The sequence below is a fragment of the Kitasatospora sp. NBC_00070 genome (genome assembly GCF_045041205.1).
Lineage (GTDB): Bacteria > Actinomycetota > Actinomycetes > Streptomycetales > Streptomycetaceae > Kitasatospora.
Window position 1 is genome coordinate 284,695 of the sequence record NZ_CP108247.1, and the last position, 57,671, is coordinate 342,365.

General features: G+C 70.9%; 43 protein-coding genes and 2 pseudogenes (2 of these 45 only partly in view). 22 read left to right on the top strand and 23 right to left on the bottom strand.

Translation table 11 applies throughout. The features are described from left to right. From OHV05_RS01390 to OHV05_RS01405, 4 genes are all read right to left on the bottom strand, one after another. A protein-coding gene (locus OHV05_RS01390) for a LacI family DNA-binding transcriptional regulator (RefSeq protein WP_405015897.1) crosses the window boundary here: on the bottom strand, window positions 1-532 show its 5' portion. The gene continues 530 nt to the left of window position 1, outside the view; the window shows 532 of its 1,062 coding nt (coding positions 1-532); the start codon lies at window positions 530-532; its stop codon lies off the left edge, out of view. Between the two features lie 247 nt (window positions 533-779). Beyond that, window positions 780-1,802 carry an ABC transporter permease gene (locus OHV05_RS01395; protein WP_405015898.1) on the bottom strand — a complete coding sequence of 341 codons (1,023 nt, stop codon included), beginning with the start codon at window positions 1,800-1,802 and terminating at the stop codon, window positions 780-782. Next, on the bottom strand, window positions 1,799-3,379 hold the full coding sequence (locus tag OHV05_RS01400) for a sugar ABC transporter ATP-binding protein (protein WP_405015899.1): 1,581 nt from the start codon (window positions 3,377-3,379) through the stop codon (window positions 1,799-1,801). The genes OHV05_RS01395 and OHV05_RS01400 overlap by 4 nt, the downstream gene beginning before the upstream one ends. A gap of 141 nt (window positions 3,380-3,520) precedes the next feature. Then, window positions 3,521-4,570: a substrate-binding domain-containing protein gene (locus OHV05_RS01405; RefSeq protein WP_405015900.1), complete on the bottom strand. Its 1,050-nt coding sequence runs from the start codon at window positions 4,568-4,570 to the stop codon at window positions 3,521-3,523. Window positions 4,571-5,077: 507 nt separating this feature from the next. Between OHV05_RS01405 and OHV05_RS01410 the strand changes: the two genes are divergently transcribed. From OHV05_RS01410 to OHV05_RS01440, 7 genes are all read left to right on the top strand, one after another. After that, complete coding sequence (locus OHV05_RS01410; RefSeq protein ID WP_405015901.1) at window positions 5,078-6,028, top strand: carbohydrate ABC transporter permease; 951 nt, start codon at window positions 5,078-5,080, stop codon at window positions 6,026-6,028. Continuing rightward, window positions 6,025-6,918 (top strand): carbohydrate ABC transporter permease, encoded by an 894-nt coding sequence (locus OHV05_RS01415; RefSeq protein ID WP_405015902.1) that lies wholly within the window; start codon window positions 6,025-6,027, stop codon window positions 6,916-6,918. Before OHV05_RS01410 ends, OHV05_RS01415 begins: the two co-directional genes overlap by 4 nt. A 59-nt stretch (window positions 6,919-6,977) precedes the next feature. Beyond that, on the top strand, window positions 6,978-8,315 hold the full coding sequence (locus tag OHV05_RS01420; protein ID WP_405015903.1) for an ABC transporter substrate-binding protein: 1,338 nt from the start codon (window positions 6,978-6,980) through the stop codon (window positions 8,313-8,315). Window positions 8,316-8,423: 108 nt separating this feature from the next. Continuing rightward, window positions 8,424-10,175 carry a glycoside hydrolase family 35 protein gene (locus tag OHV05_RS01425; RefSeq protein ID WP_405015904.1) on the top strand — a complete coding sequence of 584 codons (1,752 nt, stop codon included), beginning with the start codon at window positions 8,424-8,426 and terminating at the stop codon, window positions 10,173-10,175. Window positions 10,176-10,418: 243 nt separating this feature from the next. Then, window positions 10,419-11,600, top strand: coding sequence for a cytochrome P450 (locus OHV05_RS01430; RefSeq protein ID WP_405015905.1), 1,182 nt, complete (start codon window positions 10,419-10,421; stop codon window positions 11,598-11,600). Window positions 11,601-11,713: 113 nt separating this feature from the next. Further along, window positions 11,714-12,421: a DUF6193 family natural product biosynthesis protein gene (locus OHV05_RS01435; RefSeq protein ID WP_405015906.1), complete on the top strand. Its 708-nt coding sequence runs from the start codon at window positions 11,714-11,716 to the stop codon at window positions 12,419-12,421. A 265-nt stretch (window positions 12,422-12,686) separates the two neighbouring features. Further along, window positions 12,687-13,427, top strand: coding sequence for a hypothetical protein (locus OHV05_RS01440; RefSeq protein ID WP_405015907.1), 741 nt, complete (start codon window positions 12,687-12,689; stop codon window positions 13,425-13,427). A 362-nt stretch (window positions 13,428-13,789) separates the two neighbouring features. On the opposite strand, the gene OHV05_RS01445 is transcribed toward OHV05_RS01440, so the two are convergent. Then, entirely contained in the window at window positions 13,790-14,785 is a 996-nt protein-coding gene (locus OHV05_RS01445) for a LysR family transcriptional regulator (protein WP_405015908.1), read from the bottom strand. Between the two features lie 123 nt (window positions 14,786-14,908). Between OHV05_RS01445 and OHV05_RS01450 the strand changes: the two genes are divergently transcribed. The 4 genes and pseudogenes from OHV05_RS01450 to OHV05_RS01465 all read left to right on the top strand — a co-directional run bounded on the left by OHV05_RS01450 (window position 14,909) and on the right by OHV05_RS01465 (window position 17,846). Then, window positions 14,909-15,829: a zinc-binding dehydrogenase gene (locus tag OHV05_RS01450; protein WP_405015909.1), complete on the top strand. Its 921-nt coding sequence runs from the start codon at window positions 14,909-14,911 to the stop codon at window positions 15,827-15,829. Window positions 15,830-15,863: 34 nt separating this feature from the next. After that, entirely contained in the window at window positions 15,864-16,268 is a 405-nt protein-coding gene (locus OHV05_RS01455; protein WP_405015910.1) for a nuclear transport factor 2 family protein, read from the top strand. Between the two features lie 100 nt (window positions 16,269-16,368). Continuing rightward, window positions 16,369-16,530, top strand: a pseudogene (locus OHV05_RS01460) (haloacid dehalogenase); the annotation flags it as partial. Between the two features lie 755 nt (window positions 16,531-17,285). Beyond that, window positions 17,286-17,846 carry a hypothetical protein gene (locus OHV05_RS01465; RefSeq protein WP_405015911.1) on the top strand — a complete coding sequence of 187 codons (561 nt, stop codon included), beginning with the start codon at window positions 17,286-17,288 and terminating at the stop codon, window positions 17,844-17,846. Between the two features lie 284 nt (window positions 17,847-18,130). Here OHV05_RS01465 and OHV05_RS01470 read toward each other — a convergent pair whose 3' ends face one another. After that, a complete protein-coding gene (locus OHV05_RS01470; protein ID WP_405015912.1) occupies window positions 18,131-19,570 on the bottom strand; it encodes a non-reducing end alpha-L-arabinofuranosidase family hydrolase in 1,440 nt (479 codons plus the stop codon). 140 nt (window positions 19,571-19,710) lie between these two features. Beyond that, window positions 19,711-21,174: pseudogene (locus tag OHV05_RS01475) on the bottom strand (endo-1,4-beta-xylanase); the annotation flags it as partial. Between the two features lie 581 nt (window positions 21,175-21,755). Between OHV05_RS01475 and OHV05_RS01480 the strand changes: the two are divergent. From OHV05_RS01480 to OHV05_RS01490, 3 genes are all read left to right on the top strand, one after another. Continuing rightward, window positions 21,756-23,102 (top strand): PHB depolymerase family esterase, encoded by a 1,347-nt coding sequence (locus OHV05_RS01480; protein WP_405015913.1) that lies wholly within the window; start codon window positions 21,756-21,758, stop codon window positions 23,100-23,102. 69 nt (window positions 23,103-23,171) lie between these two features. After that, window positions 23,172-24,143: a glycoside hydrolase family 6 protein gene (locus OHV05_RS01485; protein ID WP_405015914.1), complete on the top strand. Its 972-nt coding sequence runs from the start codon at window positions 23,172-23,174 to the stop codon at window positions 24,141-24,143. Between the two features lie 74 nt (window positions 24,144-24,217). Next, on the top strand, window positions 24,218-25,501 hold the full coding sequence (locus tag OHV05_RS01490; protein ID WP_405015915.1) for a glycoside hydrolase family 6 protein: 1,284 nt from the start codon (window positions 24,218-24,220) through the stop codon (window positions 25,499-25,501). A 216-nt stretch (window positions 25,502-25,717) separates the two neighbouring features. On the opposite strand, the gene OHV05_RS01495 is transcribed toward OHV05_RS01490, so the two are convergent. After that, window positions 25,718-26,767, bottom strand: coding sequence for a LacI family DNA-binding transcriptional regulator (locus OHV05_RS01495; RefSeq protein ID WP_405015916.1), 1,050 nt, complete (start codon window positions 26,765-26,767; stop codon window positions 25,718-25,720). A 184-nt stretch (window positions 26,768-26,951) separates the two neighbouring features. Here OHV05_RS01495 and OHV05_RS01500 point away from each other — a divergent pair, with 184 nt between their 5' ends. Genes OHV05_RS01500 through OHV05_RS01515 form a run of 4 tightly spaced genes read left to right on the top strand, consistent with a single transcriptional unit; the run spans window position 26,952 to window position 32,325 of the window. Next, window positions 26,952-28,244, top strand: coding sequence for an ABC transporter substrate-binding protein (locus OHV05_RS01500; protein WP_405015917.1), 1,293 nt, complete (start codon window positions 26,952-26,954; stop codon window positions 28,242-28,244). Continuing rightward, a complete protein-coding gene (locus OHV05_RS01505; protein ID WP_405015918.1) occupies window positions 28,241-29,137 on the top strand; it encodes a carbohydrate ABC transporter permease in 897 nt (298 codons plus the stop codon). Before OHV05_RS01500 ends, OHV05_RS01505 begins: the two co-directional genes overlap by 4 nt. Before the next feature lie 3 nt (window positions 29,138-29,140). After that, the gene (locus OHV05_RS01510) at window positions 29,141-29,959 is read left to right on the top strand and encodes a carbohydrate ABC transporter permease (RefSeq protein ID WP_405015919.1); all 819 of its coding nucleotides are present in this window, start codon (window positions 29,141-29,143) and stop codon (window positions 29,957-29,959) included. After that, on the top strand, window positions 29,956-32,325 hold the full coding sequence (locus tag OHV05_RS01515) for a beta-glucosidase (RefSeq protein ID WP_405015920.1): 2,370 nt from the start codon (window positions 29,956-29,958) through the stop codon (window positions 32,323-32,325). The genes OHV05_RS01510 and OHV05_RS01515 overlap by 4 nt, the downstream gene beginning before the upstream one ends. 474 nt (window positions 32,326-32,799) lie before the next feature. Here the strand turns inward: OHV05_RS01515 and OHV05_RS01520 are convergent, their stop codons facing one another. The 3 genes from OHV05_RS01520 to xylA all read right to left on the bottom strand — a co-directional run bounded on the left by OHV05_RS01520 (window position 32,800) and on the right by xylA (window position 37,258). Further along, window positions 32,800-33,783: a glycoside hydrolase family 11 protein gene (locus OHV05_RS01520; protein ID WP_405015921.1), complete on the bottom strand. Its 984-nt coding sequence runs from the start codon at window positions 33,781-33,783 to the stop codon at window positions 32,800-32,802. 567 nt (window positions 33,784-34,350) lie between these two features. Then, complete coding sequence (locus OHV05_RS01525; RefSeq protein WP_405015922.1) at window positions 34,351-35,847, bottom strand: glycoside hydrolase family 43 protein; 1,497 nt, start codon at window positions 35,845-35,847, stop codon at window positions 34,351-34,353. Between the two features lie 238 nt (window positions 35,848-36,085). Beyond that, entirely contained in the window at window positions 36,086-37,258 is a 1,173-nt protein-coding gene (gene xylA, locus OHV05_RS01530) for a xylose isomerase (protein ID WP_405015923.1), read from the bottom strand. Window positions 37,259-37,353: 95 nt separating this feature from the next. On the opposite strand from xylA, the gene xylB reads away from it, so the two are divergent. The 4 genes from xylB to mmsB all read left to right on the top strand — a co-directional run bounded on the left by xylB (window position 37,354) and on the right by mmsB (window position 42,992). Further along, a complete protein-coding gene (xylB, locus tag OHV05_RS01535; protein WP_405015924.1) occupies window positions 37,354-38,781 on the top strand; it encodes a xylulokinase in 1,428 nt (475 codons plus the stop codon). Between the two features lie 271 nt (window positions 38,782-39,052). Next, window positions 39,053-40,153, top strand: a complete 1,101-nt coding sequence (gene chvE / locus OHV05_RS01540) for a multiple monosaccharide ABC transporter substrate-binding protein (RefSeq protein WP_405015925.1) — start codon at window positions 39,053-39,055, stop codon at window positions 40,151-40,153. 76 nt (window positions 40,154-40,229) lie between these two features. Further along, window positions 40,230-41,771 (top strand): multiple monosaccharide ABC transporter ATP-binding protein, encoded by a 1,542-nt coding sequence (gene mmsA, locus OHV05_RS01545; protein ID WP_405015926.1) that lies wholly within the window; start codon window positions 40,230-40,232, stop codon window positions 41,769-41,771. 3 nt (window positions 41,772-41,774) lie between these two features. Then, window positions 41,775-42,992: a multiple monosaccharide ABC transporter permease gene (gene mmsB, locus OHV05_RS01550; RefSeq protein WP_405015927.1), complete on the top strand. Its 1,218-nt coding sequence runs from the start codon at window positions 41,775-41,777 to the stop codon at window positions 42,990-42,992. A gap of 75 nt (window positions 42,993-43,067) precedes the next feature. Here the strand turns inward: mmsB and OHV05_RS01555 are convergent, their stop codons facing one another. From OHV05_RS01555 to OHV05_RS01610, 12 genes are all read right to left on the bottom strand, one after another. Then, window positions 43,068-44,396: a glycoside hydrolase family 43 protein gene (locus OHV05_RS01555; RefSeq protein ID WP_405015928.1), complete on the bottom strand. Its 1,329-nt coding sequence runs from the start codon at window positions 44,394-44,396 to the stop codon at window positions 43,068-43,070. A gap of 98 nt (window positions 44,397-44,494) precedes the next feature. Continuing rightward, entirely contained in the window at window positions 44,495-45,565 is a 1,071-nt protein-coding gene (locus tag OHV05_RS01560; RefSeq protein WP_405015929.1) for an aldose epimerase family protein, read from the bottom strand. Between the two features lie 76 nt (window positions 45,566-45,641). Further along, on the bottom strand, window positions 45,642-47,147 hold the full coding sequence (gene araA / locus OHV05_RS01565) for an L-arabinose isomerase (RefSeq protein WP_405015930.1): 1,506 nt from the start codon (window positions 47,145-47,147) through the stop codon (window positions 45,642-45,644). Between the two features lie 11 nt (window positions 47,148-47,158). Continuing rightward, on the bottom strand, window positions 47,159-47,827 hold the full coding sequence (locus tag OHV05_RS01570) for an L-ribulose-5-phosphate 4-epimerase (protein WP_405015931.1): 669 nt from the start codon (window positions 47,825-47,827) through the stop codon (window positions 47,159-47,161). Beyond that, complete coding sequence (locus OHV05_RS01575) at window positions 47,824-49,533, bottom strand: ribulokinase (protein ID WP_405021369.1); 1,710 nt, start codon at window positions 49,531-49,533, stop codon at window positions 47,824-47,826. The genes OHV05_RS01570 and OHV05_RS01575 overlap by 4 nt, the downstream gene beginning before the upstream one ends. 156 nt (window positions 49,534-49,689) lie before the next feature. After that, window positions 49,690-50,679 (bottom strand): galactofuranose ABC transporter, permease protein YjfF, encoded by a 990-nt coding sequence (yjfF, locus tag OHV05_RS01580; RefSeq protein WP_405015932.1) that lies wholly within the window; start codon window positions 50,677-50,679, stop codon window positions 49,690-49,692. Next, window positions 50,676-51,725 carry an ABC transporter permease gene (locus OHV05_RS01585; RefSeq protein ID WP_405015933.1) on the bottom strand — a complete coding sequence of 350 codons (1,050 nt, stop codon included), beginning with the start codon at window positions 51,723-51,725 and terminating at the stop codon, window positions 50,676-50,678. Before OHV05_RS01585 ends, yjfF begins: the two co-directional genes overlap by 4 nt. Then, window positions 51,722-53,224: a sugar ABC transporter ATP-binding protein gene (locus tag OHV05_RS01590; protein WP_405015934.1), complete on the bottom strand. Its 1,503-nt coding sequence runs from the start codon at window positions 53,222-53,224 to the stop codon at window positions 51,722-51,724. The genes OHV05_RS01585 and OHV05_RS01590 overlap by 4 nt, the downstream gene beginning before the upstream one ends. Window positions 53,225-53,335: 111 nt before the next feature. Then, window positions 53,336-54,322: a substrate-binding domain-containing protein gene (locus OHV05_RS01595; RefSeq protein ID WP_405015935.1), complete on the bottom strand. Its 987-nt coding sequence runs from the start codon at window positions 54,320-54,322 to the stop codon at window positions 53,336-53,338. A 237-nt stretch (window positions 54,323-54,559) separates the two neighbouring features. Further along, on the bottom strand, window positions 54,560-55,591 hold the full coding sequence (locus OHV05_RS01600; RefSeq protein ID WP_405015936.1) for a LacI family DNA-binding transcriptional regulator: 1,032 nt from the start codon (window positions 55,589-55,591) through the stop codon (window positions 54,560-54,562). Window positions 55,592-55,850: 259 nt separating this feature from the next. Next, on the bottom strand, window positions 55,851-56,906 hold the full coding sequence (locus tag OHV05_RS01605) for a 2-dehydropantoate 2-reductase (RefSeq protein WP_405015937.1): 1,056 nt from the start codon (window positions 56,904-56,906) through the stop codon (window positions 55,851-55,853). 35 nt (window positions 56,907-56,941) lie between these two features. Next, window positions 56,942-57,671 carry the 3' portion of a class II aldolase/adducin family protein gene (locus tag OHV05_RS01610; protein ID WP_405015938.1) on the bottom strand. Its footprint extends 74 nt past the window's final position, so the window shows 730 of its 804 coding nt (coding positions 75-804); its start codon lies beyond the right edge, outside the window — the gene reads right to left on this strand; it ends in the stop codon at window positions 56,942-56,944.

The following is a 57,671-nucleotide window of genomic DNA, read 5'->3' on the forward strand; positions in this document are numbered from 1 at the left end:
CGGCCGCCTGGTCGGTGTCCACCGAGTGGAACCGCCGCTCGGGATCGCCGTCGGCCACCACCACCGGGACGCCCGAGCTGACGTTGAAGCCGCGCCGGTCGAGGATCTGCGCCTCGACGACGATCAGACCGTCGACCGCCTGGTCGGTGAGCTGCCGGACGGCCTGCTGGACGGCGTCCTCGGTCTGCTCCTCCGCGCACACCACGTTCACCGAGTACCCGGACGCCTGGGCGGCGTGCGAGATGGCGGCCAGCGTCCGGGCGTTGCCCTGGGCCGCGATGTCGAAGGCGACCACACCGAGCACGTGGAAGCGCCCCAGGGTGAGGGCGCGGGCGGCGCTGTTGCGCTGGTAGCCGAGCATCCGCATCGCCGAAAGGACGCGTTCGCGGGTTTCGGGTTCGACGTTGGAGCGGTGGTTGGCCACGCGCGACACGGTCTGGGACGAGACACCGGCGAGAGCGGCGACGTCGGCCTGGGAGGGCGGGCGCTGCCTGCTGCGGGTGGTGGCGCCGGGCGTCGCGCTTGGGTCCATGCCGGTCCTTCCTCACGTGTCTGCGTGAACATGGTAGCGGGGCGGCACGCGATACCCGAAGGCGGGTCTGCACAGCACAGCAGGCTGCCGGTTGTCCTACCCGCGCGGGGCGTGGACAACCGGCAGCCTGTGGTGGTTCGGCCGACCCTCGGCGGCCGAACCACCGGCCCGTCCCGCCGCGAACCAGAGCCGCCACATCCGTGGGGCGGCCCTCGACGCGACTCGGCGGCGGGACGGAGTACGGGGGTCAGACGGGCAGTCCGACGGCGCGTTCGCCGCTGCGGCGTTGCTGGATGACGACGGCGACGACCAGGAGGGCGCCTTGGGCGACGTTCTGCCAGAAGGAGTTGATGCCCTGGACGGTGAGGCCGTTCTCGAGGGCGCCGAGCAGGGCGACGGCGAGCAGGGTGCCGCCGATGCCGCCCTTGCCGCCCTTGAGGGCGCAGCCGCCGAGGGCGGCGGCGGTGATGGCCTTGAGTTCGAGTCCTTCGCTGCCGGAGACGGGCTGGCCGGAGCCGGTGCGGGCGGTGAGCAGGATGCCGGCGACGGCAGCGACGACGCCGATCAGGGCGTAGACGGAGACCAGGTACTTGTTGATGTTGATGCCGGCCAACCGGGCGGCGGTGTCGTTGCCGCCGATCGCGTAGACGTTGCGGCCGATGTCGGTGTACTTCAGCAGCAGGTGCACGGCGACCGCGACCAGGATGAGGATCCACACCATGACTGGGAGTCCCGCGATCTTGCCCCGGCCCAGGAAGACGAACAGGTCGTCGTTGAGGACGTAGCCCTGGGCGCGGCCGTCGGAGAGGAGCTGGGCGACGCCCTTGTAGGCGGCGAGGCCGGCCAAGGTGGCGATGGTCGGGTTGACCCTCCCGTAGACGATCACCAGACCGTTGAGGACCCCCACCACCAGGCCCACGCCGACGGCGGCGGCCATGCCCACCAGGGCGTTGGAGCCCGCCGAGGTGAACGCCATCGCGGAGACCACGGAGGCGATGCCCGCCTGCGAGCCGACCGAGATGTCGAGCCCACCACAGATGATCACCACCGTCTGGACCACGGCCAGCAGACCGGTGATGGTGGCAGCCTCCGCGATGACCTGCAGGTTCGACAGGCTCAGGAAGTTGTCGTTCAGGAACCCGAACAGCGCCAGCACGACGGCCAACGCGCCGATCAGACTCAGGTTCTGCCCACCGACGGCGGCGAGGAAGGGGCGCTTGGCACCGGTGGGCCTGCCCGCTACGGCCGGGGACGGCGTGGTGGTGGTCATGAGGTGGCTCCAGGGGCTGAGATGGTCGCGGTGGGGTCGGCGACGAGGTCGTCCGCCATGGCGAGGGCGAGGATCGCTTCTTCGGATGCCTCGGTACGGTCGAGTTCGCCGGTGATCCGGCCGCCCTGCATCACGACGATCCGGTCGGCGAGGCCGAGGACCTCGGGGAGTTCGGAGGAGATCACCAGCAGGGCGACGCCTTCCTGCGCGAGGTCGGCGATGATCTGGTAGATCTCCGCCTTCGCGCCGACGTCGATGCCCCGGGTCGGCTCGTCCAGGATCAGCACCTTCGGCCTGCGGGCCAGCCAGCGCGCAAGCACGACCTTCTGCTGGTTGCCGCCCGACAGCTTGCGCACCTCCTGCTCGATCGAGGGTGCCCGCACCCGCAGCCGGTCGGTGTACTCCTGCGCCAACTCCCGCTCGGCGCCCTGCCGGACGAACCGGAAGCGTCGCAGGCGCTCCAGCACGACGGTCGAGATGTTGTCCCGGATCGAGCGGTGCAGGAACAGCGCCTGCGCCTTCCGCTCCTCGGGTGCGAGTCCGAGTCCGGCCCGGATCACGGCGCCCGGCTTGCCGGAGGGCAGGAGCGCGCCGTCGAGGGTGACGGTCCCGCTGTGGATGGGCAGGTCCCCGGCCAGCGCCAGGGCCAACTCCGAACGTCCGGCGCCGATCAGACCGGCCAGGCCCACCACCTCGCCGGCCCGGATCTGCAGGTCGATGTCGCGGACGTGATCGGTCGTCACACCCCGGACGTCCAGGATCAGCCGGTCGGTGGCGGCGTTCTCGCGGACGAACAGCGTGGAGAGGTCCCGGCCGACCATCAGCCGCACCAACTCACCCTCGCCGGTGCCGGCGGCGTCCTGCACACCGACCAGCGCTCCGTCACGCAACACCGCGATCCGGTCGGCGAGTTGGAAGATCTCCTGCATCCGGTGCGAGACGTAGACGATCGCGATGCCCTGGTCGCGCAGGCCGCGGATCAGGGCGAACAGCGCGGCCACCTCGTGCTCCGACAGCGAGGACGTCGGCTCGTCGAACGCGATCACCCGCGCCTTGCCCGTGACGGCCCGCATGATCTCCACCAACTGCCGCTGTGCCGGTGTGAGTTGACTGCCCAGCAGCGTGGGGTCGAGCACCCCGGCGAAGCCGAGCCGGTCGAGGTCCGCCGTCACCCGGCGGTGCAGCTCGGCCCGGTCGAGCAGCCGCCCGGCCCGCCGGGGCAGGGCGCCCGCGTAGACGTTCTCGGCGACCGAGACGTGCGGGATGATCTCCGGCTCCTGCGGAATGATCCGAATTCCCGCTGCCCTGGCCCGGGTTGGCGAGGACAGGTCCAGCCGTACGCCGTCGAGTTCGACGTGTCCCTCGGTCGGCTGGTGGTCCCCGGTGAGGATCTTCAGCAGGGTGGACTTGCCGGCGCCGTTCTCCCCCATCAGGGCGGTCACCTGACCGGCCGGGAACTCCAGACTCACACCACGCAGGGCCTGCACCGCACCGAAGCGCTTGGTGACTCCCACGACGGCGGCCGTGCCGGTCGGCGGCCGGGGCCCTGGGCTGGACGGACCGTACGCTGCAGTCATGACAGATCACCTCAAGGGGGGTGGTTCGGGAAGGACGCCGAAGGAGTGGGGTGCCGCCTCCGGCCCGGCTGCGGGGGCATCCGGGGCCGGAGGCGGCCGGAGCCGGCCCCGGTCGGGGCGGTCGGGGCCGGCCGGTTCGGGTCAGGCGCAGGTCACGCCCGCGCTCTTCCAGGTGGCGGCGTCGACCATGGTGGTCGGGGCGAACGCCTCGGCGGGGAAGTCCTTGCCGTTCTTCAGCCGGTCGTACATGGTCTGCACCGCCAGGGCGCCGACGTCCCGGCCGTTGATGAACAGCGCCGCCTTCATCCCCGAGGGCTTGCCGCCGCTCCAGTTCTTGCAGGCCAGATAGGCACCGAGACCGACGCCGATCACGTCGTCCGCGCCGATGCCGGCGTTCTGCAGGGCCGTGACGCCGCCCTGCACGTTCTCGTCGTTGCAGCCCCAGACCACCCAGTGCTTCACCCCGGCGTTGGCGGTCACCGTCGCGGCGATCTTGTCCTGGGCACCGGTGGGGGTGTTGTCGGTGGCCACGTCGATGGTCTGAACTCCCGCGCCCACGGCGGAGTTGAAGGCGTCCTTGGCCGCCTTCACCCGGTCGCCGCACACCGTCACGTCCTGCTTCCAGGCGGAGACGATCCGGGTGTCGGCCGCGCTCCAGCCGGCCTTCTTGTACTCCTCGGCCGCCCGCTTGCCGACCTCGCCGCCCATCTGCTGCCCGCTGAAGCCGATCCGCGGGATCAGGTTCTCCTTGGCGCACGCGGCCGGGTCGGGGCCCGCCGAACAGATCTGGTCGTCGGAGGTGAGCAGCGCCACCTTGGCGTCCTTCGCCAGCTGCACGACCTGCGGGCCGACCGCCGGGTCCGGGACGACGACGATCACGCCGTTGGTTTTCTGCGCGACGGCCGACTGGACCTCGCTGATCGTCTTGTTGGCGTCGTTGCCCAGGTTGACCACCTTGAGATCGACGCCCAGCTCGGCCGCCTTGGCCTTCGCACCGGCCGCCTCTCCGACGAAGTACTCCTGGTCGCCCTGCTTCTGAAGGTACGTCAGCGAAATCCTGCCGCTGACCGGTTCGACAGACGCGCCCGCGTCCGACCCGGCGGTCCGGCCGGTCGAGCAGGCGGTGCTCAGACCGAGCGTCAGCAGGAGACCGGCGGCGGCGACAGCCCGGCTGCCATGGTTACGGATCATCGAAAAGCTCCTAAGCACGTGCGCCGACACGGGGCGCACGACGAGGGGGAAGGAGAGGGGGCCACGGAGGCCGGGCAGCCGGGCCGGGCCAGGGGGCCGGGCGTCACGGCAGATGAAACCAGCAAGAACGATCAGAAATCAACACGTTCAAACGCGGTGCAAGCAATGTCGCCCGCCACCCGGGGCCGCGTCAAGCCGGTGAACCGACCGATACCCGGCCGTAACCTGGGCCGCCGAGGTCAACTCGCCGATGGCGAGCCGACTTTGAAGCCCCTCCTGAGCCCACCCGTACCCCCGCCACCAGGGGCTCCGAGCTGGGCCGATGCCCCGTTCGGGCATCCTTCGCCGGCCTCGGGGACGGCTCTCCCGAGGCGCCCCGTGTGACAGGGCCGTTTCATCACGAAGACGCATCACGCCGTCACCGCCCCTTGACTGGCCCACCGTCAGCGGTCGAGACTCAGCGCCAGCTTCATGTTGGCGTAAACATCAGCCGTGAAGGGCACTACCGTGAGCACGTCGCAACCCTCGGCCCCGGCCACTCCGGTCCGACCGACAGGTCGGTCCCGCCGCGCATCCCGTACCAACCGGCTCGGTCACGGGTCCTTCGGCTACGTCTTCTTCGCACCGTTCCTGGTCGTCTTCGTGATCGGCATCGCGGCACCCCTGGTCTACGCCGCCTACCTGAGCTTCTTTCAGGACCGGCTGGTCGGCGGGAACGTGTTCGTCGGATTCGACAACTACACCCGGGCGTTGGGGGACGAACTGTTCCGGGCTGGCCTCTGGCGGGTCACCCTGTTCCTGCTGGTCCAGGTCCCGGTGATGCTCGCCCTCGCCCTGCTGGCGGCCCTGGCGATCGACAGCGGCCGGCTGCGCTGGCCGGCCCTGTTCCGGATCGGGATCTTCGTCCCGTACGCCGTCCCGGCCGTCGTGGCGTCCCTGATGTGGGGTTACCTCTACGGCGACCGCTTCGGACTGATCCGCCAGCTCGGCGACGCACTGCACACCGACGTACCCAGGCTGCTCAGCGACTCGTGGCTGCTGACGTCCATCGGCAACATCGTGACCTGGGAGTACGTCGGCTACAACATGCTGATCCTGTACGCGGCGCTGCGCACCGTGCCGCACGAGCTGTACGAGGCCGCCGAGGTGGACGGGGCCGGCGAGTTCCGCAAGGCGTGGAGCATCAAACTCCCCGCCCTGCGACCGGCCCTGGCGCTGGCCACGGTCTTCTCGATCATCGGGACGTTCCAGCTCTTCAACGAGCCCAACGTGCTGCAGTCGCTGGCCCCGGACGTGATCTCCACCAGCTACACGCCCAACATGTACGCCTTCAACCTGGCCTTCAACGGCCAGCAGTTCAACTACTCGGCGGCCGTCGCCGTGGTCCTGGGCGGGGTGACCGCCGTGGTCGCCTACGCCGTCCAGGCCCGGTCGATGCGGAAGGAACAGAGCCTGTGAGCGCGAACACCCCCGTCGGCCGCCGACCGCGCGCCCGCCGATCGAGCACCGCGCTCACCCTGGCCATGGGCCTGATGCTGCTCTACGCGCTGCTGCCGCTGTTCTGGCTGGCGATGTCGAGCACCAAGGACGCGGGCTCGCTCACCAGCAGCTTCGGGCTCTGGTTCGGCAAGGGCTTCCACCTCTTCGACAACATCGGGGCCGTCCTCACCTTCGACGACGGCATCTACCTCCGGTGGTTCGCCAACACCCTGCTCTACGCGGTGGTCGGAGCGGGCGGAGCCGCCTTCGTCGCCACGGCGGCCGGGTACGCGCTGGCGAAGTACCGCTTCCGCGGCCGGAACCTACTGGCCGCCCTGGTGCTCGGCGCCATCGCCGTCCCCGGCACCGCGCTGGCGGTCCCCACCTACCTGCTGTTCAGCGAGATCGGCATCGTCGACACCCCCTGGGCGGTCCTGCTGCCCTCCCTGGTCAGCCCGTTCGGCGTCTACCTGATGCGGGTGTACGCCATCGGGGCCGTCCCGGACTCGATGCTGGAGGCCGCCCGCATCGACGGGTCGGGCGAGATCAGGACCTTCTTCACCATCTCGCTGCGCCTGCTCGCCCCCGGCTTCGTCACGGTGCTGCTGTTCTCCCTGGTGGCGACCTGGAACAACTACTTCCTGCCGCTGATCGTCCTCAGCGATCCCGAGTGGTTCCCGCTCACCGTCGGCCTCAACCAGTGGAACTCGCTGGCCACCGGCGCGGCCGGCAGCGGCGCCACCACCACCGGCTTCTACCCCCTGGTGGTCACCGGCAGCGTGCTGGCGATCATCCCCCTCGTCGTCGCCTTCCTGTTCCTCCAGCGCTTCTGGCAGTCCGGCCTGGCCGCCGGAAGCGTCAAGGAGTAACCCCCGTTCGGTTCCCCATCCGGCTCCCTCCCCCGCGATCCCAGCAAGGAAGTCACGCCATGACCCGTGCATCCGTCCCCTCGCGCCGCAGACTGCTGGCCCTCGTGCCGGCCGCCGCGCTGGTCCTCGGCCTCACCGCCTGCGGTTCGGGCGCCACCGGCTCCGGTACCACCGACCCGGCCACCGCCCTGAACACCCCCACCACGCTGACCTTCTGGACCTGGGCGCCGAACCTCGACAAGACGGTGGCGCTGTTCGAGCAGAAGTACCCGAAGATCAAGGTCGACATCGTCAACGCCGGCCAGTCGGCGACCGAGTACACCAAGCTCCAGACCGCCATCAAGGCGGGCAACGGCGGCCCCGACGTCGCCCAGATCGAGTACTTCGCCCTCCCCGAGTTCGCGATGTCCAAGCGGCTGGTCAACCTGAAGGAGTACGGCGCGGCCGACCTCCAGGCCAAGTTCGCGCCGTCGGCCTGGTCGCAGGTCACCGTCGGCGACGGCATCTACGCCGTCCCGCAGGACACCGGTCCGATGGCGATGTTCTACAACAAGAAGCTCCTCGACCAGCTCGGCATCGAACCGCCGAAGACCTGGGCCGAGTTCGAGGCCGCCGCCGTCAAGATCAAGGCGTCGGACCCGAAGCGCTTCATCACCTCCTTCGACCCGGGCGACGCGGGCGGGATGGACAGCCTGCTCTGGCAGGCCGGCAGCCGCCCCTTCCAGCAGAAGGACGCCACCTCGGTCTCGGTCGGCCTGCAGGACCCGGCCGCCAGGAAGGTCGCCGACCTGTGGACCTCCCTGATCGGCCGCAAGCTCGTCGACCCCGCACCGGGGTGGACCAACGAGTGGTGGCAGTCCATGGGCAGCGGCCAGTACGCCATGTGGATCACCGGTGCCTGGGCCCCCGGCAACATCGTCTCCACCATTCCCGACACCGCCGGGGACTGGCGGGCCGCGCCGGTGCCCCAGTGGACCGCCGGTGAGAACGTCTCCTCGGAGAACGGCGGCTCCGCCGTCGCGGTGCCCAGCACCAGCAAGAACAAGACCGCCGCCGCGGCCTTCGCGATCTGGCTCAACTCCGACCCGGAGGCCGCCCGTTCGCTCTCCGAGCACGGCCTCTTCCCCGCCACCACCAAGCTGCTGAGCGACCCCGCCTTCCTGGAGAAGCCGCTGGCCTCCCTCGGCGGCCAGCCCGCCAACCAGGTCTTCGCCGCCTCCTCGGCGAGCGTCGGCAAGGGCTGGCAGTACCTCCCCTACCAGGTCTACGCCAACTCGGTGTTCAAGGACACCGTCGGCCAGAGCCTGGCCACCGACGCCAACGCCGGTCTGAGCGCCTGGCAGAAGCGCATCGCCGACTACGGCACCCAGCAGGGCTTCAAGGTCGCCACACCGTGACCCCGTGGCCGGGGCCGACGCCGGGACACGCTCCCGCGCCGGCCCCGGCCCGTCACCCCCTGCCCCCGAGCGCAGGCGAACACCCACTCCCCCAGGAGCAGCCGCACCATGCCCGTCCTGCAGATCACCGACGAGGGATTCCGCCTCGACGACGAGCCGTTCCGGATCATCTCCGGCGGCCTGCACTACTTCCGCGTCCACCCGTCACACTGGGCCGACCGCCTGCGCAAGGCCCGCCTGATGGGGCTCAACACGGTCGAGACCTACGTGCCGTGGAACCTCCACCAGCCCCGCCCCGACGAGTTCCGGCTGGACGGCGGGCTGGACCTGCCGGCCTTCCTCGACCTGGCCGCCGCCGAAGGGCTGCACGTGCTGCTGCGCCCCGGCCCGTACATCTGCGCGGAGTGGGAGGGCGGCGGTCTGCCGTCCTGGCTGCTCGCCGACCCCGACATCCTGTTGCGCAGTCAGGACCCGCGCTATCTCGCCGCGGTGGACGCCTACTTCGAGCGTCTGCTGCCCCCGCTGAGCCGCCACCTGGCGACCAACGGCGGCCCGGTCATCGCCGTGCAGGTGGAGAACGAGTACGGAGCCCACGACGGCGACCCCGCCCACCTGGTCCACCTCGCGGAACTGCTGCGCCGGTGCGGCGTCGACGTCCCGCTGTTCACCTGCGACCAGCCCGCCGACCTCGCGCGGGGCTCGCTGCCCGGTGTCCTCGCCACCGCCAACTTCGGCAGCCGCTCCACCCAGGGTCTCGCCGCCCTGCGCGCCCACCGGCCGAACGGGCCGTTGATGTGCACCGAGTTCTGGATCGGCTGGTTCGACCGCTGGGGCGGCCGCCACGTGGTCCGCGACCCCGCCCAGGCCGCCGAGGAGTTGGACACCCTGCTGTCCACCGGTGCGTCGGTCAACCTCTACATGTTCCACGGCGGCACCAGCTTCGGCTTCACCAACGGCGCCAACGACAAACACACCTACCGGCCGACCGTCGGCTCCTACGACTACGACGCCCCGCTCGACGAGGCCGGCGACCCGACGGCGAAGTACCAGGCGTTCCGCCAGGTGATCGCCAAGTACGCGCCCGTCCCGGCGGAGCCGGTACCCGCCCGCGCCGCCAGGACCGGATCGGCTGCGGTCCCGCTCACCACCAGCGCACCGCTGCTCGCCAACCTGCCGACCCTCGGCGAGGCCGTGCACGCCGAACGACCGCTCACCATGGAGCAGTTGGGGCAGGACTTCGGCTTCGTCCTGTACCGGACCACCCTGCCGAACCCCGGTCCTGCCCTGCTCGAAGTGGGAGCGGTCCACGACCGCGCCCAGGTCTTCGTCGACGGCCAGCCGATCGGCGTTCTCGAACGCGAGAGCCACGAGCGGTCCCTCGCCTTCACCGTGCCCCGGGCGGGCGCCGTCCTGAGCGTCCTGGTGGAGAACCAGGGCCGCGTCAACTACGGGCCCGGCATGCACGACCGCAAGGGACTGCTCGGCCTGGTCCTGCTCGACGGCACCGAACTCACCGGCTGGAGCAGCCTGCCACTCCCGCTGACCTCCCTCGACGGTCTCGCCTTCGCCGAGACCGCCACCGCCCCGGTGGGCCCGACGTTCCACCGCGGCACCGTACGGATCGACGAGGTCGCCGACACCTTCGTCCACCTGCCCGGCTGGACCAAGGGCAACGTCTGGATCAACGGGTTCCACCTCGGCCGCCACTGGTCCCGGGGCCCGCAGCGCTCGCTCTACGTGCCCGGCCCCGTCCTGCACCCGGGGTCGAACGAGATCACCGTGCTGGAGCTGCACGCCGCCCACCGCGCACTCACCGTCGAGCTGCGCGAGACACCCGACCTCGGCCCGACCGAGGAGTAGCCCCTGCGTCGGGTCACCGGCTGCGGACCGTACCCGCAGCCGGTGACCCGGTGCACGGCACTGTGGTCGGCTTCCGCTTTCCGGACATTGTGCGAAAACGTTCGACGGACCCACCCGGATCATCGCCACCACCGAACTCCCCAGCACTACGGTGGGTCGCGGAACAGTACGTCAGCAACGAGATCGCCCACCGTGCCGCCGCCCACCGACACCCGGCGTTCGACGACGCGGCCGAGGAGCACCATGGCTTCCCCCTTCACCGACCCGGCCTTCTACGCGGACCGGTACCCCACCTACGCGGCCCTGCGGAAACGCTCGCCCGTGCTCGAACTGCCCCTGGACGGCGGCACCGGACCGGCCGCCGTGGTCACCGGCTTCGACCAGGCCAGAGCGGCGCTCGCCCACCCCGCGCTGTCGAAGGACACCGCCGCGTTCTTCGCCGACCGCCCGTCGGGACGCTCCCTGCACCCCGCGCTGGCCACCACGATGCTCAACAGCGACCCGCCCGACCACACCCGGCTGCGCCGCCTGGTCACCCGGGCGTTCACCCCGGCCACGGTCGACGCGCTGCGCCCCTATGTCGCCGCGCTCGCCGAACAGTTGGCCGAGAGCTGGTCCCCCGGACAGTGGGTCGACCTGGTCGAGAGCTTCGCGGCACCCCTGCCGGTCACCGTGATCTGTCAGCTCCTCGGGGTGCCGACGAGTGACCGCCACCGCATCCGCCAGTGGTCGACGGACCTGCTCGCGACCGGGGACCACCAGCGGATCGACGCCGCCTCCCACGCGCTGGCCGACTACCTGGCCGAGCTGGTCGCGGCCAAGCGCCGTGACCCGGACGAAGCCCTGCTGTCCGCGCTGGTCGCCGTCCGCGACGGCGACGGCGACCGGCTCAGCGAACAGGAGTTGGTCTCGCTGGCGGTACTGCTCCTGGTGGCCGGGCACGAGACGACCACCGCGGCGATCGGCAACGCCGTCCTGGCCCTGTTGCAGCACCCCGACCAACTGGAGCTCCTGAGGTCCGGCCCGCACCGGATCGCGGCCGCCGTCGACGAGCTGCTGCGCTTCGACTCCCCGGTCAGCATCGCCACCTGGCGCTGGGCACCCGAGCCGGTCCGGATCGGCGGGACGGACGTACCGGCGGGCAGTCCGGTCTTCGTCAGCCCCGGCGCCGCCAACCGCGATCCGGCCAGGTTCCCGGACCCGGACCGGCTCGACCTGGACCGGGAGGCCCGTTCCCACCTCGCGTTCGGGCACGGCATCCACCGCTGCCTCGGCGCACCGCTCGCGCAGGCCGAGATCGAGATCGCCCTACGGGTGCTGCTGGAGCGCTTCCCCGACCTGCGACTGGCCCAGCCGGCCGACCAACTCCGCTGGCGGCACTCGCGGCTGGTCCGAGGGCTGGAATCACTCCCCGTCCTGCTGTAGGGCCCGAGTGCACCGCCGGGCGCGTCCGTGCACGGTCGTCAGCACGCCTCTCACGGCCGGACCGGCGAGCACCTTCGGCCACCGAGCAGAGGAGATCCGGGCGGACTGGGGTGATGAACTTGGGGGCGGGGCATGGCGAAACCGACTGGGACGACGACGGGGCTCTCCAGGCCGCGCTGAGACGTACGGCCGACGAACTCGGGCTCGCCCTTCCCGAGCCGGACGAGGGGTGGGGCCGCCTCGCGAAGTACGTCGACGCGGGGATCGCCCGCCGCACGACGGTGTACCCGCCCAAGGAGCGGCGGGCCTTCCAGGTGAACCTGCAAGCCAAGAGCACCCGGCTGGCCTGCGGATGGACCGCGGACCTGGCCGAGGTGGTCAGGGCGACGGCAACCTGGATGAGCGGTGCGGGGCTGGAGCAGACCCGGGCACACTCCCCGTTCATCCGGTTCAGGCCCTGGGCCCTCGCCCACGAGCAGGAGCCCCTCGGCGCCGTCGAGTTGGAGTGGTGCGGCAAGCTCGACCGTGTCCACATGCCACCGTACGACCGGCACCCGCGCGCCCACGCACTGCTGGTGGCGGCCCACGCCCAGCCGGCGCTCCGTCAACTGATGCCGGTCAACAGCCACTTCAACCTCTGGTTCTCCACCACTGTCGAGGGGTGGATGAAGACTCGGGTCGGGTACCTCATCTGCCCCTACGACGAGGGCCGCTACGGGGTGCGGCGCGACGGCGTGCTCGTCGCACGCACCGAGACGCCCGAGGAAGCCGTCGCCCTCGTGGTGGCCGCCCTCCCGCCGGACCTCGGTCCGGCCAGGTGAGGCGACGCCGAGGATCGCGGGTGCTCCCGCCCGGAGGGTACCGGCGGTGGTCCGGGCAGTCCCGGGGCAAGCGTCGGTTGTGCACGCTGCAACGCCGACGGGTCCGCCGGCTCAGCTGATGTGAGCCGAACTCCTCGCAGCCGATGATGATCTGACGTTCCGCCAGCGACGGACCGGACGGTCTGTCGCACCCCGGGCTGTGTTCGTTACTGTTCCCGAGGGATCGGCGGCGAGCAGCTGTCCGACGGGACTCGGGGAGCAATTCATGATCAGGACTGCCAACCCACGACTTGTGCAGCGCACGGCTCTGTCCTGCTTGGCCTTGGCCTTGGCCTGCGGAGCGGCGGCCTGCACAAAGAGCGACGGCGCCGATGCGAGCGGCCCGGGGGGCTCCGCCGGGATGCCGACCGCGGCCCAGCAGACTGGCCAGTTCGACGGCGCCGGCATTCTCAGCCCTGACGGAATCGACAAGGCGCTTCCGGTTGCCGACGAACTTCCTGCCGGCTGGAAGGTGGGCGGTTCGGATTTCAACGCGTGGCCAGCAGGCGACAATGCGCTGGCGGCTTCAGTGTGGACGCTTTGCCAGGACTGGAAGACCGCTCCGTCACTCATCGATACCGAATACGGGAAGACCGCCGCCATCGGAACTGCGACCGATGAGGGAGCGTCCTTCAAGCTGATGGTCGTTGGAGCCGAAGGAAACGGAGATCCCACTCTTTCCGAGCGCATCCAGAACGCAAAGAAAAACAGCGAGACCCGTCACTCGCTGTACTCGTGCGTCAAGACGAAGGAGTTGCAGGGCGTCGGCGACGAGGCCCTGAGCTTCGAGAGCAGGAACTTCGACGTCGTGATCATGCGCGTCGGCGCTGTGGAGGCCACGGTCACCACGCCACTTCATGGCAACAGCCCGAAGGCTGCGGACTGGGCCCGGGTACTGGACCAGAGAATCCGCTCGGTCATGGCAGGCAAGGCTCCCACCGCACGAATTGCGTCTTCTTCGAACTGAGAGCTCGTAACGCGATCTTGTATGTGATGGCTGGTCAGCCGTGACCGATGTGATGATTCGGCCGTTCGTGATGGCGTGGCTGTTGAACCGTGGATCGTGAACGATGACTTGTGCCAGCCGACCGGGCAGGCCCCGTCGACGCCCGCAGGCTCTGCTCGGAGACACGGCCTACGACAGCAGGCACGTGCGCCGGGAGCTGATCAGGCGTCGGATCCTGCCCGCGACCACCCGGGCCCGCCGACACCGCATCGCAGGCCCTGGACTGCCGGGGCATCAGCCGCATCGGGGCGCGAGGAACTGCGCGAGGCGGTAGGTGTGGCGCCGTCACTTCCGGTTTCGTGCAGTTCCCCGCGCCTCTGTGGTTACCCCGCTGCCCACCTACTGGCGACCTGGTCCGCCGCGGGGAGCCAGTCACGTTCCGGGCGGTACTCCAGCCAGCGGCGGCGGCCGCCCACCTCGGCGAAGCGGCGCAGGAGTTCGGTGACCCCCGGTTCCTGCCGGTTCCGGCACCACACCAGTGACCAGGCGTAGAGCGGGGTGGGCTCGACCAGGGGTACGGCAGCCAGCCGGGAGCCTGCGGGGAGCGGCAGTTCGGCGGGGAGCAGGGTGAAGGCGTCCGGCGTGGTCCGGACCCGCCCCAGGAAGTGCTCGGGGCCCAAGTTGGCCTCGCCGGGCAGCATCGGGACGCCGAAGTGCTCGGCGAACCGCTGGAGGAAGTCGAGCCGTTCGGCCGTGGCGGGGAGGAGCAGCCGCAGGCCCGCCAGTTCGGCCGGTCGCAGAGCGTCGGCCCGGGCGAGCGGGTGGTCGGCGGCGAGTACCGCGTCCACCGGCTCCAGGCGGACCAGCCGGTGGGCGAGCGGCTCGTCCTGACCATGCGAGGAGCGACCGTCCGGGGAGTGGTGGAAACGCCCGAACCCGGCGTCGCTCTCCCCACGAAGCAGCGCGCCGGCCACCCCGGGCAGATCCCGGCCCGGGCCGACCTCCACCTGCAGCGGCGGCGCCAGGTCGAGGACCTCCCGGACGGTGCGCAGCGGGGCGAACAGGTGCCCCCAGACGTCGAGTCGTACGGGCCGTGGCGACTGCCGCAGGGCCGCCACCGCGGCGTCCCCGGCGGTCAGCAGCGCGCGGGCCGGAGCCAGGAACCGGACGCCGGCCTCGGTGAGTTCCACGGTTCTGCCGCCGCGCTCGAACAGCCGGGTGCCGAGTGCCTCCTCCAGCCGGGAGATCCGTTTGGAGAGCGCTTGCTGAGTGAGCGTCAGCTGCTCGGCCGCCCTCCGGAAGTGCAGCGTCCCGGCGGTCGCCACGAAGGCGCGCACCTGGGCGAGATCGAGATCCAGATCGGCAGTCACGACAGTCATCCTGGCCGACAACCATCGGTTGTCAAAGCCCTCGTCCGGTTGTTGGACCGGCCTCCGGCCTGCCCGGTTAGCTGAACACCAGCCGGGCGGCACCGGCCGAAGCACAGCGAGAGACGAGGAACGATGAAGGCATTCGTGGCCACCGGCCGGCCCGACGAGCCGGTACTCCGGACCGAGGTGCCGGAGCCGCAACCGGGGCCCGGTGAGGTGCTGGTGAAGGTGGACGCGTACTCGGTGAACCGGGGCGAGACCTTCCAGCTGGAGCAGCCGGAGGCTGGTTGGCGGCCCGGGAAGGATGTGGCGGGGCTGGTGGTCCAGGCCGCGGCGAACGGCTCCGGTCCTGCTGTCGGCGAGCGGGTGGTGGCACACCCGGCGTCGGCCGGCTGGGCGGAGTACGTGGCGGTGTCGAGCGGTTCGCTGGCGCGGCTGCCGGGCGAGCTCTCCGCCGTCCGGGCGGCGGCGCTGCCGCTGGCCGGGTTGACGGCGCTCCGGCTGCTCCGGGCTGCAGGCTGTGTCGCCGGCCGGCGCGTGCTGCTCACCGGGGCCTCCGGCGGTGTCGGGCACTACTTCGTCGAACTCGCCGCCGCGGCGGGCGCGTCGGTGACGGCCGTCAGCGGCTCGGCGGAGCGCGGTGCCCGGCTGGCCCAGCTCGGCGCGGCCGCCGTGATCCGGGAGGTCGCCGCGGCGGAGGGCCCCTTCGACCTGGTGCTGGAGTCGACCGGTGGGGCGGACCTGCCCGCAGCCCTCTCCCGGCTCGCGCCGCGTGGCGAACTGATCTGGTTCGGCCAGGCCAGCCGCGAGCCCGCGCTGCTGAACTTCTTCGACTTCTTCGCGGGCCCGGTCTCGGCGACCGTCCGGCACTTCAGCTACGCCGACCACGACGCCCCGGACGCGGCCGACCTGGAGACCCTGGTCCGGCTGGTGACCGAGCAGCGGCTGCACCCCGAGATCGGCGTGGTCGAGGACTGGAGCCGTACCGCCGACATCCTGGCCGCTCTGCGCGACCGCAAGGTCCGCGGCAACGCCGTTCTGACCCTCTCCTGAACCCACACCGAATTCCGATCCGAAGGAGCATCAGATGACCGACCCCCGTACCGCCGTGGTCCGCTACGTCACCGCCGTCGCCGAGGGTGACCTGGACGCCGTGGTGGCCGCCTTCGCCCCCGACGCCACCTGGGAGTACCCGGGCGACCTCCCGATCAGCCGCACCTGGCAGGGCCGGGACGCCATCGTCGACGACTTCCTCGGCGGGGTGGGCCGCCTCTTCGCTCCGGACGGCGCACCGGTGGTCGCCCTGACCAGCGTGATCGCGGAGGGAGATCAGGTGGTCGCCGAGTGGACGGCCAAGGGCACGGCCGCCAACGGCCGCACGTACGACAACGTCTGCCTGGGCATCTTCACAGTGCGGGACGGCCTGATCATCTCGGTTCGCGAGTACACCGACACGCAGTACGTCGGGCGGTCGCTCTTCGCGACGGAGTAACGACCCCAGGGGCAGCCGGGGGCGTCGAGGGGACGCCCGTTGATCGTCGCATCCGAGTGCTCCCACGTGCGCCGGTATAACCCGATGCTCTGATTACGGCTCTCGGCTGGACGCGGCGGGATGGGCGGGGGCGAGCGAGGAGCACGTCCGTGGCCGGCTCGACGGGCTTCCCCTGGTCTCCGGTGTCGCGGAGACCGTAGCCTGGTGTCGGCGCAATGGGCTGGTACCCGTGCTCGCGACCCTGGCATGGTCCCCGGTGGGCGGGCGGAACCACGAACACCCCGCACGGGCCGCTCGTCCTGGGAGTGAGCCTTGGAGAGCCGGTGCAGGGCGATGTCGAGGTCGCGGGCGGTCCATCCGGACGGCAGTGGACCGACGGCGAGCATCCGGTCGAGCAGTGCCAGGTAACGGCCGCAGCGACCGGGAGCACTGGTGAGGTGCACACCGAGCTGGTGCAGGCTGCGGTGGGTGTGACGGTCGTAGACGGCCATCCGGTCGGGCGCGGCCGCAGTCAGCACCGCGGACGCCAGCGCATCACCCTTCACGAATCCGGGCAGGTCGAGCAGGGCCCGACGGCCGTTGCCGGCGGCGGTGCCCCGGTCGGCCGACGTGTCGCGGACCACGGCCACCGCTGCGCCGGTGACCTGACGCACCTTCACGTCCGGCATCGCCATGAGAGCCCCGGCCCACCGCGTGTCGGCACGCATCCGTTTCCAGAGCGGCAAGGCGCCGATGTCGGCTTTGCCGATACTGGCGCTGGTCAGCGTGCGCTCGGAGATCTCGTCCAGGATCTCGTCATAGTGCCGGCCGACGGCAGTCGAGTAGGCGTGGCGAGCAGCGATCAGCCGGGTCCAGCCCTCGGGACTCGGCGCAGCCGGGACGGTGTCGGTCATGGCGGCCATCTTGGTCTCGGGGGTTTGGGACCGGGGACGTTTCCCGGATTCTGCCGGTGGCCCGGGCAGTCGCCCGGCCCGGGATCGGCTGGATACCCCGACCGCCAGGTCTACCCTGCTGGCTGTGAGAGACACGCAAGCCTTCAAGGACGCGGTGGCGGCGACCCTGGCCGAGCTGGCACGGCTGGGCATCACGGTCCGGCCCGGGACAGTGGCCGACACCATCGAACGGAACATCAGCACCGTGGCCGGCCGACTGGGGATCCCGGAGCACTCCGCCTGGCGCTACTTCGACGCGGCCGCACTTGCCGGAGCCATCGCGCGGCGGCGCCAGGCGGCCCTGCACCATGCCGACCCCCGGGACGTGGGCCGGGCACCCCTGCCCCCGTTGAACAACCCCGAACTTGCCCTGCTCCTGGCCGGTTTCCCCGACCAGCTCGCCGAGAACGGCGGGGACCTCTACGCCGCTCTCCTCAACGTGCTGGTCAACGCCTGGTTGGCCGGTCACATCCACGGCGAGGACGGCTGCACCGGTTGCGACGGCAGTCGCGGCCCCTCCGGCCATGACTGGCAAGCCCGCATGGACGCCATCACCACCCTGGCACCGGACATCACCCGGTGGTTCGATCGCGACGTGTGGACCGCCGCGCTCCAGGACACCGGATTCGGCGTCACCCGCGACTGAGCACCGACGGGGCGGACCTCCGGTCAGATCAGTTCGATGCTCAACAGCGACCCGCCCGGCCATGGTCGACGCGCTGCGCCCCTACATCGCTGCACTCGCCGAGCAGTTGGCCGAGAGCTGGTCCCCCGGACAGCGGGTCGACCTGGTCGAGAGCTTCGCGGCACCCCTGCCGGTCACCGTGATCGGTTCCCGGGGAACCCCGGCCGCCTCCAGCCGGGGTTCCTCGGACGGTGAGCATGAGCCGGGCCGTGCGGGACACCCGTCCCGCAGGCCGGTCGGGCTGGTCAGCGCTGCAGGGTCAGGACGCCGGGCCGCCACGGCAGTTGGTCGTAGGGGCCGCTCGCGGAGGGGGACTTGCCCTGGTAGAGGAGCTGCAGGTTGCAGGGGTCGATGGTCATGGTCTGGTCGGGGTTGGAGCGGACCAGGTCACCGTGACTGATGTCGTTGGTCCAGCCCGCTCCACTGTTGGCCTTGCCCGCGAACGGGTTGCCCTCACCGGCGGCCTGCGGAGTCCACGCCCCGCTCAGGCTGGACGCGGTGAAGGACCGGAAGTAGCGCCCGTTCGCACCCATGGCCTCGACGATCATGAGGTACTGGTTCTGGCCCTTGACCTTGTAGACCTGCGGCGCCTCGAACAGATTGGCCGTCGTGTCGCTCAGGATCGTGGTGTAGGAGGACCCGAAGCTTCCCGGGAAGTTCCCGATCGGCATGCTCGCCCGGTAGATCTTGCCGTTGTCACCGGCGAAGAACAGGTACATGTTCTGGTCGTCGGCGATCAGGGTCTGGTCGATCGGGCCGGTGCCGGAGTTGGGGATGCTGCCGGTGAACAGCGGCTGTGGCGCGGACCAGCCGTTGGGGTTGGTCGGGTCGCTGGAGGTGCGGTAGATGAACGGCCACGCACCCCACTGGTACGCCAGCACCCAGATGTTCTTGGGCGCGAAGTAGAACAGCGTGGGCGCCACCGCGGCCTGGCTCATCCCGCTCTGGCCCGTCGAGGCCATGTCGGACCAGTTGGTGAAGGGGGTGAACGCCATCGAGCCGTACGACGACCCCGACACGTTCGACGCGTAGACCAGGTGCTTGCCGTTGTAGACCACGTCGGTGAAGTCCTTCACCGACGCCCAGCCGTTCGCGGGCTGCGCGAGCGCGCCGGTCGAGGCCCACCGGTACGTCGACGGAAGGGCACAGCTGCCGCCGGTCGGCGTGGGCGTCGGAGTCGAACCCCCGGACAGGCCGGTCCACTTCTGGTTGCCGCCACCGTTGCAGGTCCAGATCTGCACCGCCGTGCCGTTGGCCGTACCGGCGCCCGAGACGTCCAGGCAGAGGCCGGACTCGACGCCGACCACGGTGCCGTCGGCGTTCACCCGCCACTGCTGGTTCGCCCCACCGCTGCAGGACCAGATCTGCACCCGGGTCCCGGCGGTGGTGGCGTGGTCGGGGACGTCCAGGCACTTGTTGCCGTAGACCGTCAGCGCGTTGCCGGACGTCGCCGTCCAGAGCTGGTTGGTCCCACCCGAGCAGTCGTAGATCTGCAGGAGCGCGCCGTCGCTCTGGCTGACGTTCGTCACGTCGAGACAGCGGCCGGAACCCGTGCCGCGCAGGGCGCCGCTGGTGGCCGCCTGGGCCGGGCCGGCCACCAGCATCGCGGCCGGCGCCACCAGGGCCGCGACCACGGCGGTCAGTATCAGGGACAGCCGCCTACGGCCGGATTTCTCTCTGCGCATCAGGACCTCCTGTGGGAACGGACGGGGCTGTCACGCGGCGATTTCACCGCTCACCTGCGCGTGCCGCCCCGAGCGCGCGCAGGCGAGGTGGGCCGGTCGGCCGGTGCCGGGTCCCCGGCACCGGCGTGCGGCTCAGCTCACCTGAAGTTCCAGTGCTGGTTGGCACCGCCGTTGGAGTCCCAGATCTGGACGGGGGCGCCGTTGGCGGTCTGGCCGCCAGGGATCTCCAGCGCCCGGCCGCCGGCGACGTTGGTCAGCGTGTAGGAGCCGTCGCCGTTCAGGTCGGCCCGCCAGTGCTGGTTGGCACCGCCGCTGGCGTCCCAGACCTGCGTCCTGGTCCCGTTCGCCGACTGGTTCCCCGGCTGGTCGAGCACCCGGCCGCTGGCGACGTTGGTCAGGGTGTAGGAGCCGTCGCCGTTCCGGTCGGCCCGCCACTGCTGGTTGGGGCGGCCGCTGGCGTCCCAGACCTGGAGTTGGGTGCCGTTGCCGTTCTGGCCCGCGGGCTGGTCGAGCACCCGTCCGGCAGCCACGGCGGAGAGCGTGTAGACGGCGCCGGAGACGATGCCCCCGCCCGGCGTGCCGGTGCCGCCGCCGAGGGCGGCCAGGGTCGCGCCGTAGGCGGGCTTCTTGTTACCGCTGTTGTCGAAGAGCAGCGGGTTCTCGCCACCGCGCCACGAGTCGCTGTCCCGGATGCCCCACACCGTGATGCCGGTGCAGCGGGCGACGGCGAGGCAGGCCCTGACGGTGTCGGCATAGGCGGTGGTGGACGCCTGGGCGATGTCGAGCTCGGTGAGCTGGACGTCCACGCCGAGCGCGGCGAAGCTCGAGATCGTGGTCCGGAAGTTCGCCGGCGGGCCGCCGGCGCCGAAGTGGCTCTGCAGGCCGACGCAGTCGATGGGCACGCCACGGGACTTGAAGTCCTTGACCATGCGGTAGACGCCCTGGGTCTTGGCGTCGGTCCAGTTCTCGATGTTGTAGTCGTTGTAGCAGAGCTTGGCCGCGGGGTCGACGTTCCGGGCGGTGCGGAACGCCTCCTCGATGAAGCCGTCGCCGAGCAGGTTCTGGAAGACGGAGCTGCGGTGCTGGCCGCTGCCCCCGTCGGCGAACGCCTCGTTGACCACGTCCCAGGCGTAGATCTTGCCCTTGTAGTGGTTCATCTCGGTGGTGATGTGATTGTTCATCACACTGCGCAGGGTGTTCGCGTCGCCGATCGAGCCGACCCAGCCCGGGAGTTGGGAGTGCCAGACCAGGGTGTGGCCGCGCATCCGCTGGCCCTGCGCGGTGGCCTGGCCGACGATCCGGTCGGCCGCGCCGAAGGTGAACGATCCACGGGACGGCTCGACGGCGTCCCACTTCATCTCGTTCTCCGGGGTGACCATGGTGAATTCCCGGTTGAGGACGCCGGTGTAGGTCGAGTCGCCGAGCCGGCCGGCGGCCACCGCGGTGCCGAAGTACCGGCCGGTGTCGGCCGCCGCCGTACCGAGCGTCGTCCCGGCGGCCTGGGCCGCCGGGCCCACGGCGACGACCGGGAGTCCGAGGGCGGCCAGGCAGACGGCCGCCGTCAGAGAATTGCGGAGACGGGATTTCCTGTCGAACCGTGGCATGACGGATCGCTCTCCTTGGGGTGGGGGAACCTGAATGCCGATGGGGTCGACAATTCGACTGTTAGCGCTAACAATTGACGTCGCAACGCGGCCCTGACCGACATACCCAGGTGAAGCGTCGTCAATACGTGGTACGGCATTCGGCCGCAGCGCGCCGGAATGGGACGGGATGGTGGCGCGGCGGCGCATGGAGCCGGTCTACTGCCAACAGTGGCTGCCCGGAAACCGGTTGGTGCGCAGGGTGGTGGCCCGCCGCAGCCCGATTTTGTCGACGGCGCCAGTGTTGGCCCGCACTTGACGGGATGTCAACACTTTCGACCGAGGTTTCGTAACCCCCTCCCTGCCATCGACCGTATCTGCGCAGGCCAGAGGCGTGAAAGTCGGCACGGGCCCGCGCCGTTGATCAGCTTCTCGTCAGGTCTTCGAAAGTTTCGACGCCGTCGGGAGAGCGGTGCCGGCCGACCCTCGAGAGGTCAACTCGGCGGTGCGGCCACCAGGTTGGGCGTGCATCGGTATTGCTTTCACGGTGGCGACACCCCACCATAATCAACGCTCAAAACAAATTCGCCCGGAGAGGTCCCATGTCCCGTTTCCGCTCCCTCAAGTACCGTTTGATCACCCTCGTTTCCTTAGTCGGTCTCGCGTTCGGCCTGGGTCTCCCGGCCACCACGCCGGCGGCCGCGGCCTCGCTGACCCAGATCACCGGTTTCGGTACGAATCCGACCGGCCTGGCCATGCACCTGTACGTGCCGAACAACGTCAGGGCCAACCCCCCGGTCCTGCTGGCGCTGCACGGGTGTCAGGGAAGCGGGCCCTACCTGTACTCGAGCACCGACTTCGCCTCGCTGGCCGACCAGTACGGCTTCCTCGTCATCTATCCGTCGACGCCCGGCGCGAGCTGCTGGGACGTCTCCTCCGACCAGGCCCTGACCCGCAACGGCGGCAGTGACCCGGTCGGGCTGATGTCGATGATCACCTACGTCGAGCAGCGCTACGGCGGCAACCCCGACGCCGTGTACGTGACCGGGCAGTCGTCCGGCGCGATGATGACGGACGTGATGCTCGCCGACTACCCCGACGTGTTCAGGGCGGGCGCGGCGTTCATGGGCGTGCCCTACCGCTGCTTCTACACCGGCTCCGTGCGCGGCTGGAACTCCGACTGTGCCCAGGGCCGGGTGTCCAGGACCCCGCAGCAGTGGGGCAGCCTGGTCCGCGACTCGGCCCACCCCGGCTACACCGGCCCGCGTCCGCGCGTGCAGCTGTGGTACGGAACCGCCGACACCATCCTGAACCACAACAACCTCGGCGAGCAGATCAAGCAGTGGACCGACGTCCTCGGCGTGAGCCAGACCCCGTCCGCCACCGACTCCCCCGCGGTCAACTGGACCCGTACGCGGTACGGCAACAGCTCCGGCACCACCCAGGTCGAGGCGTACAGCCTGGCCGGACTGGGACACGAGCTGCCGGTGAAGGGCACCACGATGGCCGCCCGGGCCATCAGCTTCATGGGCCTGGACGCTGGGTCACCCGGCGGCGGTACGACCGGCGCGCTGCGCGCGGTGGACTCGGGCAAGTGCCTGACCGACACAGACCAGGCACTGGGCACCCAGCAGCAGGTACACGCCTGCAACGGCGGCGCGAACCAGACCTGGACCCGGACCGCGTCGAACCAGCTGACCGTGACCGTGGGCGGCAGCACGCTGTGCCTGGACGCCAACGCCAAGGGCACCGCGAACGGCACCAAGGTGGTCGTCTGGTCCTGCAACGGCCAGCCCAACCAGCAGTGGCAGGTGAACGCGAACGGCACCGTCACCGGGGTGCAGTCGGGGCTCTGCCTGGACGTGGCCGGTCTGGCCACCGCCGACGGCACGCCCGTCCAGTTGTGGAGCTGCAGCGGCGGCCGGAACCAGCAGTGGACGCTGGGCTGACCTGCCACCAACCCCGTGGATTCGCGAAAGCACTTCCACCTCCCCGCCCCACCCACCGGAGGAAGAACCATGCGCACGTCCGTCCGTACGGCCTCGGCACTGCTGGCCGGGGTCCTCACCGCCGGCCTCGCCGTGATCAGCACCGGTACCGCCCACGCGGCCGATCCGACCACCATGACCAGCGGCTTCTACGTCGACCCCGACAACTCCGCCCTGCGCTGGGCCAACGCCAACCCCGGCGACGGGCGAGTGACGGCGATCCGGTCCTCGATCGCCAACACCCCGGCCGCCCGCTGGTTCGGCAACTGGAGCGGCGACATCGGCTCGGCGGCCGGCGCCTACGTCGGCCGCGCCGACTCCTACGACAAGCTGCCGGTGCTGGTCGCGTACAACATCCCCAATCGGGACGTCTGCGCCGGCCAGTCCGGGGGCGGCGCGGGCAGCCGGGCCGCGTACGACAGTTGGATCGCGGCCTTCGCCGGCGGCATCGGCAACCGTCCGGCCCTGGTCGTGCTCGAACCCGACGCCCTCGGCCACGAGAGCTGCATGACGTCCGGTCAGGTCACCGAGCGCAACGCCATGCTCAGGAACGCCATCGCCCAGTTCAAGGCCAAGGCATCCAACACCTGGGTCTACCTGGACGCCGGGAACCCCGGCTGGGTCGGTGCCTCGACCATGGCACAGCAGCTCGCCGCCGCCGGGGTCGGCGAGGCCCACGGCTTCTCGCTGAACGTCTCCAACTACTTCCGCACCGACCAGGACGGCTCCTACGGCAACGCGGTCAACTCCGCCCTGAGCTCCTACGGCTACACCAAGCCCTTCGTGGTCGACACCAGCCGCAACGGCAACGGCTCCGACGGCCAGTGGTGCAACCCGGCCGGCCGCCGGATCGGCACTCCGCCCCAGCGCGGCGGCGGTGCCGAGATGCTGCTGTGGATCAAGATCCCCGGCGAGTCCGACGGCAACTGCGGTGTCGGCGCCGGCTCCTCGGCGGGACAGTTCCTGCCGGAGGTCGCCTACAAGATGATCTACGGCTACTGATCCGCACCGCCTCCCGGCTCCGGGCCGACCCCCATGCGGTCCCGGGCCGGGCCCGGTCCACCGAAAGGAACCCCGTGCGTATCCTCCTGCACCGATCCGTCCTGACCGCGAGCACCCTCGCACTGGTGCTCGGCGGCACAGCCCCGGCCTCCGCCGAGCCGAGCACCGCGCCGGCCTCGCACACCCTGCCGGCCAACTCCCGCTTCTACGTCGACCCGGCCGGCGACGCCGCCCACCAGGCGGTGACCGACCTGCTGCACCACGACTTCGAGGGCGCCAAGTCCATGGCAGAACTGGCCAGTTGGCCGGAGGCCGCCTGGTTCACCGATGGCACTCCGGCGCAGGTCGAGTCCCGGGTACGCAGCCTGGTGCGGCGGGCCGAGCTGACGCGTACCGTTCCGGTCCTGGTGGCGTACAACATCCCGCTGCGCGACTGCTCGCAGTACTCCTCCGGCGGTGCGCAGTCGGACACCGAGTACCGGGCCTGGATCGACGCCTTCGCCCGGGGGCTCGGCCGGAGCAAGGCCGTCGTCGTGCTGGAGCCGGACGGGCTGGCCAACCTTCCCTCCGACTGCGGCCCCGACAGCGACCCCACCGGCACCCTCACCAGCGGCCGCCTCGCCGACCTCGACCATGCGATCGACGCACTGGAGCGGCAGCCGAACAGCGTGGTCTACCTGGACGCCGGCAACAGCCACTGGCGCGGCGTCGGCGACATCTCGCAGCGCCTGATCCAGGCGGGGGTCGGTCGCACCCAGGGGTTCTCGCTGAACGTCTCCAACTACCTGGGCACTGACCTGGGCACCCACTACGGCACCTGGGTCTCCCAGTGCCTGTGGTTCGCCACCAAGGGCCCGGACTGGGCCAAGGGCCACCCCGACTGGTGCGCCGGCCAGTACTACTCCCCGACGGCACCGAACGACGGCCAGCCGGGCAACTCGGTGAACGTGGACGACCCCGCCACCTGGCACTGGACCGACGAGTGGTTCCAGCAGAACGTCGGCACCCCGCCCGTGCAGGAGCTCACCCACCTGGTCGTCGACACCAGCCGCAGCGGCCAGGGCGCCTGGACCCCGCCCGTCGGCAAGTACGCCGGCGACCCGCAGACCTGGTGCAACGCCCCCGGTCGCGGCATCGGCGACCGGCCGACCGCGGACACCGGCGTCCCACTCGTGGACGCCTATCTGTGGATCAAGACCGTCGGCCAGTCCGACGGGCAGTGCAACCGCAGCATCCCGGGCGGCACCATCGACCCCGAGTACGGCGTCGTCGACCCCCCGGCCGGCGCCTGGTGGCCGGAGCAGGCCAAGTCCCTGGTCCGGAACGCCAACCCGGCCCTGGGGTTCAACCTGCACTGACCCCGATCCCCAGCTCGCCACCGGCGACGGCTACCGGGTGGCGACCTCGGACCGCGCGGCTTCCGTCTGGGGCGGCTTCCGCTCGGCACGGTGGGGACCCGCACCCGCTCGCCTGCAGCCGCCGTCCTCGTTCACCACGTCCCAGCCGTACAGCTTGCCCTTGTGGTGACCTGCCGTGGTCTCGAAGGACCGAAACTTTCGGGATTTCCGTCGGTGTCAGCCGTGACCCGAGGACGCGTCTGATCCGCCGTCGACCGGCCGGGAGGAATTTCGCGGCGGGGCGGTGCTGCTGCGCTCGACCAGGCTGGTGGCCAGGTCCACCCGGAGCGCGCCGGGCCGGGTGCCCCGGGCCAGGTCGATCACCAGGCGGGCGGCGACCTCGGCCATCTCGGTCAGCGGCTGGCGGACCGTGGTCAGCGGCGGGCCGACCCAGCGGGCCAGCGGCAGGTCGTCGAAGCCGACCACGCTGAGGTCCTCGGGGATGCGCAGCCCCAACTCACGGGCGGCTTCGTAGAGCCCGAGGGCCTGCAGGTCGTTCCCGGCGAAGACGGCCGTCGGCCGGTCCGGCAGGGTCAGCAGTTCGAGCCCGATCCGGTGGCCGGCCTCGTGGTGGAAGTCTCCCTCGCGGACCAGCTCCGGGGCGTACGCGATACCCGCGATGTCGAGCGCGGCCCGGTACCCGTCGGCCCGTGCCCGGCTGCACATCATCCGGCCCGGGCCGCCGATCAGGCCGATCCTGCGGTGGCCGAGGTCGACCAGGTGCCGGGTGGCGGCGAGGCCGCCGTCCCAGTTGGTGGTGCCGACGGCGGGCACCCCCTGGCCGGGGTCGCCGGCCGGGTCCAGCACCACGAACGGGATGCCGCGGCCGGCCAGTTGCTCCTGCTGGGAGCGGTCCAGACCGGACAGGACCAGCAGGACACCGGTGGGGCGGCGGGCGAGTACCCCGTCCACCCACGACTGGCCCGGGGTGAGCCGCCCGGAGGACTCCGAGAGCACGATGCTCAGACCCTCCTCCCGCACCACGTTCTCGACGCCGCGGATCACCTCCATCGCCCAGGAGCTCTCCAACTCGTGGAAGACCAGGTCGAGCAGCGGGCTGGTCCGGGCGCCGCCGCGCCGCCGGTAGCCGTGCCGGTGCAGCAGTTCCTCCACCCGCTCCCGGGTGGCCGGGGCGACATCGGCCCGGCCGTTCAGGACTTTCGAAACAGTCGGGGCCGAGACACCGGCCTCCTGCGCGATCTCGGCGAGCGTCGCGGCTCTGGCCACCAGATCCTCCTGACTGCCCTGTCGGGCGAACTCCGCTGCTGTGGTTGTTCGTACGGCACGGATGCTAGCCGGTCGACCGGTCGGTGACCGGATCCGCCGGACCCCTTGACGGGCGGCAGGGGCGGCTCTAAGTTTCCCACAACATTCGGCACTTTTATCGCAACATTCGCATGATAGGCAGAGTATGGGATCGAGATTCACCGCGACCGCTGCGGCCACCGTCCTCGTCCTGGGCATGACCGCGGCCTGCGGCTCGGGCGGCTCCTCCTCCGACGCGGGCTCAGGGACGATCCGCGTGCTGGTGTACGGCGACGCCACCAACAAGGTCGAGAAGCAGATCGTCGAGACCTTCAACAGGACCTCCAAGGTCAAGGTGGTGCTGGACACCGTCCCCGGCGCCGACTACCAGCAGAAGCTGCAGACCGTCATCAACACCCCGCAGGCCCCGGACGTCTTCTTCAACTGGGGCGGCGGCTCCATCCAGCCCTTCGTCAAGGCCGGACTGCTGCTCCCGCTGGACGACTTCATCGCCCGGGACCCGGGGCTGAAGAACAACTTCCTGCCCTCGGTGTTCAACTCCGCGACGGTGGACGGCAAACCGTACGGCGTCCCGATGCGCGGGACCCAGCCGGTGCTGCTGTTCCACAACAAGAAGGTGCTGGCCGAGGCCGGTCTGACCCCGCCGAGGACCTGGGACGAACTGGTCGCCGCCTGCCGGACCCTGAAGGCCAAGGGCGTGACACCGATCGCCCTCGGCGGCGCCGACCGCTGGCCGACCCTGATGTGGTTCGAGTACCTGTACGACCGGGTCGCCGGGCCCGGACTGTTCCAGCAGGCGGTGAACGGCGACCCGTCCGCCTGGGCGAGCGAGGACAGCCGCAAGGCGCTGACCACCCTGCGGGAGCTGGTCGACGCCGGCGCGTTCGGCAGCAACTTCGACTCCGTCAAGTTCACCGACGGCGGCTCCCCCGCCCTGCTGGCCAAGGGCAAGGCCGCCTTCGAGCTGATGGGCTCCTGGTACTACTCCACCCAGCAGGACGGCAACCCGGAGTTCACCGAGTCGGGCCTCGGCTACACCGGCTTCCCGACCGTGAACGGCGGCAAGGGCGACCCGGCCGACGTGGTCGGCAACACCAACAACTTCTACTCGGTGCTGAAGAGGACCAAGCACCCCGAGGCCGCCGCCGCCTTCCTGAAGCTGATGTACTCCGACGAGTTCGTCAAGGCCCAGCTCGCCGTCGGCAACCTGCCGACCACCGGCAACACCGTCGACTTCCTGGACACCGCGGCCAGCCCGGCGTACTCCAAGTACCAGTTCGAGCTGGTCAAGGCCGCCCCGTCGTTCCAGCTCTCCTGGGACCAGGCCTACCCGCCGAGCGCCGGCACCCCGATGCAGGGCGCCGTCCAGCAGTTCTTCAACGGCAAACTCGACGCCGACGGTTTCATCAAGGCCATGCAGGCCTTGCCCAACGCATGACGTCCACCCCGAAGTCCGGCGCTGGGGTGACCCGCCCGGGCTTCCTCTGGGCGGCACCCGCCGCGCTGTTCTTCACGCTCTTCGCGATCGTGCCGCTGCTGCTGGTGGCCGTGCTCTCCTTCACCCACTGGGACGGCATCAGCGAGCCGCGCTTCAACGGCCTGGACAACTGGACCGCGCTGATCCACGACCCGGTGATGATCCAGTCGATCGGGATCACCCTGCTGCTCACCGTCCTCGGTGTGGCCACCCAGACGCCGGTCGCCGTGCTGCTCGGTGTCTGGGCCGCCGGACACCAGCGCAACCGGGCCGTGCTCTCGGCGATCTACTTCGTCCCGCTGCTGCTCTCCGCCACCGCCGTGTCCGTGGTGTGGCGGGCCGTCCTGGATCCCAACTTCGGCGTGCCGTCCCAGCTCACCTGGCTGTTCGGCGACGGCAATCTGCTCGGCAGCCAGAGCGGCGCGGTCGCGGTGCTCACCTTCGTCGGCGTGTGGCAGTTCACCCCGCTGCACGCCCTGATCTACCAGGGCGGCGCCCGGGCGATCCCGCAGGTGCTCTACCAGGCCGCGTCGATCGACGGGGCGGGCACCGTCCGGCAGTTCTTCCACATCACCCTGCCGCAGCTGCGCAACACCGTCATCACCTCCTCGGTGCTGATGGTGGTCGGCGGGCTCACCACCTTCGACACGGTGCTGATCCTCACCCAGGGCGGCCCCGGTACCGACACCACCGTCAGCGCCTTCCACATGTACCAGAAGGCCTTCAAGAGCTTCGACTTCGGAGCCGGCTCGGCCATCGCCCTTGTCCTGGTGGTCATCGCCACCCTGATCTCGCTCGCGGTGGTCAAGTTCACCGGATACGACCGGATGCGCGGCACGGCGGAAGGGCTCTGAACCATGCGTCAACGTCCCAACTACATCGCCGGGTTGGGCTCACTGGTCTGGCTGGCGGTGGTCGGCCTGCCGCTCTACGTGCTGCTGCTGGCCACCGTCCGGACCCGCGCCGACTACTCCACCAACGGCCCGCTCGGCCTGCCCGCCGAGTGGACCTTCCAGAACTACCTGACCGACCTGTCCAACGGCTTCGGGCAGGACTTCCTCAACACCCTGGCCGTCACGGCCAGCGTGGTGGCGATCGTCCTGCTGGTCGTCCCACCGCTCGCCTACGCGATCGTCAGGGCCCGTGGCCGGGCGACCGGTTGGGTGTTCCGACTGTTCCTGCTCGGCCTGGCGATCCCCGCCCAGGCGGTGATCGTGCCGATGTTCTACCTGATCAGCAAGGCCGGACTGTACGACCACCTGATCGGCGTCATCCTGCCCACCGCCGCCTTCTGCCTCCCGGTCTGCACCCTGGTGCTGACCGGCGCGATGCGCGACATCAGCCCCGAGCTGTACGAGGCGATGGCGATGGACGGCGCCTCCCCGGCCCGGGTGTTCCGGCAGTTGGTGCTGCCGCTCTCCAAGGGCGGGATCTCCTCCGTCGTGGTCTTCGCGGCGCTCCAGGCGTGGAACGGCTTCCTGTTCCCGCTGATCCTCACCCAGTCCGACTCCACCAAGGTCGTCACCCTCGGTCTGTACGAGTTCCAGACCGAGCACGGCGTCAACGTGCCCGGTCTGCTCAGCGCCGTGGTGCTGTCCACACTCCCCGTCTTCGTCGTCTACCTGTTCGCCCGCCGCGCCCTGGTCCAGGGCCTGACGGGCGTTGGAGGGAAATGAGTACCACCCACGACCCCGCCGCCGAGGTGGCCCCCGCCTGGCGGGACACCATGCTCCCCCCGGGAGCCCGGGCCGACGCCCTGATCGCGGCGATGACCCTGCGGGAGAAGACCGCCCAGCTGATCGGCGTCTGGGTCGCCGCCGGGGAGGGCGGCGGTGAAGTCGCCCCACACCAGCACGAGATGGCGGAACCTCTCGATCTCGACGCCCAACTTCGCGACGGTCTTGGACAGTTGACCAGATCGTTCGGCAGCGTGCCGGTGGATCCCGCGCTCGGCGCGCTCTCCCTGCTGCGCACCCAGCGGCGGATCGTCGCCGCCAGCCGCTTCGGCATCCCTGCTCTCGCCCACGAGGAGTGCCTGGCCGGCTTCGCCGCCTGGGGCGCCACCGCCTACCCGGTGCCGCTCTCCTGGGGCGCCACCTTCGATCCGGAGCTGGTCCGGGCGATGGCCGCCGCGATCGGCCGCGACCTGCGGGCCGTCGGCGTGCACCAGGGCCTGGCACCGGTGCTCGACGTGGTCCGCGACGCCCGCTGGGGCCGGGTCGAGGAGACCATCGGCGAGGACCCGTACCTGGTCGGCACCGTGGCCACCGCCTACGTCCAGGGCCTGGAGTCCGCCGGGATCGTCGCCACCCTCAAGCACTTCGCCGGATACTCGGCCTCCCGGGCCGGGCGCAACCTCGCACCCGTGAGCATGGGACCGCGTGAGCGGGCGGACGTCATCCTGCCGCCGTTCGAGATGGCCGTCCGCGAGGGCCGCCCCCGCTCGGTGATGCACGCCTACACCGACACCGACGGCCTGCCCTCCGCCGCCGACGAGGCCCTGCTCACCGGACTGCTCCGGGACACCTGGGGCTTCACCGGCACCCTGGTCGCCGACTACTTCGGCATCGCCTTCCTCAAGACCCTGCACGGCGTCGCCGAGGACTGGTCGGACGCCGCCGCCCAGGCCCTCGGCAGCGGCGTGGACGTCGAACTGCCCACCGTGAAGACCTTCGGACAGCCCCTGCTCGACGCCGTCACCGCCGGGGCGGTGCCGGAACAGCTGATCGACCGGGCGCTGCGGCGGGTGCTGGTCCAGAAGGCTCAACTGGGGCTGCTGGACCCGGACTGGGACCCGGTGCCCGACGTCCTCGCCGACACCGACCTGACCGACCCCGAGGCCCTGCGCGGCCTGGTCGACCTCGACCGGCCCGCCAACCGCGCCCTCGCCGCCGAACTCGCCGAGCAGGCCGTGGTGTTGCTGCGCAACGACGGCCTGCTGCCGCTGGGACGCCCCGCCCGGATCGCGCTGATCGGTCCCAACGCCGACGAACCCACCGCCGTGCTCGGCTGCTACGCCTTCCCCGTGCACGTCGGCAGCCGGCATCCGGAGGTGCCGCTGGGCATCGAACTCCCGACCCTGCGCGAGGCGTTGGCAGCCGAGTTCGCCGGCAGCGAGCTGCGGACCGTGCTCGGTGTGAGCGTGGACGGCGCGGATCCGGCCGGCATCGCCGAGGCGGTCCGAGCCGCCCGGGAGGCGGACGTGGTGGTGCTGGCCCTCGGTGACCGGGCCGGGCTGTTCGGCCGGGGCACCAGCGGCGAGGGCTGCGACGCCGATTCGCTCGAACTGCCGGGGCGTCAGCGTGAGTTGCTCGACGCTCTCCTGGACTGCGGCACCCCGATGGTGGTCACCCTGCTGGCCGGGCGGCCGTACGCGCTGGGGCGCGCCGCCACCGAGGCCGCGGCCGTGGTGCAGTGCTTCTTCCCTGGCGAGGCCGGCACCGGCGCCCTGGCCGGGGTGTTGAGCGGACGGGTCAACCCGTCCGGGCGGCTGCCGGTCTCCGTTCCCGCTCACCCGAACGTCCAGCCGTCCACCTACCTGGCCGCCCCGCTGGCCCAGGCGAGCGGCGTCTCCAGCATCGACCCGACGCCCGCCTACGGCTTCGGACACGGGCTCGGCTACAGCGAGTTCGACTGGTCCGGCCTGACGGTGGAGACGGCGGAGACCGGCACGGACGGCGCGTTCCGGCTCGCCTTCGACCTGCGCAACACCGGCGAGCGGGCGGGTGCCGAGGTGGTGCAGCTCTACCTGCACGACCCGGTGGCCAGTGTGGTCCAGCCGGTTCAGCGCCTGGTCGGCTACCGCCGGATCGAGCTCGCCGCCGGAGCCGGCTGCCGGGTGCAGCTCGACCTCCCCGCCGACCTCGCCTCCTTCACCGGCCGCGAGGGCCACCGGATCGTCGAGCCGGGCGCCCTGGAGCTGCGGATCTCCGCCTCCAGCACCGACGCCCGATTCACCGTCCCACTCCGTCTGGCCGGCCCGGTGCGCCCCCTTGACCACACCCGGCAGTTCCACCCGACCTTCATGGTGAGGGAGTTGTGAGGTGCGACGGCAGTTGACGGCGGCGACGCCGCCACCCCCGTCTCGGTACCGACCACGGGGCCGGCGGCGGCCGCGGCGGTGCCGATCTCGGTGGGTGGGGCACCGGGCCACCACCGTCAGGCAGACCAGCAGGCCGACCGTGCTCACTGTCGTCGTGGTACCCAACACGAGCCTGCGGGAGCGCCTGCGCTGCCGTGCGGCCCGCCGTGCCGTCTGTGTGTCCGTCATGTCCGTCCGTCCAGGGGGTGGAGCCGGTGCTGCACTCCCCTGCTGCCACGGCGGCCGGAACGGTTGCCGGAGAGATCGACGGGTTCTCGGATCAGGCCGTCCGACAGCTGACGGTCGGCCAGGTCCGTCTGCCGCTGTGCCGGATCGTCAGGGCCCGGTGGCTGTTGCCGCCGTCGGGCCCCCTGCCCGCCAGTACCTGGGCGGTCCGCGGAACGGCGGCCGGCCTGTTGGCGTACCCGTCGTGCATCAGGCGGCGGCGCACGAGACGGTGGGCCAGGTCCAGCTCCCGTTGGGCTGGATCGTCACCCCGAAGGTGTTGCCGTTGCCGTTCGGCTTGGCCACCATCACCTGCGAACTCGGGAAGCTGGTGGTGGTGTTCCAGGTCGACAGGACCTTGGCCGGGGACGGCACGTTCATCGTGACGGTCCAGTTGGCGGAGCCGCTGACCGCCACGTCGAGGTTGTAGCGGTCACCCCAGGACTGACCCGCCGACAGGGTCGCGGTGCAGCCTCCGCCACCGGGACCGCCCGAGGTGGAGTCCACCGTGATGTCGGAGCTGCCGCTGCTCTGGTAGCCCTCGGTCGCCAGGATCATGTAGTTCATGGTGCCGAGCTGCATGCCCGCCCGGGACCAGGCGTCGAAGTGGTTGCCGGTGGTGATGGTGCCACCGGTCCGCTTGCTCTGACGGACGCTCCAGTACTGGTTGAAGGTCTTGATCCCCTCGATGGAGGGAGCGTTGTACCGGGTGGTCTGGTAGATGTCGTAGGTGCCACCGTCACTGGTGACGGTGCCCTTGAAGGTGCCGGTGGGTCGGTAGGTCCCCCAGTTGTCGACGATGTAGTACTCGACCAGCGGGTTGGTGGACCAGCCGTAGAGCGTCAGATAGGCGTTCCCGGACGGGTTGAAGCTGCCCGAGTAGGTCACCGAGCGACGGCTGCCGGTGGCCCAGCCCTTGCCGGCCACGAAGTTGCCGGTGTTGCTCCACCGGGTGCTGTAGCGGCTGCCGGCACTCAGGTTCATCGAGACCGAGCCGGGACTGTCGGTCCAGAACGAGTAGTAGTACCCGTTGTCGGTACCGGTCCGATTGGAGGTGACCACGGTGTCGGCGTGGGCTGCGGAGACCGGGAGCATCAGCGCGACCAGCAACGCCAGCGCCAGGGTGCCGGCGTTCCTGACGAACCGTCGGAAACCGCCGGTCCCTTGGGCATGAGTTCGGACGATGGTGTCCATGTGCCTACTTCCTCATCGTGTACGCCGTGGCGTGCGGACAGCGGGGAGCTCCCCGGCCTCGGCTGGATCGCTCAACGCGCCGAAGCAGCACATCAGTTGAGAGCTCCGGGCCGTCGGGGTACCAATGACGACCAGTGTGCCCACTCGTCATCCACTGTCAATACATTCGACACACAAAGCGAAAGATTCGCACTCACCCGGAGAACATTGGGACCGACAACTAGGCAGGCCAGTACCATTCCTGACTGCCTCATGGATGCCTCATCCGCCGGAGCGATCGAATCATCTGGGATGCCGGGATGGAAACCAAATCGAAACTTTCGAAGCTCCACGGCCGGGCCGCCCGACCGCCCCGGCGCGATGCCGGAGAGCTGGGCCAGGCCGGCGGCCCGGTCGCTGCTCCCGGTCCTGGCATCGGTGTGCAAGGTTCTGGACGTCCAGGTACGCACCCTCGACCAGCCGGGCCCGCTGGAAGGTGAAACCCTTCGAGGCCAGGCAGTCTTCACGTGTCGTCCCTCTCGCGAGTCTGACTTGGTGCGTCCCTGCCAGGTGGCCTCGAGGGCGGGCCTACTGCGGCTGGTAGTCGAACCAGTCGAAGTGGACGGTGCCCTCGGCGGCGTACATGCCGATCACCCGGCCGGTGAAGCCGCCGGCCACCTCGGTGGAGAGGTAGCGGCCGCTCAGGGTGCCGAGCCCGGCGAAGGTACCGTCCGGCTCCTCGATGCCGAAACTGAGGTCGTCCGGGCCGGTGCGGGCGTCGCGTGGCGTCTGCGGGCCGGTCCGCAGGCCGAGCACCACGGGGCCGTTGGGCACCTGACGGCGCGCCACCTCCGTCCGCAGCGGGCCGACCCGGGCGAGCAGGCGCACCTCACCGTCGGCGGCCTCCAGCTCGTAGTGGTGCTCCTCGTCCAGCCGGACCACCAGGCCGCCCCGGCCCTCGGCTGGGTCGGCCAGGGTGCGGACGTGGCATTCCAGGTGCTGTTGGCGGCGGCCGACCAGCACCGCGTCCAGGGTGTCCAGCGAGCCCCGGCCGCGCAGGGTCAGCCAGCCGGTGCGCTCCTTGGTGGTGCACAGCCCGTCCGGGCGCTCGCGCAGCGAGATCCAGCGGGGCCCGAGCTCGACCTGGCCGAAGTCGTCCCGGGCCGGTATCTCGGGCCCGGGCTGCAACGGCCAGGCGGGGACGGGCAGTTCGGTGGTGACCTCGCCGACCACCGGCCAGCCGTCCGCCCACTCGACCGGTGCGAGGAAGATCTCCCGGCCGAGCACGTGCCAGCCGGGGGTGCCGCCCTGCGGGCGGACGCCGAGCAGCACCATCCACCAGGAGCCGTCCGGACCCTGCACCAGGTCGGCGTGGCCGGTGTTCTGGACCGCGCGGCCGGTGCCGCGGTGGGTCAGGACCGGGTTGGCCGGGCAGGGCTCGAACGGTCCGGCGGGCGAGGGGCCGCGGGCGATCGAGACGGCGTGGCCGCGCTCGGTGCCGCCCTCGGCGATCATCAGGTACCAGTACTCACCGATCCGGTACAGGTGCGGGGCCTCGGGGGCCACCCCGCCGGTGCCGGACCAGAGCCGGCGCACCTCGCCGGAGGTCTCGCCGGTGCGCGGGTCCAGCCGGACCTGGGAGACCCCGGCCACGGTGCACCAGCAGGTGCCGTCCTCGTCCCAGGCCAGGTCCGGGTCGATGCCCGGCACCCCGGGCGCCCTGGTCGGCTCGGACCACGGGCCGGCCGGGTCGGTGGCACTGAACAGCAGGTTGCCCCCGCCCTCGGCCACGTTGGTGACGATCAGCCAGAACCGGCCGTCGTGGTGGCGCAGCGTCGGCGCGTAGAGGCCGCCGGAGGAGAGCGTGGACGCGGGCAGCCGCAGCTGGCTCGGCCGGTCCAGGGCGTTGCCGATCTGCGTCCAGTTGACCAGGTCTCGGCTGTGGAGGACCGGGATGCCGGGAAAGTATTCGAAGCTGGAGCACACCACGTAGTAGTCGTCACCGACCCGGCAGATGCTCGGATCGGGGTGGAAGCCGGGGATCACGGGGTTGGCGACGGTGCCGCCGGTCTGCTGGCCTGACACCGGATCAGTTCCTCTCGGGGTGCGGTTGGGACGGGTGGCGCCCCGGCCAGGGAGGCGCGGGGCGCCACCCGTCATCACCGGTTCAGCCGAGCGCGCAGGCCACGTTGGCACAGCATCGGCTGACCGGAGCCACCTGCCGGACGTACGGGGAGCTGCGCGCCGCACACCCGAGTGACCGTCAGCGGCTGCACCGGGCGGCCACCCTGCGGCTGACCGACGAGCGCCTCGCCGCCAGGGGTCAGCGGGCGCCGAGCAGGTGCTCCAAGGCCAACTGGTCCAGCTGCTCGAAGGCCATCCCGCGGTCGGCCGCGGCGTCCACGTCGAATCCCTCGAAGGCGGACCGGTCGGCCAGCAGCCCGGCCAGGCCGTCGGCCGCGGTGGGCCGGGCCAGCTCGGGCAGCCGGGACGCGGCGAGCGCGGCCCGCACCTCCGGATCCGCCCGGAAGGCCCGCGAACGCTCGGCCAGCAGCAGGTAGTTGCGCATGCAGGCGGCCGCCGAGGCCCACACGCCGTCGAAGTCCTCGGTGCGCGGCGGCTTGAAGTCGAAGTGCTTCGGGCCGTCGTAGCCGGCGCTCTCCAGCAGGTCGACCAGCCAGAACGCCTGGCGCAGGTCACCGGCGCCGAAGCGGAGGTCCTGGTCGTACTTGATGCCGGACTGGCCGTTCAGGTCGATGTGGAACAGCTTGCCGTGCCAGAGCGCCTGGGCGATGCCGTGCGGGAAGTTCAGCCCGGCCATCTGCTCGTGGCCGACCTCCGGGTTGACGCCGACCCGGTCCGGGCGCTCCAACTCGTTGATGAACGCCAGGGCGTGACCGACCGTCGGCAGCAGGATGTCACCGCGCGGCTCGTTCGGCTTGGGCTCGATGGCGAACCGAAGGTCGTAGTCCTGCGCCTCGACGTACTCGCCGAGCAGGTCGAAGGCCTCCTTCAGCCGGTCGAGTGCGGTGCGCACGTCCTTGGCCGCGCCGGACTCGGCGCCCTCCCGGCCGCCCCAGGCAACGTAGGTCGTGGCGCCGAGCTCGGCCGCCAGGTCGATGTTGCGGATGGTCTTGCGCAGCGCGTAGCGGCGCACGTCGCGATCGTTGGCGGTGAACGCGCCGTCCTTGAAGACCGGGTGGGTGAACAGGTTGGTGGTGGCCATCGGCACCTTCAGGCCGGCGGCGTCCAGCGCCGCGCGGAAGCGCTTGACGGTCTGCTCCCGCTCGGCCTCGCCCGCGCCGAACGGGATCAGGTCGTCGTCGTGGAAGGTCACGCCGTGGGCGCCGAGGGCGGCCAGTCGCTGCACCGTCTCGACCGGGTCGAGCGCGGGCCGGGTGGCGTCGCCGAACGGGTCGCGCCCCTGCCAACCGACGGTCCACAGGCCGAAGGTGAAGCGGTGCGCGGGGGTGGGAACGAGCGGATCGGTGGTCATCGAGCGGCTCCGGATCAGTGCGAGGACTGTTTGTCAGGGCGAAAAACAAACTAGTATGCGGAGCCGTCCGAAGGAAACCCCGCGGGAGGAAACGCATGACCGCTCGGCAGGTCGTCATCGGCATCGACAGCTCCACCCAGTCCACCAAGGCGCTGGCCGTCGACGTGGACTCCGGCGCCGTGCTGGGCCACGGCCGCGCCCCGCACACCGTGAGCACCGGCCCCGGCCGGGAGAGCGATCCCGAGCAGTGGTGGCAGGCCCTGAAGGCGGCCGTCTCCGACACCGGCTGGGCGGACCGCGCGGCCGCCTGCTCGGTGGCCGGCCAGCAGCACGGCCTGGTCACCCTGGACGCGGCCGCCCGGCCGGTGCGCCCGGCCCTGCTCTGGAACGACGTCCGGGCCGCCCCTCAGGCGGCCGCCCTGCGCGCCGAGTTCGGCGCAGCGGAGCTGGCCGCCCGTACCGGCAGCGTGCCCACCGCCGCCTTCACCGCCGCCAAGTGGGCCTGGCTGCGGGCCAACGAGCCGGCGGCCGCCGCCCGCACGGCCGCGGTCCGGCTGCCACACGACTTCCTGACGGAGCGTCTGACCGGCGGGGCGGCCACCGACCGCGGCGACGCCTCGGGCACCGGCTGGTGGGGACCGGACGGCTACGACCAGGACGTCCTCGCCCGGATCGGTCTCGATCCGGCCCTGCTGCCGCCGGTCCTCCCCGCCGGAGCCCGGGCCGGCACCGCCCGCCCCGGCTCGCCGCTGCGCGCGGGCACACCGGTGGCCACCGGCACCGGGGACAACATGGCCGCCGCCCTCGGCCTCGGCCTGACACCCGGTCAGCCGGTGCTCAGCCTCGGCACCTCCGGCACCGTCTACGCCGTCGGCAGCTCCCGGCCCGCCGACCCGAGCGGGACGGTGGCCGGCTTCGCCGACGCGCTGGGCGGCTGGCTGCCACTGGCCTGCACGCTCAACTGCACGCTGGCGGTCGACCGGTTCGCCACCCTGCTCGGCCGCGACCGCGAGCAGGTCGAGGACGGCGGCACCGCCGTGGTCCTCCCCTACCTGGACGGCGAGCGAACCCCCGACCTCCCCGGCGCCTCCGGCCTGGTGCACGGGCTGCGCCACGACACCACAGCGGGCCAGCTGCTCCAGGCCGCCTACGACGGCGCCGTGCACGCCCTGCTGACCGCACTGGCGGACGTGCTGCGCGCCGGCGGCCGGCGCCCGGACGACGACCGGCCGCTGCTGCTGATCGGCGGCGGCGCCCGCGGCCGCGCCTGGCAGCAGACCGTACTCCGGCTGTCCGGCCACCCGGTCCAGGTGCCCGCGGCCGAGGAGCTGGTCGCTCTGGGCGCCGCCGCCCAGGCGGCCGCGCTGCTCACCGGCGAGTCCGCCGACGCCGTCGCCCGGCGCTGGCGGACCGCCGAGGGCCCGGTGCTGGAGCCCGTCCCCCGGGACGAGGCCACGCTCGGGCGGATCGCGGACACCCTGCATCGAGCCGGGGCCCTCCAGCAGGCCGCGCGCGGAGTCTGAGCAGATCGGAGCGGGGAGGCGGCACGTGACGGGGATCGGCGCGGCACTCTCGACGGCCCGTCGCTGCTCGCCGACCCGGCTTCACCCAACGCGGCCCGCGCCACCTCTCCAATCTCCTGGCGGGAGTTGTTAACGCTAACAATCGCCGCGTCAAGCGCGCGGCGGCGAGACGGAACGGTGATCTCCCGACCCTTGACGACCCTTCTGTGAGCGTTAACACTCAGGTACCGCCCCGCCCACACCGCGGCGCGGAACCATCCCTGGAGGAACTGTGCGAAAGCTCTCGATCGGTCTCGCGGCAGCGGGCCTCTCCCTGACCCTGGCCGCCTGCGGCCAGAGCGCCAACGGGGTCGGCGACGCCCCGGCCAAGAGCGGCGACGCCAAGGGCGGCTTGGTCGGCATCGCCATGCCCACCAAGTCCTCCGAGCGCTGGATCAACGACGGCAACAACATCGCCAAGGAGTTCCAGGCCAAGGGCTACAAGACCGACCTCCAGTACGGCGACAACGTGGTGGAGAACCAGGTCTCCCAGCTGGAGAACATGATCACCAAGGGTGCCAAGCTCCTGGTGGTCGCCGCCATCGACGGCTCCTCGCTGACCAACGTGCTGCAGAAGGCCGCAGACGCCAAGATCCCGGTCATCTCCTACGACCGCCTGATCCGCGGCACCAAGAACGTCGACTACTACGCCACCTTCGACAACTTCAAGGTCGGCGTGCTGCAGGGAAGTTACATCGTCGACAAGCTCGGCCTCAAGGACGGCAAGGGCCCGTTCAACATCGAGCTGTTCGCCGGCTCCCCGGACGACAACAACGCCACCTTCTTCTTCAACGGCGCGATGAGCGTACTCAAGCCCTACCTGGACGACAAGAAGCTCGTCGTGCAGAGCGGCCAGACCGCCTTCAACCAGGTCGCCACCCTGCGCTGGGACGGCGGGGTGGCCCAGTCCCGGATGGACAACCTGCTCAGCAAGGCGTACACCGCCGCCCAGGTGGACGCGGTGCTCTCGCCGTACGACGGCATCTCGATCGGCATCCTCTCCTCGCTCAAGGGTGTCGGGTACGGCAGCGCCGGCAAGACCCTCCCGGTGGTCACCGGGCAGGATGCCGAGCTGGCCTCGGTGAAGTCCATCATCGCGGGCGAGCAGACCCAGACCGTCTACAAGGACACCCGCGAACTCGCCAAGGTGGCCGTGCAGATGGGCGACGCGGTGCTGACCGGCGGCAAGCCGGAGGTCAACGACACCACCCAGTACGAGAACGGCGCCAAGACCGTGCCCGCGTACCTGCTGCAGCCGGTCAGCGTGGACAAGGAGAACTACCGCAAGGTGCTGATCGACGGCGGGCAGTACACCGCCGACCAGGTCAAGTAGCCGCCCCACCAAGACCGGTGGTCCCGGGCCTGCCCCAACGGGCCCGGGACCACCCCCGGCGAACGGAACCACCACCATGGCCGGACCCATCCTGGAGATGCGTTCGATCACCAAGACCTTCCCCGGCGTCCTGGCCCTCTCCGACGTCAACCTGAGCGTGGCGCCCGGCGAGGTGCACGCGATCTGCGGCGAGAACGGCGCCGGGAAGTCGACCCTGATGAAGGTGCTCAGCGGCGTCTACCCGCACGGCTCCTACCAGGGCGACATCCTCTTCGAGGGCGAGCCCTGCGAGTTCCGGGACATCCGGGCCAGCGAGCGGCGCGGCATCGTGATCATCCATCAGGAACTCGCCCTCGTGCCCTACCTGTCGATCGCCGAGAACATCTTCCTCGGCAACGAGCACGCCCGGCGCGGCCGGATCGACTGGCACCGGACCCTCACCCACGCCACCGAGCTGCTCCGCCGGGTCGGCCTGCCGGAGCACCCGCAGACCCGGATCGCCGACATCGGGGTGGGCAAGCAGCAACTGGTCGAGATCGCCAAGGCACTGGCCAAGGAGGTCAGACTGCTGATCCTGGACGAGCCGACCGCCGCGCTGAACGACGAGGACAGCCGCCAACTGCTCGACCTGATCCTGGAGCTCAAGGCCCAGGGCATCGCCTGCATCATCATCTCGCACAAGCTCAACGAGATCGCCAGGGTGGCCGACTCGGTGACCATCCTGCGGGACGGCCGGACCATCGAGTCCATCCCGGTCCAGGGCATCAGCGAGGACCGGATCATCCGCGGCATGGTCGGCCGCGACTTGGAGCACCGCTACCCCGAGCGCACCCCCGAGATCGGCGAGGTCGCGCTGGCGATCGAGGACTGGACGGTGCGCCACCCGATCGACCAGCAGCGCAAGGTGGTGGACGGGGCTTCGCTGAACGTCCGACGCGGCGAGATCGTGGGCATCGCCGGCCTGATGGGCGCCGGCCGCACCGAGCTCGCGATGAGCGTGTTCGGCCGCTCCTACGGCCGGTACACCGGTGGCCGGGTGCTGCTGGACGGGCGGGAGATCCGCACCCGTACGGTGCCGGAGGCGATCGGCCACGGCCTCGCCTACGTCACCGAGGACCGCAAGCAGCTCGGGCTCAACCTGATGGACGACATCAGTCGGAACATCTCGCTGAGCGCGCTCGCCAAAGTGGCCCGGCGCGGCTGGGTGAACCGGCACGAGGAGACCAGGGTGGCCGAGCGGTTCCGCGAGGCCATGAACATCAAGGCGCCCTCGGTCTTCGCACAGACCGGCAAGCTCAGCGGCGGCAACCAGCAGAAGGTCGTGCTGAGCAAGTGGATCTTCACCGAGCCCGAGGTGCTGATCCTCGACGAACCGACCCGGGGCATCGACATCGGTGCCAAGGCGGAGATCTACACGGTGATCGCCGACCTGGCCGCCCAGGGACGGGCAGTGCTGGTGATCTCGTCCGAACTACCCGAGCTGCTCGGTCTGTGCGACCGGATCTACACCATGGCCGAGGGCCGGATCACCGGTGAGGTGAGCAGGGCCGAGGCGACCCAGGAATCCCTGATGCGGCTGATGACCCAGACCGCGGACCGACGACACGAGCAGGTGTAAGGCATGGCCCAGATGACCACCGAGATCCCGCAGAAGACCGAACGGCCCGAACCGGTCGGGCTGTTGACCACCGTACTGCGGGGCAACGTCCGCCAGTACGGCATGCTCGGCGCGCTGGCCCTGATCGTGCTGCTGTTCCAGATCTGGACCGACGGCATCCTGCTCCAGCCGTTGAACATCACCAACCTGATCCAGCAGAACGGCTACATCCTCATCCTGGCCATCGGCATGATGATCGTCATCATCGCCGGCCACATCGACCTCTCGGTCGGCTCGCTGGCCGCCTTCGTCGGTGCGGCGTCGGCGGTGATGATGGTCAAGGGCCAGGTGCCGTGGCCGGTGGCGCTGGTCGCGGCGCTGCTGATCGGCGCACTGGCCGGTGCCTGGCAGGGCTTCTGGATCGCCTACATCGGTATCCCGTCGTTCATCGTGACGCTGGCCGGGATGCTGCTGTTCCGCGGCGGCACCCAGATCCTGCTGCAGGGCCAGTCGGTGGCACCGTTCCCGGCCGGGTTCCAGAAGATCAGCAGCGGGTTCCTGCCGCAGGTCGGCCCGCACACCAACTACCACAACCTGACCCTGCTGATCGGCGCGGCCGTGCTGGCCGTGGCGGTGCTCCAGGAGGTCCGCGGACGCCGGCAGGCCGCCTCGTACGGGCTGGTGCTGCTGCCGGCCGGGCTGTTCGCGGCCAAGCTTGCGGCGATCGCGGTGGCGGTGCTGGCCTTCACCCTGCTGCTGGCCAGCTACCACGGGGTGCCGATCGTCCTGCTGATCCTCGGTGCGCTGCTGGTCGGATTCGGCTACCTGATGCGCAACTCGATCCTGGGCCGCCACACCTATGCGATCGGCGGCAACGAGGCGGCGGCCAAGCTCTCCGGCGTGAAGAGCAAGCGGGTGGTCTTCCTGGCCTTCGTCAACATGGGCGTGCTGGCCGCGCTGGCCGGCCTGGTCTTCGCGGCCCGGCTCAACGCGGGCACCCCGCAGGCCGGGATCAACTTCGAGCTGGAGGCCATCGCGGCGGCCTTCATCGGCGGCGCCTCGGCCAGCGGCGGGGTGGGCACGGTGCTCGGCGCGATCATCGGCGGCCTGGTGCTCGGCGTGCTCAACAACGGCATGTCACTGGTCGGTGTCGGCACCGACTACCAGCAGGTGATCAAGGGCCTGGTGCTGCTGGCCGCGGTCGGCTTCGACGTCTACAACAAGCGCAAGGCCGGTTCGTAGGCCCGTCCCACGTGCCGCTGCCCGGCTCCCCCCACGGTGGGGAGCCGGGCAGCGGCGTTCCGTCCGGACGGTCCGTCAGCTCCAGGGGGTGACGCCCTGGAAGGAGCTGTCGGCGCGGAAGGTGTCACTGTCCTGGTAGACGTCCAGGCTCAACTGGTAGTCGTAGTGCCGAAGGTAGCGGCCCGGGTAGTTGTAGGACTCCAGCGAGACCGAGCCGGCCGCCGAGCCGGGGCGCGGGCAGAAGGTGGAGTCGCCCCTGAAGACGGCGGAGCCGTCGTCCGTGCCCAGCCGGAGCTTGAAGTCCCGGTGCCGCAGGTAGCGGCCGTCGGCGGCGCGCAGCGAGTGGCAGTTCGGGTCGGCCAGGCCCGGCAGCACGGTGAACGTGGCGGCCTGTCTGCCGGCAGAGCTGCTGGACGCGGTGACCGCAGCCAGCGATCCGTCCGAACTGACATAGCGGGAGGGGTAGTTCACGGACCGGAGCGATCGGTTGGTGTTCACCGGGAGGGCCGCACCGCCGGGCACGGTCTCCTTGAGGACGGTGAAGTGGCGGGCGAAGCCGCTGAGGCCCGGCAGTTCGGTGGGCGCGGTCCAGGTGTTCAGCCCGTCGTAGCTGTCGCTGTAGTAGTACTTGTGCGCACTGTAACCGTCGTAGTAGATCCGCCAGCCGCCGTTGTCGAGCTGGACCAGGGCCGGGCCTTCCACCCAGTTGCCCCAGCCGGCCCAGTTGTCGGTGCCGGTGAAGGTGTAGGGGCCGCCGAGGCTGGTGGCGGTGGCGTGCTCCAGGTACTTGGTGGTCTCGTTCTTGGTGATGGCGTGGTAGGTCGAACCGGTCCTCACCACGAAGGTGTCGATGTGGTTGCCGGTGATCCCGGCCAGCGGGGTCGGCGAGCTCCAGGACGTCAGAGCGGAATCGGTCGCGGTCAGCCGGTAGGGCAGGAAGTCGGCGCCGGAGGCGGAGGTGGAGAGCGAGACGATCACGTTGACACTGCCGTCGGTGTCGACGTGCCACTCCGGTGCCCAGGTGCGCTGGAGTCCGGCCAGCGGAATGGTGTGGTTGCCGAGGAAGGTCCAGTTCACCCGGTCGGTGCTGGTGGCGAAGCCGATGGTGTTGCCGGACCAGTTGGTGGTGTAGGTGAGGTAGTAGCGGCCGTCGGTGTGCCGGATGATGCTCGGGTCCCGGATCAGGCCCGACGGTGGCGTGTACGCCGAGGACTTGACCAACCGGTAGCCGGTGGCGTCCGGGGAGTCGTAGACGTACATGTTGGACTCGCTGCTGTTGGTGAACGCGGTCATGGTGTACCGGGTGGCACTGCCGACCGGGGGCGCGGCCGCCTCGGCCGGCCCGGCGGGCAGCACGGCCAGGGCCAGGGCTGCCGCTGCGGCCAGGTGACGGAGCTTGGACATGTGGGGGTACTCCTCGGGTACGGGTACGGCCGCGACCTGGCGTCAGGTCGCGGCTGCACGCGGAGCAGGTAGTCGTAGTGGCGCCCCACCGGCGCGGACTACTCCGCCGAGAACCGGTAGACGGTGACCGACTCGTACCGCTCCCCCGGCCGCAGCACGGTGGAGGGGTAGTCCGGGAAGTGCGGGGAGTCGGGGAAGTGCTGGGTCTCCAGGGCGATGCCCGCATAGGCTCGGTAGCGGCTGCCGCCGGGGCCGGCCAGCGAGCCGTCGAAGTGGTTGCCGGTGTAGACCTGGAGGCCGGGCTCGGTGGTCAGGCAGTCCAACCGCCGTCCGCTGCGCGGGTGGTGGAGAGTGGCGGCCGGCCGCAGGCCATCGCCCGGGCGCAGCACCCAGTTGTGGTCGAAGCCGTCCCCCGCCAGCCGGAGCTGCGGGTCGGCGACGGAGATCCGGCCGCCCAGGCCGGCCGCGGTGGTGAGGTCGAACGGGGTGTCCTTGACCGGCTCGGGCGCGCCGAGCGGGATCAGGGCGTGGTCCACCGGCAGGTAGGCGTCGGCCTCGACCCGGAGCAGGTGGTCCAGCACCGGGCCGCTGCCCTCGCCGCCGAGGTTGAAGTAGGCGTGGTTGGTCAGGTTGACCACCGTCGGCGCGTCGGTCCGCGCCTGGTAGGAGATGGTCAACTCGCCGTCCTGATCCAGCAGGTAGCCGACCGTCACGTCCAGCGCCCCGGGGAAGCCCTGGTCGCCGTCGGGGCTGTGCAGCGTGAGCCGGACACCGACCCGTCCGTCCTCCGTCACCGCCTCGCCGCTCCACAGTCGGGTGGCGAAGCCGTCCGGGCCGCCGTGCAGCGTGTGGCCGTTCTGCTGGGCGGCGAGGCGGTGCACGGCGCCGTCCAGCGGTAGCTCACCACCCGCGATCCGGTTCCCGTAACGGCCCACGGTGGCGCCGAAGTAGGCCGCCCCACCCAGCAGTTCGGCCACGGAACTGCCACCGAGCAGCACGTTGGCCCGCCGCCCGTCCCGGTCCGGGGCATGCAGGGACTGCAGCCGGGCGCCCAGGCTGAGCACCTCGGCGGTGACCCCGCCGGCGGTGCCGAAGACCCAACGGTCGATGGTCCGCCCGTCCGGCAGCTCACCGGCGGGGTACTGGTGGATGGTCAGGTCGGTCGTCATGGCGCAGGTTCTCCCTGTGGTGAAACGCCGTGGGGCGGCACCGGGTCCGGTGCCGCCCCGAGGGGATGACGCAGGATCAGAAGCCCTGGGCCAGCCGGTGGTAGGCCTGGTTCCAGCGCAGCTCGCGGGTGAACTGCCGGATGGTGGTGCCGGAGTCGATCAGCACCAGCTCGGTGGCCAGCATCTCGGCCAGGTCGTCGAGCTGCTCGGCGCCCAGCGCGCTGGAGAACACCGTGTGGTGCGGGGCGCCGGCCGCCAGCCAGGCCTCCGCCGAGGTGCGGAAGTCGGGCCTGGGCTTCCAGACCGCGCGGGCGACCGGGAGCCTGGGCAGCGGCTCGGACGGGTCGACCACGTCGATCTCGTTGACGACCAGGCGGAAGCGGTCGCCCATGTCGGCCAGACCGGCCACCACGGCCGGGCCGGGCGCGGCGTCGAAGACCAGCCGGACCGGGTCCTCCCGGCCGCCGATGCCGAGCGGGTGCACCTCGCAGGAGGGGGTGGCGGCGGCGATGCTCGGGCAGACCTCCAGCATGTGCGCGCCGAGGATCAACTCCTGCCCGGGCTCGAGGTGGTAGGTGTAGTCCTCCATGAAGGAGGTACCGCCGGGCAGGCCGGTGGCGGTCACCTTGAGGGTGCGCAGCAGCACCGAGGTCTTCCAGTCGCCCTCGCCGCCGAAGCCGTAGCCGTCGGCCATCAGCCGCTGGACCGCGAGGCCGGGAAGCTGGCGCAGCCCGCCGAGGTCCTCGAAGTTGGTGGTGAAGGCGCGGAAGCCGCCCGCGGTCAGGAAGGTGCGCAGGCCCGCCTCGATCCGGGCCGCGTAGCGCAGGGACTCGTGCCGCTCGCCGCCCGGACGCAGGGCGGGGGCGAGGCGGTAGCTGTCCTCGTACTCCTTCACCAGGTCGCCGACCTCGGCGTCGGAGGCGGCGTCGACCACCTCGACCAGGTCGTTGACGCCGTAGGTGTTGACCGAGACGCCGAACCGGAGCTGGGCCTCGACCTTGTCGCCCTCGGTGACGGCGACATCGCGCATGTTGTCGCCGAACCGGGCCAGCTTGAGGGTGGCCAGCTCGGCCCGGCCGGCCGCCGCGCGGGCCCAGGAGGAGATCCGGGTGGTGGTCACCGGGTCGCTGACGTGCCCGGCGACGGTCTTGCGCGCGACACCGAGGCGGGACTGGATGTAGCCGAACTCGCGGTCGCCGTGGGCGGCCTGGTTCAGGTTCATGAAGTCCATGTCGATGGTGGACCAGGGCAGTGCGACGTTGGCCTGGGTGTGCAGGTGGAGCAGCGGCTTGCGCAGCGCGTCCAGCCCGGCGATCCACATCTTGGCCGGGGAGAAGGTGTGCATCCAGGCGATCAGGCCGATGCACCCGTCGGCCGCGTTGGCCTCCAGGCAGATCCGGCGGATCGCTCCGGCGTCGGTGAGCACCGGCTTCCAGATGACCCTGACGGGCAGCTCAGGGGAGCCGTCCAGCTGCTCGGCGATCCGCCGGGACTGCTCGGCGACCTGACGCAGCGTCTCCTCGCCGTACAGGCCCTGACTGCCGGTGAGGAACCAGACCTCGCGGTCTTCGATCGTCTTCATGGTGGGGCTCCTCACCGGCCGGACTGCTGGCCGTACACGTTCTGGTAGCGGAAGTTGAGACTGTCGATGTCCGCCTGGGCGATCGGCAGGGGTTCGCCCAGCTGGCGGGAGATGTGCACCGTGCGGGCGACGTCCTCACACATCACGGCGGCCTTGACGGCGGCCTTGGCGTCCTTGCCGATGGTGAAGACACCGTGGCTCTTCATCAGCACGGCGGGCGAACGGTGGCCGCGCAGGGTGTCCACGATGCCGCGGCCGATCGAGTCGTCGCCGATCAGGGCGAACGGGCCGATCGGGATCTCGGCGCCGAACTCGTCGGCCATCGCGGTCAGCACGCAGGGCACCGCCTCGCCGCGGGCGGCCCAGGCGCAGGCGTAGGTGGAGTGGGTGTGGACCACTCCCCCGACCTCGGGCAGGTGCCGGTAGACGTAGGCGTGGGCGGCGGTGTCGGAGGAGGGCGAGTGGACGCCCTCGACCACGGTGCCGTCCAGGTCACAGAGGATCATGTTCTCCGGCGACAGCTCGTCGTACGAGACGCCGCTCGGCTTGATCACCATCAGGTCCTCGCCGGGCACCCGGGCGGAGACGTTCCCGGCGGTCCAGACCACCAGGCCGTAGCGCACCAACTCGTGGTGCAGCTCGCTGACCTGACGGCGGACCAGGTCGATCAGGTCGGTCATGATTCCTCGCTGTTCTGCGTCGGAGCGGCCTTCGCCAAGGCGGCGTTGCGGATCCGGCGCAGCCGGTGCAGCTGCTTGTCGGCGGCGGTGCCGAAGTGCTCGTGCAGTTCGCGGTACTCGGCGAACAGCACGTCGTAGCCGTCGGCGCGCTCCGGGTCGGGCCGGTAGGCGGCGCGCTCGACCCGGCCCATCGCGGCGGCGGCGGTGCGCACGTCGGGGTGGGCGCCGGCCGCCACCGCGGCGTGGATCGCCGAGCCCAGCGCCGGGCCCTGGGCGGAGACCGCGAGCGAGATCGGGCGGCGCAGCACGTCGGCGTAGATCTGCATCAGCAGCGGGTTCTTCTTCAGCCCGCCGGTGACGATGAACTCGGTGACCGGGACGCCACCCTGCTCCAGCGCCTCGACGATGGTGCGGGTGCCGAAGGCGGTGGCCTCCAGCAGGGCCCGGTAGACGTCCTCGGGCCGGGTGGCCAGGGTGAGGCCGACGATCACGCCGGAGAGATGGTGGTCGACCAGGGTGGAGCGGTTACCGTTCAACCAGTCCAGGGCGACCAGGCCGTGCCCGCCGACCGGCTGGGTGGCGGCCTTGCGGCTGAGCAGCTGGTGGGCGTCCTCGCCGGTGGCCTCGGCCTCGGCGACGTACTCGGTGGGCATGCCCTGGCTCAGCCACCAGGCGAAGATGTCGCCGACCGCGCTCTGTCCGGCCTCGTAGCCGTAGGCGCCCTCGACGATGCCGCCGTCCACCACGCCGCAGATGCCGGGGACGTCCGCCAGGGTGGCGCCGTTGACCACGTGGCAGGTGGAGGTGCCCATGATGGCCAGCAGCCGGCCGTTCTCGACCGCCTGCGCGGCGGGAGCGGCGACATGGGCGTCGACGTTGCCGGCCGCCACCGCGATGCCCTCGGGCAGGCCGGTCCAGGCGGCGGATTCGGCGGTGAGGCAGCCGACCCGGGAGCCGAGCGGGGAGAGCCGATGGGCCAGCCGGGTGCGGGCGAAGTCGGCGAACTCCGGGTTGAGTGCGGCGAGGTACTCCTCGGAGGGGTACTCGCCGTCCTGGAAGATGCCCTTGTACCCGGCGGTGCAGGTGTTGCGGCTCTCGGCGCCGGTGAGCTGCCAGACGATCCAGTCGGCGGCCTCGATCCAGCGCTCGGTGGCGGCGTAGACGCCCGGGTCCTCCTCCAGCAGCTGGAGGGCCTTGGCGAACTGCCACTCGGCGGAGATCTTCCCGCCGTACCGGGAGATCCACTTCTCGCCGCGCCGGTGGGCGAGTTCGTTGATCCGGTCGGCCTGCTCCTGCGCGGCGTGGTGCTTCCACAGCTTGGGCCAGGCATGCGGGCGGTCGGCCAGCGCGGTCTCGGCCAGCGGGGTGCCGTCGGCGGTGACCGGCAGTACGGTGCAGGCGGTGAAGTCGGTGGCGATGCCGATCACGGTGGCCGGGTCGACACCGGCGGCGGCCAGCGCGGCGGGGACCGCGGTCTGCAGCACCTGACGCCAGTCGGCCGGGTGCTGGAGTGCCCAGTCCGGCGGCAACTGCCGCCCGGTTCCGGGCAGTCGGGTCTCGATCACTCCGTGCCGGTACTCGTGGACGGCGGTGCCCAGCTCCTCGCCGTCGCTGACCCGGACCACCACGGCGCGGCCGGAGAGGGTACCGAAGTCCACGCCGACGACGTGGCGCTCCGGGGAGGAGGAAATTGGTGGCACGTTCATGTCCTTCACGGGAGGAGGGTCCGGTACCGGCCGCCGGGAGGGTCCGCGACGGTGCGGGCCCGGCGGCCGGTCTGCCCGTCCGAACGGACGGGGCCGCGCGGACCGGGCCGGCCGAAGCGGGGTGGACGGCCCGGTGAGCGGGGTCTGGGTACGGCGCTACCAGCGGCGCCGGCGGGCCGTCATGACCCTCTGGAGCACGATGAAGACGAACAGCAGCGCGCCGATCACGATCCTGGTCCACCAGGAGCTGAGCGTGCCCTGGAAGCTGATCACGGTCTGGATCAGGCCGAGCACCAGGACTCCGAGCACGGTGCCGAGCAGGTAGCCGGAGCCGCCGCTCAGCAGGGTGCCGCCGATCACCACGGCCGCGATCGCGTCCAACTCCAGCCCCACCGCGTGGAGTCCGTAGCCGGAGAGCATGTAGAAGGTCATCAGCACGCCACCGAGCGCCGAGCAGAAACCGCTCACGCCGTACACCGCGATCTTGGTGCGGCCGGCCGGCAGGCCCATCAGCATCGCGGACTGCTCACTGCCACCGAGCGCGTACACGTTCCGGCCGAATCTGGTGTGGTGCAGCACGGTGAACCCGGCGGCCACCACCAGCAGGGCGATCAGCACGCTCGGGGAGATGAACAACTCCCCCAGCGGGATGTGGGTCTGGGCCATCGCCGTGTACGTCGGGTCGGTGATCGAGATCGACTCGGTGCTGATGGTGTAGCACAGGCCGCGGGCCAGGAACATGCCCGCCAGCGTCACGATGAACGGCTGGATCTCGAAGGCCTGGATCACCCAGCCCATCGCCAGCCCCGCTCCGGTGCCGGTTGCCAGCACCAAGGGGATCACCAACAGCGGCGGCCAGCCCTGCAGTTGGACCAGCCAGGCGGAGAGCATGGTGGACAGGGCGACCATCGCGCCGACCGACAGGTCGATGCCGCCGGTGAGGATCACGAAGGTCATGCCGACCGCGACCACCAGCAGGAAGCCGTTGTCGATCAGCAGGTTGAGCAGGACCTGCCCGGAGAAGAACCCCTGGTAGTTCAGCGATCCGGCCGCGAACATCACCACCAGCAGCACCGAGGTGACCAGCATGGGGAGTTGGCCCCGGCCACGCCGGGTGAGGGCAGACAGAACAGTGCCGGTACTCATGCGCCGACCTCCAGCTTCTCGGGCGCGGCCGGCAGGGCGCCGTGCCGGGCGCGGGAGCGCCGTCGGGCGGCCTTGGCACGGAAGGCGGGCGACTGGACCAGGCAGACGATGATCACCACGACTGCCTTGAAGACCAGGGTGGTCTCCGGCGGGATGCCGATGGTGTAGACGGTGGTGGACAGGGTCTGGATGACCAGCGCGCCGAGCACCGTGCCGCCGAGCGAGAAGCGGCCGCCGTTCAGCGAGGTGCCGCCGACCACCACGGCCAGGATCGCGTCCAGCTCGATCCACAGGCCGGCGTTGTTGCCGTCCGCACTGGAGACGTTGGAGCTGATCATCAGCCCGGCCAGCGCCGCGCAGAGCGCGCTGACCACGTAGACCAGGCCGATCAGCCGCACCGCCCGGATGCCGACCAGCCGACTGGCCACCGGGTTGCCGCCGACCGACTCCAGCAGCAGCCCGAGCGCGGTGCGCCGGGTGAGCGCCGAGGCCAGCAGCACCACCGCACCGGCCAGCGGCACCGAGAACGGCACGGTGAGCCAGTAGCCGCCGCCGATCAGCTTGTACGGATCGCTGGTGATGGTGATGATCTGACCGTCCGTGATGAGCTGGGCGACGCCGCGCCCGGCGACCATCAGGATCAGCGTGGCGATGATCGGTTGGACGCCGACCCTGGCCACCAGGAGGCCGTTGGCGGTGCCGAGCAGCAGGGCCACGCCGAGCGCGATGCCGACGGCCGTCAGCACGGTGCCCAGGCCACCCGGATCCGGTGACTCACTGATGTGCAGACAGGCCAGCGCGGCGGCGATCGCGACGGTCGAGCCGACCGAGAGGTCGATCCCGCCGGTGGCGATCACCAGGGTCATCCCGAGCGCCACCAGGACCAGCGGGGAACCGAAGTGCAGGATGTCGATCAGGCTGCCGTAGAGGTGGCCGTCCTTCAGCCGGACCGCGAGGAAGTCCGGGGTGAACGCCAGGTTGGCGAGCAGCAGTGCGAGCAGCACCGCGGCGGGCCAGAACAGGCGGTGTCGGGCGATTCGGCTCACAACGCGGCTCCGCTCGCGATGGTCTCCATGATGCGCTCGGGGGTGAGCGTTCCGTCGTTGCGCAGCTGGGCGACCATCCGATGGTCGCGCAGCACGCCGATCCGGTGGCTGAGGCGCAGCACCTCCTCCAGTTCGGCGGAGATGAACAGCACTGACATCCCGTCACCGGCCAGCTTGGCCACCAGCTTCTGGATCTCGGTCTTGGCGCCGATGTCGATGCCTCGGGTCGGCTCGTCCAGGATCAGCAGCTTGGGGTCGGTGATCAGCCAGCGGGCGAGCAGTACCTTCTGCTGGTTGCCACCGCTGAGGTTGCGGATCAGCGCCTCGGGGTTGTTCGGCCGGATGTCCAGGGCGCGGATCCAGCGGATCGCGAGCTCGTCCTGGGCCGAGCGGGAGAGCGGGCGGGTCCAGCCCCGGGCCGCCTGCAGGGCCAGCACGATGTTCTCCCGCACCGTCAACTCGCCGACCAGACCCTCGGTCTTGCGGTTCTCCGAGCAGAACGCGATGCCGTGGTCGATCGCGGCCCGGGGGCTGCGCAGCGCGGCGGGCTCGCCGTCGATCCGGACGGTGCCCTGGTCACTCTGGTCGGCGCCGAACAGCAGCCGGGCCGCCTCGGTCCGGCCGGAGCCCAACAGCCCCGCCAGTCCGACCACTTCGCCCGGCCGGATGGCCAGGTCGTACGGCTCCACCGCGCCCCGGCGGCCCAGGCCCTCGGCGCGCAGGAAGGAGGAGCCGGTGGGCTCGGTGCGAGCGGCGCCGGCCAGCTCGGTCAGCTCGCCGCCGATCATCCGGGAGACCAGCGCGACCTGGCTGAGCTCGCTGGTGAGGTACTCGCCCTCGTGGCGGCCGCCGCGCAGAACGGTCATCCGGTCACAGATCTCGTAGATCTGGTCCAGGAAGTGCGAGACGAACAGGATCGCCACTCCCTGGTCACGCAACCTGCGCATCACGGTGAAGAGCTGGCGCACCTCGTCGCGGTCCAGGCTGGAGGTCGGCTCGTCCAGGATCAGCACCTTGGCGTCGACGTCCACCGCACGGACGATCGCCACCAGCTGTTGGACCGCGATCGAGTGGTCCGACAGCGGGGTGCTGACGTCGATGTCCAGGTCCAGCGCGGCCACCGACTCGGCTGCCCGGCGCCGGAGTTCGGCCCACTGGATCAGACCGAGGCGGCGCGGCTCACGGCCGATGAAGATGTTCTCCGCCACCGACAGGTTCGGGCAGAGGTTGACCTCCTGGTAGACCGTGGAGATCCCGGCCTGCTGGGCCTGGAGCGGCCCACCGATCCGGACCGCCTGCCCGGCGAGGCGGACCTCGCCGCCGTCGGACTCGTACACGCCGGTGAGTACCTTGATCAAGGTCGACTTACCCGCGCCGTTCTCACCCATGAGCGCGTGCACCTCTCCGGGAAAGAGCCGGAGGTCGACCCCGTCCAGTGCCACCACGCCCGGGAACTCCTTGCGGATTCCCCGTACTTCCAGGACCGGCTGCGCTGGCATCCGCTCCTCCTCTCCTGGCCGACGTGCGGGCGGCCCTCCGCCGAGGGCCGCCCGCACGCCGGGCTGTGTCGTTGCGTCGGTACGTCACGCGTCGGTGGTACCGGAGGTGGCTCAGTACTGGCGGGAGGGCAGCGCGGCGGCCGCCTGGTCCTGGGTGAAGACACCCTCGACGGTCTTGATCCGGCGCTCGACGCTCTCGCCCGCCTTGACCTTCTTCACCAGTTCCATCAGCTGGTCACCGAGCAGCGGATTGCACTCGACCACAACGTTGATCTTGCCGGCCGCCATCGCGGTGAAGGCGTCCTTGACGCCGTCGACCGAGATGATCTTGATGTCCTTGCCGGGCGTCTTGCCGGCCTCCTCGATCGCCTGGATCGCCCCGAGGGCCATGTCGTCGTTGTGCGCGTAGAGCACGTCGATCTTCGGCTGGGACTTCAGGAAGGCCTGCATGACCTCCTTGCCCTTGGCGCGGGTGAAGTCACCGGTCTGCGAGGCGACCACCTTGAACTTGGGGTCCGCCTTGACGACGTCACCGAAGCCGGACTTGCGGTCGTTGGCCGGGGCGGAGCCGGTGGTGCCCTGGAGCTCGACGATGTTCACCTGGTCGGTCTTGCCCTGGTACTCCTTGACCAGCCAGTCGCCGGCCTTCTTGCCTTCCTCGACGAAGTCCGAGCCGAGGAAGGTGGCGTAGAGCGACTCGTCCTTGGAGTCCACCGCGCGGTCGGTGAGCACCACCGGGATCTTGGCGTCCTTGGCCTCCTTCAGGACGGTGTCCCAGCCGGACTCGACCACCGGCGAGAAGGCGATCACGTCCACCTTCTGCTGGATGAACGAGCGGATCGCCTTGATCTGGTTCTCCTGCTTCTGCTGCGCGTCGGAGAACTTGAGCGTGATCCCGGCCTTCTTCGCGGCGTCCTGGACCGACTTGGTGTTGGCGGTCCGCCAGTTGCTCTCGGCGCCGACCTGGGAGAAGCCGACGGTGAGCTTGCCGGAGCCACCGCCACCGGCCGCGTCCTTCGAACCGCCGCCGGAGCCGCAGGCGGTGAGGGCGACGGCCATCGCGGTGGCGACCAGGGCCACCGCAGCTCTCTTTGACATGTTCGGGTTCCTCTCGGGTGGGGGCGCTGGGACGGGGTGGCGAGCACCGCGCCCTGCTGAGGGAATTGTTAACGCTAACAATTGGCTGCGACAAGAGGTAACTCGGGCGTTACCCAATCTTGACCGGCCGCGCGCCTGCCGATGGCAGGGCACCGGGAGGGCATGGGCCTGACGAACTCGAACAGGTCAGCGGCGCAAGCCGATCGGGGCCTGTTCAGGCGAGGAGCGCGGCCGGGGTCAGCGGCGGCGGGCCGGGCCGCTGCTACGGCGGAGCACCAGCTCCGGCGAGATCAGCGCGTGCTCACGGGCACCCGAGGACGCCGCCCCGGAGACCTGGTCGACCAACAACTCCAGTGCTCGGCGCCCCAGTTCGGCGAAGTCCTGGCGGACCGTGGTGAGCGGCGGAGTGAAGTACGCCGCCTCGTGGACGTCGTCGAAACCGACCACCGAGACCTCTCCCGGCACCGCACGCCCGGCCTCGTGCATCGCCCGGAGCAGCCCCAGCGCCATGTGGTCGTTGGCACAGAACACCGCACTGACACCGGACTCGCCGGCCAGCCGCAGACCCGCCTGGTAGCCGGAGCGGGCACTCCAGTCCCCACTGCGCACCTCGGGTGCCGTGGCCCCGGCCGCCTCCAGCGTCTGCCGCCAGCCGCCCTCCCGGTCCTGGCTCTCCAGCCACCCGCCCGGCCCGGCCACGTGGTGCACCGTCTCATGCCCGAGGTCGAGCAGGTGACGGGTGGCCTCCGCGGCACCGAGCCGGTTGTCCACCGACACTGTCGGCACCCTGCTCTGCCGCCCCGACCCGACCGCCACCACCGGCACCGAACTGGACAGTCTCGCCACCGAACTGACGGCGGAGATCTGCGGGGCGATCACCACCACACCCTCCACGCCCTGGTCCCGCAACCGGTCCACCGCCTCCTGCACCGAGCGGCTGTCCAGCGAGCGCAGGCTCGCAACGCTCACGAAGTACCCGGCACTGCGAGCCGCCTGCTCGATCCCGTCCAGCATCGAGGCGGGACCGTAGAGGGTCGAGTCGAAGCTCACCACCCCGAGCGTCTGGGAGCGCTTGGTGACCAACGCTCGGGCCGCCGAGTTCGGCCGGTAGTCCAGCTCGCGAATGGCCGCCAGCACCCGCTCCCGGGTGTCGGGCCGCACGTGCGGAGCACCGTTGAGCACCCGGGACACCGTCTGGTGCGAGACGCCGGCCAGCTTCGCCACATCAGCCATCACGGGCTGGCGGACCTCGGCGCTATCGGTTCCCACGTACGTCCCCTCGGTGGTGCCAGCGGCCTGGCCGGCGCGCCTGCTGGTTTTCGGACGAGTGTAGTTGTTGTTCACGCTCACGGACCGCACGGGCGACCAGGTCGCTCGCGGAGCGCGCCGGTACCGCGGGCCGCCGTGAACCGGGAAACCGTGCTGCGCCCCTGCTTGAGGTGCGGCACGTCGCGCTTCGTACGTCGCGGTGCGGACGCGCGGCGCCGGCCTCGGCTCCGGGTGGGACCGGGCCCGCCGACTCAGGGGGTCAGGTGAGTTCCGCGAGCAGCTCCGGCCCGGACCAGCTGCGGGCCGCGCCGGGGCCGACGGCTTCGGCCCGGCGGACCAGTTCGATCAGCCGGGCGTTGGCCGGGGCCGGGAGGCCGTGGCGTCCGGCGAGGGCGACGACCTCGCCCTGGAGGGTGCCGACCTCGGTGGGGCGTCCGCGTCGGAGGTCCTCCCACATCGAGGAGCGGGCCTGGGCGTCGATCCGGAGGCCGGCGCGGGCGAGCCGGCGGAAGAGACCGTCGGGCAGCCGGAGCAGCCCGGGCATCCGCCGGGGCGGGATGGCGCCGAGCCGGGCCACCCCGATACCCTCGGCGTCGAACGCGGCCAGCGCCTCCTGCTGGCAGAGCGCGAGGCAGCTGCGGTACGCGCGCTGTCCGAGCTGGTCGCGCAGAGGCAGACCGGAGAGCGCGTTGAGCGCGTTGTTCAGGTTCATCAGCAGCTTCGCCGCCTGGACGGCGGCCATGTCGTGACGCAGCGTCAGCCGCAGCCCGGCGCTCCGGGCGACGGCGGCCAGCGGGACAGCCCCCGGCGAGTCGTCCAGCGTCAACGACCCGCCGCTGCCCTGGTGGAACGCGGCGGGTCCGGTGCGCAGCACGTTGTACGGGACCATGCCCGCCAGCACCCGGTGCCCGGCGAGTCCGGTGAGTTCGGCGAGTTCGGCACGCAGCAACTCCGGGTTGTGCAGACCGTTCTGGAAGCTGACCACCACCGTGGCCGGCCCGAGGTGCGGGGCCAGCTCCCGGGCGGCGGCGACGGTGTCGGTGGACTTCACGGTGACCAGTACGTAGTCGGCGCCGGCCGCCGCACTCGCGTCGGTGGCGAGCCGCAGGTCGCGGAGTTCGCGCCGTTCGCTGCCGGGCCCGGTCAGGGTCAGTCCGTGCTTCTCGATCTCCGCCATCGCGTTGGGTCGCCCGATCAGGGTGACGTCGGCGGTGGCGGCGAGCCGGCCGCCCAGGTGGCAGCCGATGCTGCCGGCGCCGAGCACCGCGATCCGCAGCCTCGGATGCGGATGCGGCCGGTCCGAGCTTCTGGTCACAGCGGTTCCTTCGGAACGGGGAGAACGGAGGCAGGTCAGTCGAACAGGTCCGGGTCCGACGCGACGATCTGGTCCCACAGCGGCCGGGCCTGGAACCAGCCTGCCAGGTGGCTCCCGATCTGGCCCCGGGTGGTCAGCGCGGTCTCCTGGTCGATCAGCCGGGGCTCCCCGGCGGCCATCGCCAGCAGCTGGGCCTGGCAGGAGCGTTCCATGGTGACGAACCACCAGACCGCCTCGGCCACCGACTGCCCGACCGTGAGCAGCCCGTGGTTCTGCAGGATCACGGCCTTGTGGCTGCCGAGCGCGGCGGCGATCCGCTTGCCCTCCTCGGTCTCGTTGACCACGCCCCGGTAGTCGCTGTAGACGGCGTGGTCCTCGAAGAAGGCGCAGGCGTCCTGGGTGATCGGGGCCAGCGGGATGCCCAGGCTGGAGAACGCCTTGCCATGCAGCGAGTGCGAGTGGGCGGCGGCCACCGCGTCCGGGCGGGCGGCGTGCACCTGGGAGTGGATGACGAAGGCGGCCCGGTTCACCGGCCGATCGCCGTGCAGCACCGCGCCGTCGTGGTCGACCAGGATCAGGTCGGAGGCCCTGATCTGGCTGAAGGCCATGCCGAAGGGGTTCACCCAGAACTGCGCCGGGTGCTCCGGGTCGCGGACGGTGATGTGCCCGGCGACCCCTTCGGAGAAGCCGAACTTGCCGAACAGCCGGAAGCCGGCCGCGAGTTGCTCCTTGCGGTACCGGCGCTCGGCCTCCACCGTGTCGAAG

Coding starts and splice junctions, on each gene's coding strand:
- OHV05_RS01395 (WP_405015898.1), bottom strand. CDS start 1,802: ATGACCACCACCACGCCGTCCCCGGCCGTAGCGGGCAGGCCCACCGGT.
- OHV05_RS01400 (WP_405015899.1), bottom strand. CDS start 3,379: ATGACTGCAGCGTACGGTCCGTCCAGCCCAGGGCCCCGGCCGCCGACC.
- OHV05_RS01405 (WP_405015900.1), bottom strand. CDS start 4,570: ATGATCCGTAACCATGGCAGCCGGGCTGTCGCCGCCGCCGGTCTCCTG.
- OHV05_RS01420 (WP_405015903.1), top strand. CDS start 6,978: ATGACCCGTGCATCCGTCCCCTCGCGCCGCAGACTGCTGGCCCTCGTG.
- OHV05_RS01425 (WP_405015904.1), top strand. CDS start 8,424: ATGCCCGTCCTGCAGATCACCGACGAGGGATTCCGCCTCGACGACGAG.
- OHV05_RS01430 (WP_405015905.1), top strand. CDS start 10,419: ATGGCTTCCCCCTTCACCGACCCGGCCTTCTACGCGGACCGGTACCCC.
- OHV05_RS01435 (WP_405015906.1), top strand. CDS start 11,714: ATGAACTTGGGGGCGGGGCATGGCGAAACCGACTGGGACGACGACGGG.
- OHV05_RS01440 (WP_405015907.1), top strand. CDS start 12,687: ATGATCAGGACTGCCAACCCACGACTTGTGCAGCGCACGGCTCTGTCC.
- OHV05_RS01445 (WP_405015908.1), bottom strand. CDS start 14,785: ATGACTGTCGTGACTGCCGATCTGGATCTCGATCTCGCCCAGGTGCGC.
- OHV05_RS01450 (WP_405015909.1), top strand. CDS start 14,909: ATGAAGGCATTCGTGGCCACCGGCCGGCCCGACGAGCCGGTACTCCGG.
- OHV05_RS01455 (WP_405015910.1), top strand. CDS start 15,864: ATGACCGACCCCCGTACCGCCGTGGTCCGCTACGTCACCGCCGTCGCC.
- OHV05_RS01470 (WP_405015912.1), bottom strand. CDS start 19,570: ATGCGCAGAGAGAAATCCGGCCGTAGGCGGCTGTCCCTGATACTGACC.
- OHV05_RS01480 (WP_405015913.1), top strand. CDS start 21,756: ATGTCCCGTTTCCGCTCCCTCAAGTACCGTTTGATCACCCTCGTTTCC.
- OHV05_RS01485 (WP_405015914.1), top strand. CDS start 23,172: ATGCGCACGTCCGTCCGTACGGCCTCGGCACTGCTGGCCGGGGTCCTC.
- OHV05_RS01500 (WP_405015917.1), top strand. CDS start 26,952: ATGGGATCGAGATTCACCGCGACCGCTGCGGCCACCGTCCTCGTCCTG.
- OHV05_RS01505 (WP_405015918.1), top strand. CDS start 28,241: ATGACGTCCACCCCGAAGTCCGGCGCTGGGGTGACCCGCCCGGGCTTC.
- OHV05_RS01510 (WP_405015919.1), top strand. CDS start 29,141: ATGCGTCAACGTCCCAACTACATCGCCGGGTTGGGCTCACTGGTCTGG.
- OHV05_RS01515 (WP_405015920.1), top strand. CDS start 29,956: ATGAGTACCACCCACGACCCCGCCGCCGAGGTGGCCCCCGCCTGGCGG.
- OHV05_RS01520 (WP_405015921.1), bottom strand. CDS start 33,783: ATGGACACCATCGTCCGAACTCATGCCCAAGGGACCGGCGGTTTCCGA.
- xylA (WP_405015923.1), bottom strand. CDS start 37,258: ATGACCACCGATCCGCTCGTTCCCACCCCCGCGCACCGCTTCACCTTC.
- xylB (WP_405015924.1), top strand. CDS start 37,354: ATGACCGCTCGGCAGGTCGTCATCGGCATCGACAGCTCCACCCAGTCC.
- mmsA (WP_405015926.1), top strand. CDS start 40,230: ATGGCCGGACCCATCCTGGAGATGCGTTCGATCACCAAGACCTTCCCC.
- mmsB (WP_405015927.1), top strand. CDS start 41,775: ATGGCCCAGATGACCACCGAGATCCCGCAGAAGACCGAACGGCCCGAA.
- OHV05_RS01555 (WP_405015928.1), bottom strand. CDS start 44,396: ATGTCCAAGCTCCGTCACCTGGCCGCAGCGGCAGCCCTGGCCCTGGCC.
- OHV05_RS01560 (WP_405015929.1), bottom strand. CDS start 45,565: ATGACGACCGACCTGACCATCCACCAGTACCCCGCCGGTGAGCTGCCG.
- araA (WP_405015930.1), bottom strand. CDS start 47,147: ATGAAGACGATCGAAGACCGCGAGGTCTGGTTCCTCACCGGCAGTCAG.
- OHV05_RS01570 (WP_405015931.1), bottom strand. CDS start 47,827: ATGACCGACCTGATCGACCTGGTCCGCCGTCAGGTCAGCGAGCTGCAC.
- OHV05_RS01575 (WP_405021369.1), bottom strand. CDS start 49,533: ATGAACGTGCCACCAATTTCCTCCTCCCCGGAGCGCCACGTCGTCGGC.
- yjfF (WP_405015932.1), bottom strand. CDS start 50,679: ATGAGTACCGGCACTGTTCTGTCTGCCCTCACCCGGCGTGGCCGGGGC.
- OHV05_RS01590 (WP_405015934.1), bottom strand. CDS start 53,224: ATGCCAGCGCAGCCGGTCCTGGAAGTACGGGGAATCCGCAAGGAGTTC.
- OHV05_RS01595 (WP_405015935.1), bottom strand. CDS start 54,322: ATGTCAAAGAGAGCTGCGGTGGCCCTGGTCGCCACCGCGATGGCCGTC.